Annotated in this window: 54 protein-coding genes, 3 tRNA genes and 1 pseudogene (2 of these 58 cut by a window edge); 17 read left to right on the top strand and 41 right to left on the bottom strand. The window is 72.5% G+C overall.

All coding sequences use genetic code 11. From position 1 onward, the window contains the following. Nucleotides 1–45 carry the beginning of a 3-isopropylmalate dehydratase large subunit gene (gene leuC, locus ACLQ2V_RS09595; RefSeq protein ID WP_425718042.1) on the bottom strand. 1,398 nt of this gene lie to the left of the window's left edge, so the window shows 45 of its 1,443 coding nt (coding positions 1–45); its start codon is at nt 43–45; the stop codon falls past the left edge of the window. A gap of 49 nt (nt 46–94) precedes the next feature. Here leuC and ACLQ2V_RS09590 point away from each other — a divergent pair, with 49 nt between their 5' ends. Then, a complete protein-coding gene (locus tag ACLQ2V_RS09590; RefSeq protein WP_425718324.1) occupies nt 95–781 on the top strand; it encodes an IclR family transcriptional regulator in 687 nt (228 codons plus the stop codon). A gap of 163 nt (nt 782–944) precedes the next feature. Here the strand turns inward: ACLQ2V_RS09590 and ACLQ2V_RS09585 are convergent. From ACLQ2V_RS09585 to ACLQ2V_RS09570, 4 genes are all read right to left on the bottom strand, one after another. Next, nucleotides 945–1,017, bottom strand: a tRNA-Glu gene (locus ACLQ2V_RS09585). 448 nt (nt 1,018–1,465) lie between these two features. Continuing rightward, nucleotides 1,466–1,538 (bottom strand) — tRNA-Glu (locus ACLQ2V_RS09580). A 138-nt stretch (nt 1,539–1,676) separates the two neighbouring features. Beyond that, nucleotides 1,677–1,748 (bottom strand) — tRNA-Gln (locus ACLQ2V_RS09575). A gap of 124 nt (nt 1,749–1,872) precedes the next feature. Further along, complete coding sequence (locus tag ACLQ2V_RS09570; RefSeq protein ID WP_425718041.1) at nt 1,873–2,676, bottom strand: fumarylacetoacetate hydrolase family protein; 804 nt, start codon at nt 2,674–2,676, stop codon at nt 1,873–1,875. A gap of 236 nt (nt 2,677–2,912) precedes the next feature. Here ACLQ2V_RS09570 and ACLQ2V_RS09565 point away from each other — a divergent pair, with 236 nt between their 5' ends. Together ACLQ2V_RS09565 and ACLQ2V_RS09560 are read left to right on the top strand one after the other, a co-directional pair. Then, nucleotides 2,913–4,370, top strand: a complete 1,458-nt coding sequence (locus ACLQ2V_RS09565; RefSeq protein WP_425718040.1) for a hypothetical protein — start codon at nt 2,913–2,915, stop codon at nt 4,368–4,370. Between the two features lie 42 nt (nt 4,371–4,412). Next, a complete protein-coding gene (locus ACLQ2V_RS09560; protein ID WP_425718039.1) occupies nt 4,413–5,306 on the top strand; it encodes a 3-methyladenine DNA glycosylase in 894 nt (297 codons plus the stop codon). Between the two features lie 40 nt (nt 5,307–5,346). On the opposite strand, the gene ACLQ2V_RS09555 is transcribed toward ACLQ2V_RS09560, so the two are convergent. From ACLQ2V_RS09555 to ACLQ2V_RS09515, 9 genes and pseudogenes are all read right to left on the bottom strand, one after another. Beyond that, nucleotides 5,347–5,721 (bottom strand): hypothetical protein, encoded by a 375-nt coding sequence (locus ACLQ2V_RS09555; RefSeq protein WP_425718038.1) that lies wholly within the window; start codon nt 5,719–5,721, stop codon nt 5,347–5,349. Nucleotides 5,722–5,859: 138 nt separating this feature from the next. Next, nucleotides 5,860–6,987, bottom strand: coding sequence for a cellulose binding domain-containing protein (locus ACLQ2V_RS09550; protein WP_425718037.1), 1,128 nt, complete (start codon nt 6,985–6,987; stop codon nt 5,860–5,862). A gap of 459 nt (nt 6,988–7,446) precedes the next feature. Then, a complete protein-coding gene (gene arfB, locus ACLQ2V_RS09545) occupies nt 7,447–7,872 on the bottom strand; it encodes an alternative ribosome rescue aminoacyl-tRNA hydrolase ArfB (protein ID WP_425718036.1) in 426 nt (141 codons plus the stop codon). A gap of 9 nt (nt 7,873–7,881) precedes the next feature. Beyond that, nucleotides 7,882–8,190 (bottom strand): hypothetical protein, encoded by a 309-nt coding sequence (locus ACLQ2V_RS09540; protein WP_425718035.1) that lies wholly within the window; start codon nt 8,188–8,190, stop codon nt 7,882–7,884. A gap of 98 nt (nt 8,191–8,288) precedes the next feature. Beyond that, on the bottom strand, nt 8,289–9,158 hold the full coding sequence (locus ACLQ2V_RS09535; protein WP_425718034.1) for a S1C family serine protease: 870 nt from the start codon (nt 9,156–9,158) through the stop codon (nt 8,289–8,291). A gap of 93 nt (nt 9,159–9,251) precedes the next feature. Then, complete coding sequence (locus ACLQ2V_RS09530; protein WP_425718033.1) at nt 9,252–10,211, bottom strand: VWA domain-containing protein; 960 nt, start codon at nt 10,209–10,211, stop codon at nt 9,252–9,254. Between the two features lie 71 nt (nt 10,212–10,282). Then, nucleotides 10,283–11,263 (bottom strand): annotated as a pseudogene (locus tag ACLQ2V_RS09525) (DUF58 domain-containing protein); the annotation flags it as partial. A 53-nt stretch (nt 11,264–11,316) separates the two neighbouring features. Further along, entirely contained in the window at nt 11,317–12,366 is a 1,050-nt protein-coding gene (locus ACLQ2V_RS09520; protein WP_425718032.1) for an AAA family ATPase, read from the bottom strand. Nucleotides 12,367–12,527: 161 nt separating this feature from the next. Next, nucleotides 12,528–13,058 carry a hypothetical protein gene (locus tag ACLQ2V_RS09515; protein WP_425718031.1) on the bottom strand — a complete coding sequence of 177 codons (531 nt, stop codon included), beginning with the start codon at nt 13,056–13,058 and terminating at the stop codon, nt 12,528–12,530. 353 nt (nt 13,059–13,411) lie between these two features. Between ACLQ2V_RS09515 and ACLQ2V_RS09510 the strand changes: the two genes are divergently transcribed. Continuing rightward, complete coding sequence (locus tag ACLQ2V_RS09510; RefSeq protein ID WP_425718030.1) at nt 13,412–14,410, top strand: endonuclease/exonuclease/phosphatase family protein; 999 nt, start codon at nt 13,412–13,414, stop codon at nt 14,408–14,410. 41 nt (nt 14,411–14,451) lie between these two features. Here the strand turns inward: ACLQ2V_RS09510 and cimA are convergent, their stop codons facing one another. Next, on the bottom strand, nt 14,452–16,035 hold the full coding sequence (cimA, locus tag ACLQ2V_RS09505; RefSeq protein WP_425718029.1) for a citramalate synthase: 1,584 nt from the start codon (nt 16,033–16,035) through the stop codon (nt 14,452–14,454). Between the two features lie 310 nt (nt 16,036–16,345). Between cimA and ACLQ2V_RS09500 the strand changes: the two genes are divergently transcribed. Continuing rightward, nucleotides 16,346–16,804, top strand: coding sequence for a PRC-barrel domain-containing protein (locus tag ACLQ2V_RS09500; RefSeq protein ID WP_425718028.1), 459 nt, complete (start codon nt 16,346–16,348; stop codon nt 16,802–16,804). Between the two features lie 27 nt (nt 16,805–16,831). Further along, a complete protein-coding gene (locus ACLQ2V_RS09495) occupies nt 16,832–17,602 on the top strand; it encodes a tyrosine-protein phosphatase (RefSeq protein WP_425718323.1) in 771 nt (256 codons plus the stop codon). Between the two features lie 48 nt (nt 17,603–17,650). On the opposite strand, the gene ACLQ2V_RS09490 is transcribed toward ACLQ2V_RS09495, so the two are convergent. Beyond that, complete coding sequence (locus tag ACLQ2V_RS09490) at nt 17,651–18,748, bottom strand: branched-chain amino acid aminotransferase (protein ID WP_425718027.1); 1,098 nt, start codon at nt 18,746–18,748, stop codon at nt 17,651–17,653. A 148-nt stretch (nt 18,749–18,896) separates the two neighbouring features. Then, nucleotides 18,897–19,928, bottom strand: coding sequence for a 3-isopropylmalate dehydrogenase (locus ACLQ2V_RS09485; RefSeq protein WP_425718322.1), 1,032 nt, complete (start codon nt 19,926–19,928; stop codon nt 18,897–18,899). 221 nt (nt 19,929–20,149) lie between these two features. Here ACLQ2V_RS09485 and ACLQ2V_RS09480 point away from each other — a divergent pair, with 221 nt between their 5' ends. Next, nucleotides 20,150–21,022, top strand: coding sequence for an FAD:protein FMN transferase (locus tag ACLQ2V_RS09480; RefSeq protein ID WP_425718026.1), 873 nt, complete (start codon nt 20,150–20,152; stop codon nt 21,020–21,022). Nucleotides 21,023–21,368: 346 nt separating this feature from the next. Next, the gene (locus ACLQ2V_RS09475) at nt 21,369–21,725 is read left to right on the top strand and encodes a hypothetical protein (protein ID WP_425718025.1); all 357 of its coding nucleotides are present in this window, start codon (nt 21,369–21,371) and stop codon (nt 21,723–21,725) included. A gap of 75 nt (nt 21,726–21,800) precedes the next feature. Here the strand turns inward: ACLQ2V_RS09475 and serA are convergent, their stop codons facing one another. From serA to ACLQ2V_RS09450, 5 genes are all read right to left on the bottom strand, one after another. Beyond that, entirely contained in the window at nt 21,801–23,399 is a 1,599-nt protein-coding gene (serA, locus tag ACLQ2V_RS09470) for a phosphoglycerate dehydrogenase (protein WP_425718024.1), read from the bottom strand. A gap of 255 nt (nt 23,400–23,654) precedes the next feature. Then, nucleotides 23,655–24,668 carry a ketol-acid reductoisomerase gene (gene ilvC, locus ACLQ2V_RS09465; RefSeq protein ID WP_425718023.1) on the bottom strand — a complete coding sequence of 338 codons (1,014 nt, stop codon included), beginning with the start codon at nt 24,666–24,668 and terminating at the stop codon, nt 23,655–23,657. A 68-nt stretch (nt 24,669–24,736) separates the two neighbouring features. Continuing rightward, a complete protein-coding gene (gene ilvN, locus ACLQ2V_RS09460) occupies nt 24,737–25,252 on the bottom strand; it encodes an acetolactate synthase small subunit (RefSeq protein ID WP_425718022.1) in 516 nt (171 codons plus the stop codon). 61 nt (nt 25,253–25,313) lie between these two features. Continuing rightward, entirely contained in the window at nt 25,314–27,197 is a 1,884-nt protein-coding gene (locus ACLQ2V_RS09455) for an acetolactate synthase large subunit (protein ID WP_425718021.1), read from the bottom strand. A 189-nt stretch (nt 27,198–27,386) separates the two neighbouring features. After that, nucleotides 27,387–29,753 carry a putative bifunctional diguanylate cyclase/phosphodiesterase gene (locus ACLQ2V_RS09450; protein ID WP_425718020.1) on the bottom strand — a complete coding sequence of 789 codons (2,367 nt, stop codon included), beginning with the start codon at nt 29,751–29,753 and terminating at the stop codon, nt 27,387–27,389. Between the two features lie 110 nt (nt 29,754–29,863). Between ACLQ2V_RS09450 and ilvD the strand changes: the two genes are divergently transcribed. Beyond that, a complete protein-coding gene (ilvD, locus tag ACLQ2V_RS09445; RefSeq protein ID WP_425718019.1) occupies nt 29,864–31,711 on the top strand; it encodes a dihydroxy-acid dehydratase in 1,848 nt (615 codons plus the stop codon). A gap of 115 nt (nt 31,712–31,826) precedes the next feature. Here ilvD and ACLQ2V_RS09440 read toward each other — a convergent pair whose 3' ends face one another. The 4 genes from ACLQ2V_RS09440 to ACLQ2V_RS09425 form a co-directional block, all read right to left on the bottom strand. Then, entirely contained in the window at nt 31,827–32,387 is a 561-nt protein-coding gene (locus ACLQ2V_RS09440) for a hypothetical protein (RefSeq protein ID WP_425718018.1), read from the bottom strand. Between the two features lie 172 nt (nt 32,388–32,559). Further along, nucleotides 32,560–33,474 (bottom strand): DNA-processing protein DprA, encoded by a 915-nt coding sequence (locus tag ACLQ2V_RS09435; RefSeq protein ID WP_425718017.1) that lies wholly within the window; start codon nt 33,472–33,474, stop codon nt 32,560–32,562. Between the two features lie 125 nt (nt 33,475–33,599). Further along, complete coding sequence (locus ACLQ2V_RS09430) at nt 33,600–35,579, bottom strand: hypothetical protein (RefSeq protein WP_425718016.1); 1,980 nt, start codon at nt 35,577–35,579, stop codon at nt 33,600–33,602. Next, nucleotides 35,576–35,827, bottom strand: a complete 252-nt coding sequence (locus ACLQ2V_RS09425; RefSeq protein WP_425718015.1) for a hypothetical protein — start codon at nt 35,825–35,827, stop codon at nt 35,576–35,578. The genes ACLQ2V_RS09430 and ACLQ2V_RS09425 overlap by 4 nt, the downstream gene beginning before the upstream one ends. Nucleotides 35,828–36,102: 275 nt before the next feature. Between ACLQ2V_RS09425 and ACLQ2V_RS09420 the strand changes: the two genes are divergently transcribed. The 3 genes from ACLQ2V_RS09420 to ACLQ2V_RS09410 are packed head-to-tail and all read left to right on the top strand — an operon-like array spanning nt 36,103 to nt 37,369. Next, nucleotides 36,103–36,987, top strand: a complete 885-nt coding sequence (locus ACLQ2V_RS09420; protein WP_425718014.1) for a helix-turn-helix domain-containing protein — start codon at nt 36,103–36,105, stop codon at nt 36,985–36,987. After that, complete coding sequence (locus ACLQ2V_RS09415) at nt 36,980–37,168, top strand: DUF397 domain-containing protein (RefSeq protein WP_425718013.1); 189 nt, start codon at nt 36,980–36,982, stop codon at nt 37,166–37,168. Before ACLQ2V_RS09420 ends, ACLQ2V_RS09415 begins: the two co-directional genes overlap by 8 nt. Nucleotides 37,169–37,180: 12 nt before the next feature. Beyond that, complete coding sequence (locus ACLQ2V_RS09410; protein WP_425718012.1) at nt 37,181–37,369, top strand: DUF397 domain-containing protein; 189 nt, start codon at nt 37,181–37,183, stop codon at nt 37,367–37,369. A 110-nt stretch (nt 37,370–37,479) separates the two neighbouring features. Here the strand turns inward: ACLQ2V_RS09410 and ACLQ2V_RS09405 are convergent, their stop codons facing one another. Continuing rightward, nucleotides 37,480–38,274 (bottom strand): DUF4352 domain-containing protein, encoded by a 795-nt coding sequence (locus ACLQ2V_RS09405; RefSeq protein ID WP_425718011.1) that lies wholly within the window; start codon nt 38,272–38,274, stop codon nt 37,480–37,482. 389 nt (nt 38,275–38,663) lie between these two features. Between ACLQ2V_RS09405 and ACLQ2V_RS09400 the strand changes: the two genes are divergently transcribed. Continuing rightward, a complete protein-coding gene (locus ACLQ2V_RS09400; RefSeq protein WP_425718010.1) occupies nt 38,664–38,888 on the top strand; it encodes a hypothetical protein in 225 nt (74 codons plus the stop codon). 118 nt (nt 38,889–39,006) lie between these two features. Further along, a complete protein-coding gene (locus tag ACLQ2V_RS09395; protein ID WP_425718009.1) occupies nt 39,007–39,942 on the top strand; it encodes an HNH endonuclease in 936 nt (311 codons plus the stop codon). A 176-nt stretch (nt 39,943–40,118) separates the two neighbouring features. On the opposite strand, the gene ACLQ2V_RS09390 is transcribed toward ACLQ2V_RS09395, so the two are convergent. After that, complete coding sequence (locus ACLQ2V_RS09390; RefSeq protein WP_425718008.1) at nt 40,119–41,294, bottom strand: MalY/PatB family protein; 1,176 nt, start codon at nt 41,292–41,294, stop codon at nt 40,119–40,121. 104 nt (nt 41,295–41,398) lie between these two features. Between ACLQ2V_RS09390 and ACLQ2V_RS09385 the strand changes: the two genes are divergently transcribed. After that, nucleotides 41,399–42,286, top strand: coding sequence for a hypothetical protein (locus ACLQ2V_RS09385; protein ID WP_425718007.1), 888 nt, complete (start codon nt 41,399–41,401; stop codon nt 42,284–42,286). Between the two features lie 211 nt (nt 42,287–42,497). Here the strand turns inward: ACLQ2V_RS09385 and ACLQ2V_RS09380 are convergent, their stop codons facing one another. The 7 genes from ACLQ2V_RS09380 to ACLQ2V_RS09350 form a co-directional block, all read right to left on the bottom strand. Further along, nucleotides 42,498–42,866, bottom strand: a complete 369-nt coding sequence (locus ACLQ2V_RS09380) for a hypothetical protein (protein ID WP_425718006.1) — start codon at nt 42,864–42,866, stop codon at nt 42,498–42,500. Then, nucleotides 42,863–43,351: a hypothetical protein gene (locus tag ACLQ2V_RS09375; RefSeq protein ID WP_425718005.1), complete on the bottom strand. Its 489-nt coding sequence runs from the start codon at nt 43,349–43,351 to the stop codon at nt 42,863–42,865. The genes ACLQ2V_RS09380 and ACLQ2V_RS09375 overlap by 4 nt, the downstream gene beginning before the upstream one ends. Next, nucleotides 43,344–43,838 (bottom strand): hypothetical protein, encoded by a 495-nt coding sequence (locus ACLQ2V_RS09370; RefSeq protein ID WP_425718004.1) that lies wholly within the window; start codon nt 43,836–43,838, stop codon nt 43,344–43,346. The genes ACLQ2V_RS09375 and ACLQ2V_RS09370 overlap by 8 nt, the downstream gene beginning before the upstream one ends. A 3-nt stretch (nt 43,839–43,841) precedes the next feature. After that, nucleotides 43,842–44,162, bottom strand: a complete 321-nt coding sequence (locus ACLQ2V_RS09365) for a hypothetical protein (RefSeq protein ID WP_425718003.1) — start codon at nt 44,160–44,162, stop codon at nt 43,842–43,844. Between the two features lie 2 nt (nt 44,163–44,164). Further along, nucleotides 44,165–44,581, bottom strand: a complete 417-nt coding sequence (locus tag ACLQ2V_RS09360; protein WP_425718002.1) for a YbaB/EbfC family nucleoid-associated protein — start codon at nt 44,579–44,581, stop codon at nt 44,165–44,167. A 467-nt stretch (nt 44,582–45,048) separates the two neighbouring features. Next, the gene (locus tag ACLQ2V_RS09355) at nt 45,049–45,855 is read right to left on the bottom strand and encodes a hypothetical protein (RefSeq protein WP_425718001.1); all 807 of its coding nucleotides are present in this window, start codon (nt 45,853–45,855) and stop codon (nt 45,049–45,051) included. Between the two features lie 62 nt (nt 45,856–45,917). Then, entirely contained in the window at nt 45,918–46,184 is a 267-nt protein-coding gene (locus ACLQ2V_RS09350; RefSeq protein WP_425718000.1) for a hypothetical protein, read from the bottom strand. 225 nt (nt 46,185–46,409) lie between these two features. Between ACLQ2V_RS09350 and ACLQ2V_RS09345 the strand changes: the two genes are divergently transcribed. Continuing rightward, complete coding sequence (locus ACLQ2V_RS09345) at nt 46,410–47,132, top strand: VOC family protein (RefSeq protein WP_425717999.1); 723 nt, start codon at nt 46,410–46,412, stop codon at nt 47,130–47,132. A 34-nt stretch (nt 47,133–47,166) separates the two neighbouring features. Here the strand turns inward: ACLQ2V_RS09345 and ACLQ2V_RS09340 are convergent, their stop codons facing one another. From ACLQ2V_RS09340 to ACLQ2V_RS09320, 5 genes are all read right to left on the bottom strand, one after another. Then, nucleotides 47,167–47,424 (bottom strand): hypothetical protein, encoded by a 258-nt coding sequence (locus ACLQ2V_RS09340; protein WP_425717998.1) that lies wholly within the window; start codon nt 47,422–47,424, stop codon nt 47,167–47,169. A gap of 43 nt (nt 47,425–47,467) precedes the next feature. Continuing rightward, nucleotides 47,468–49,918, bottom strand: a complete 2,451-nt coding sequence (locus tag ACLQ2V_RS09335) for a glycoside hydrolase family 2 protein (protein WP_425717997.1) — start codon at nt 49,916–49,918, stop codon at nt 47,468–47,470. Then, nucleotides 49,915–50,712 carry a carbohydrate ABC transporter permease gene (locus tag ACLQ2V_RS09330; RefSeq protein WP_425718321.1) on the bottom strand — a complete coding sequence of 266 codons (798 nt, stop codon included), beginning with the start codon at nt 50,710–50,712 and terminating at the stop codon, nt 49,915–49,917. Before ACLQ2V_RS09330 ends, ACLQ2V_RS09335 begins: the two co-directional genes overlap by 4 nt. Before the next feature lie 68 nt (nt 50,713–50,780). After that, nucleotides 50,781–51,773 (bottom strand): carbohydrate ABC transporter permease, encoded by a 993-nt coding sequence (locus tag ACLQ2V_RS09325; RefSeq protein ID WP_425717996.1) that lies wholly within the window; start codon nt 51,771–51,773, stop codon nt 50,781–50,783. Between the two features lies 1 nt (nt 51,774). Next, a complete protein-coding gene (locus ACLQ2V_RS09320; protein ID WP_425717995.1) occupies nt 51,775–53,055 on the bottom strand; it encodes an ABC transporter substrate-binding protein in 1,281 nt (426 codons plus the stop codon). A gap of 278 nt (nt 53,056–53,333) precedes the next feature. Between ACLQ2V_RS09320 and ACLQ2V_RS09315 the strand changes: the two genes are divergently transcribed. Further along, a complete protein-coding gene (locus ACLQ2V_RS09315) occupies nt 53,334–54,383 on the top strand; it encodes a LacI family DNA-binding transcriptional regulator (protein ID WP_425717994.1) in 1,050 nt (349 codons plus the stop codon). Between the two features lie 27 nt (nt 54,384–54,410). On the opposite strand, the gene ACLQ2V_RS09310 is transcribed toward ACLQ2V_RS09315, so the two are convergent. Then, nucleotides 54,411–55,204: the 3' portion of a putative bifunctional diguanylate cyclase/phosphodiesterase gene (locus tag ACLQ2V_RS09310; RefSeq protein WP_425717993.1), read on the bottom strand. Its footprint extends 1,873 nt past the window's final position; 794 of the gene's 2,667 nt are visible here — the last part of the coding sequence; the start codon falls outside the window, past its right edge — the gene reads right to left on this strand; the stop codon is at nt 54,411–54,413.

The following is a 55,204-nucleotide window of genomic DNA, read 5'->3' as shown; positions in this document are numbered from 1 at the left end:
CCAGACCTTCTCGGCCAGGGTCCTCGGGCGAGTGACTCCCACCATCTGGACATCCTAAATTCTGGGAGGTATGTTTCGGGTTGTGGGACACAGTATGAGCGGTGTCGGCGTTCTCGACAAGGCGGTGGTCATCCTGGCCGCCTGCGTCGACGGCGCCAGCCTGGCCGAACTCGTTGAACGCACCAAGCTGCCCCGGGCCACCGCGCACCGGCTGGCGCAGGCGCTGGAGATCCACCGGATGCTGGTCCGGGACACCCAGGGCCGGTGGCGTCCGGGCCCCCGCCTCGGTGAGCTCGCCAACGCCGCCCCCGACGTGCTGCTGACCGCCGCCGAGCCGCTGCTGGCCGCGCTGCGCGACGCCACCGGGGAGAGCGCCCAGCTCTACCTGCGCCGCGCCGACGAGCGGATCTGCGTGGCCGCCACCGAGCGGGCCAGCGGCCTGCGCGACACCGTGCCCGTCGGCTCCGTGCTGCCGATGACCGCCGGCTCGGCGGCGCAGATCCTGCTGGCCTGGGAGCCGCCCGAGGCGGTGATGCCGCTGCTGCCCCGCTCGAAGTTCACCGGCCGCACCCTCGCGGAGGTCCGCCGGCGCGGCTGGGCGCAGAGCGTCGCCGAACGGGAGGCGGGAGTGGCGAGCGTCTCCGCCCCGATCCGCGACCGCACCGGCCGGGTGATCGCCGCCATCAGCATCTCCGGCCCGATCGAGCGCCTGGGCCGCCGCCCCGGCGAACGCCACGCCATGGCCGTCGTCCGCGCCGGCCAACGCCTCTCCGGCCTCTAACCCCCCCCCCCGCCCACCCCCACCTCATCCCGGTGATCAAGAGGTTTGCGTCAACATTGATCTCCCAGGTGACGCAAACCTCTTGATCACCGGGATGAGAGACCTCGGGCGGACATGCAGCAGCCCGTCTCGCGGCTGGGCGAGACGGGCTGGTGGGAAGATGTAGCCCCGACCGGATTCGAACCGGCGCTACCGCCTTGAGAGGGCGGCGTCCTGGGCCACTAGACGACGGGGCCAGAACTTTGCTGCTTCGCCAGCCTTGCGGATGACGACGGCTGTAGTCTAGCGGCGTACCCCGGGCGGGCGCGCGGGGGGTGGTTGGCCCGATCGCCAGCAACGGCCCGGCCAGCCAGCACAGGCCCGACCAGCCAGCACGGGCCCGACCAGCCAGCACAGGCGACCGCCAGCACAGGCCCGACCAGCCAGCACAGGCGACCGCCAGCACGGGCCTGGTCGCCGGCAACGGGCCGATCGGGCACGATCGGCTCCGCGACGGTCGCAGCCGGGCCCGGGATGGTCCGGCTGCCTCCGGCGACAGTGGGCTGCCGGGTGCGAGGGAGACGCCAGGCTGCCGGGCGCGAAACAGCCGGCGTACGCAAGAAACAGGCCGCCGTACGCGAGACGGCCCGCTGACGGACGCGAAACAGCCCGCCTCACCGGGGTGAGACGGGCTGGACGGAACTGTAGCCCCGACCGGATTCGAACCGGCGCTACCGCCTTGAGAGGGCGGCGTCCTGGGCCACTAGACGACGGGGCCAGAACTTTTTCCTTCTCCACACCGCCCTCGCGGGCGGTGCCGCCGAACTCTACCAGAGATCATTTCGGCCCCCTCGCGGGTGACCGGAGCGCTCTCCGGCGGGATCCAGCTACCGTCGCTCTCGCGAACGACCGGTTGCTGGGGTACCAGGACTCGAACCTAGACTAACTGAACCAGAATCAGTTGGGCTGCCAATTACCCCATACCCCATTGGCACCTCGCGGTGCCGTTCAGCGCCTTGCGGCACCGGAGAGAAACTTTACCCTCCCGATCCGGAGAGGCCAAATCGGGGGCCGGAGAACCGCCTTGGGCTGCGGCTGCGGCCCCCGGCGGCTCAACCGACCGGGACGACCGGGTTGGTCAGCTCCCCGATCCCCTCGATGCTCACCGTGACGGTATCCCCCGCCACGATCGGGCTAACCCCCGCCGGGGTGCCGGTGAGCAGCACGTCGCCGGGGAGCAGCGTCATCACGTGCGAGACGTACGACACCAGGGCCGGGACGTCGAAGACCATGTCCCGGGTCCGGCCGAGCTGCCGCACCTCCATCTCCGCCGAGTCGCGGCCCACCTCGCAGCGGACCTCCAGGTCGGTGACGTCCAGGCCGGTGGTGATCCACGGGCCGATGGGGCAGAACGAGTCGAAGCCCTTCGCTCGGGTCCACTGCCCGTCGGAGCGTTGCAGGTCCCGAGCGGTGACGTCGTTGGCGCAGGTGTAGCCGAAGATGGCCTTCTCGGCGGCGGCCCGGTCGGCCCGGCGGGCCCCCGTCGCCCCGATCACCACCGCCAGCTCGGCCTCGTGCTCGACCTGCTTGCTGAAGATCGGCAACCGGATGGCGTCCCTGGGCCCGATCACCGAGGTGGACGGCTTGAGGAAGAGCAGCGGCTCCTTGGGCACCTCGCTGCCGTGCTCGGCGGCGTGCTCGGCGTAGTTGCGCCCGACACAGATCACCTTGCTGGGCAGGATCGGCGAGAGCAGCCGGACGTCGGAGAGCGCCCACCGGGCGCCGCTGAACTGGAGCTGACCGAACGGGTGGCCCTCGATCTCGGCGATGGTGAGGGCCTGTGGGCCCGCCTCCGACTCGCCCTCGACGACCCCGAACGACATTCCCTTGGCATGAGCGAAACGAGCGATACGCACCAGGCCAATCTAGCCCGCTCCCGGCGGGGCGGCCGCGCGGCGGCGCGTGGGACCAGCCCGAAGGGCCCCGGCGGGGCGGTCGCCGGCTCGGCGGCGGGCCAGCGTACGCCGCAGGTCGGCGACGCGGGCGGACTTCGCCGCTTCGTACCCGCCCGGACCGCCACCGCCCCTAGCGTCGGTTGACGGGGAGGTTCGTTCGTATGCCTGCATCGACACGACACCACAGGGCCCTCGCAGTGTTCGTACACTGCCTCGGCATTCTCGCCGCCGTCCCGGCGCTGCCGTCGGCGGCCCCGAAGACGCCGCCACCCGCGGCGGTCCGCCCGGCACCGGCCGCGGCGGTCCACCCGGTGGCGGCCACGGCCCCGACGCCCACGGACGGCGCGTCGGCCTCGGCGCCCGCGCCGCCGCCGCTGGTCTCGCCGTCGGTGGTGGTGCCGACCCAGGGCGCGCCGTCGCCGGTGGAGGTGGCGGTCACCCCGGCCGGCACCCCCGCGCCGGGCTACCAGGTCCGGGTCCGCAACACCGGGAACCGGCCGGTGTCCACCACCGTGCGCCAGGAACTGCCCGCCGGGACCTCCGCGACCTGGATCACCCCCGGCGGGCGGGCCAGCCGCTCGGCGAACAGCACGGAGGTGAGCTGGCGGCTCAGCCTGCCCGCCCGGAGCACCACCACCCTGCACACCGCGCTCAGCGCCGCCGCGCCGGGCCGCGCGCTGACCGCGCCGGCCTGCGCGTTCACCAGCAACGGCGACCGGCCCTACGACTGCGCCACCGCGACCTGGCACGCCGCCGCGCCGGGGACCGAGGTCACCGCCGCGCCGGCCTGGCGGCGCCCCCCGGTGCTGCTCGGCGCGCTGGCGGTGGTCCTGCTGCTCACCCTCGGCGGGCTCTGGTGGTGGCGACGGCAGCAGCGTCGTCGGGCCGGCGGGCGACCGCCGACGGGCCCCACCGGGCGGACAAGCGGCCCCACGGGACCGCCGACGGGCACCACCGGCCCCACGGGACCGCCGACGGGTACCACCGGGCGGACTGGCCCGGCCGGGGCCGCCGGATCATCGGGCAGCGCCGCCGCGTCGCCGGCCGGGGTCGACGGGGCGACGGCGGGCCGGCGGGGCACCGTCTACCCCCGCTCGGCCGCCCCGGGGGACGCGACCGCGCCCCGCCGTCGCCGGCCGCCGGTGTGGCTGGTGGTGGGTGGGGCGGCCACGGTCCTGGTCGGGGTGGTGCTCGCGGCGGCGCTGACGGCCACCCAGCGGGTCGCCGCGGTCGACACGGCCAAGCAGCCCACCAGCGGCGCCTGGGTGGGGCACGGCACCACGGGCGCGGTCGGCGTGCCGCTGCGCGAGCAGGCGATGGAGTTCACCGTCTACCGGATCGCCTGCCCGCAGCCGCCGAGCGCCGGGGACCGGCAGTGCCAGGCCACCGTCGGCGTACGCAACGTCAGCGCCGAAGAGCAGACCTGGCACGGCCAGCTCCAGCGGGCGTACCTGCCGGGCGGCACCTGGGTCAGCACCGACGAGGCCGCCACCCGGCGGGCCAACCAGGGGCGCGACGTCTTCGCCCAGCCGCTCGCCGCAGGCACCCGACTGGTGCTGCCGCTGGTCTTCACGGTCGACGGCCCGAACCGGCCGCAGCAGCTGGAACTACGCAGCGGGGTGTTCTCCGCCGGGGTCCGGGTCGACGTGCCCTGACGCCGGGACCGGCGCGGGCGGCGGCGGTCGTACGCTGGTGCGGTGACCGCCGCCCTCGCTCCCGCCGCGCCGCTCGACGCGGCCGACTGGCAGGCCCGGCTGCGGGCCCACGAGGAGCGCGCGGACGCCCTCACCGCAGGCCACCGCGCCCGCAAGGCCACCGGGGAACGGCACGCCATCGACGACTTCCTGTACGACTACTACGGCACCCGGCCCTCCGTGCTGCGCCGGTGGCACCCCGGCCCGGCTCTCTCCCTGGCGCCCGGACCGGACGGTCCGGCCCCGCACCGGCAGTGGCGTTGGTACGACACGGACGCGGCCGGGGTGGTGCGCCTCGACGTCGCCGCGTTCCTCGCCGACCGGGCCGAGTCGGTGCGCTTCGTCCATCGGCTGCTCTCCGCGATCGCGTCCCGACCGGCCTTCACCGGCTGCTTCGGCCTGCACGAGTGGGCGATGGTGTACCGCCAGCACGAGCATCGGCACCCGCTGCCCCTGCGGCTCGGGCAGGAGGGCACCGACGCGGTGGTCGAGGCCCACCAGATCCGCTGCTCGCACTTCGACGCGTTCCGGTTCTTCACCCCGGCCGCGATCGGCCTCAACCGGCTCCGGCCCACCAGGGCGAGCCAGGTCGAGCTCGACCAGCCGGGCTGCCTGCACGCGTCGATGGACTGCCACAAGTGGGCCACCAAGCTGGGCCCCGCGGTCGCGGGGGACCTGGCGTTGGACTGCTTCGAGTTGGCCCGGGACATCCGGCTGCTCGACATGCAGGCGTCCCCGTACGACTTCTCCTCGTACGGGCACCCGCCGGTGGCCATCGAGACCCCCGAGGGCAAGGTCGAGTACGTCGCGCGGCAACGCGAGTTCGCGCAGCGCGCCGGCCGGCTGCGGGCCCGACTGATCGACGTCTGCGCGGCCCTGCTCGACGCGGCGGCCTGACCCCCCGGGGCTTCCCCGGCACCGCCGTGGCCGCAGCCGTTCATCCGGTGGAGAGCTGGGCGACCACCCGGTCCAGCACGGCGCGGAACTGCTCAACGTCGTCCAACTCGACACGTTCGCTCAGCACCGTGTCCGAGCCCGCCGCGACGTGGTCGACGTCGACCCAGCCACCGGCGTAGAGCACGAACACCGCCTCGGCGTACGGGTTCTCGCGGCCGACCCGCACCCCCACGGACATCGGCCTACGTGCCCGACCTCGGTCGGTCAGCAGCCGGGGCGGCCAGCCGGCGTCGTTGTCGACCCAGGTCGGGGCACCCACGTCGAGCCCCCGCTGCGCCCATTGACGGTGCCGTTCGGCGATGATGCCGGCGGCCTGATCCAGGTCGAGGTTGCTCAGGTCGACACGACGCTCCACCGCGCGACCCTACGCCAGCACCAGCCCACCCGGGGTGTACGCCTTCGCCGAGCGGACGCCGGCCGGTCCGCCCGCCGCCCCCCTTGGGCTGAGCGCGGGGCCCTTCGGTGTGCGGGGCCCCGCGCCGTCGCCCCTGCCTCAGCTCGCCGCGCAGCTCAGCGCGGGGACGGTGGGGGTGCCGGTGGCGCTGCCGAGGAAGCCGAAGGTGGCCTCCGCCCCCGGGGCGAGCGCCCCGTTCCAGCCCACGTTGCGGGCGGTCACCGCGCCGCCGGCCTGGGTCAGCTCGGCGTTCCACGCCTGGTTGATCCGCTGGCCGCCGCCGAGGGTGAAGCCGACGGTCCAGCCGGCGGTGCGGGTGGTCCCGCTGTTGGTCACGGTCACCTCGCCCTGGAAGCCGCCCTGCCACTGCCCGGTGATCCGGTAGCGGGCCGTGCAGCCGGCCTGCGGGGTGGGGGTGGCGGTCGGTGACGCCGTCGGGGTCGGGGGCGGGGTCGGGGTGCCGGCGGCGAGGGCGGCGACCAGCGCCGGGTACCAGCGGTCGGACATCTTCTGATCACCGGCCGCGTTGGGGTGCACCCCGTCGTACGTGTCGGTGGCGGTGTCGAAGCCCGTCCACTGGTCGACGACCGTGATCGGCGACGCGGCCGTGGTCTTCCCCGCCGCCCAGCCGTCGAGCGCGCCGTTGAAGGCGACCACCCGCTGCCCGCACTCGCCGCAGGTGGCCGGCGCCATCGGGATGATCTTCGCGACGATCACCCGCATCGCCGGGTTGCTGGCCCGCATCTGGTCCACCAGCTTCGAGTACGCCGCGAGGATCGTCGCCGGGGCGACGTTGCTCCACACGTCGTTGGTGGCGAAGTGCATGAGCACGATGTCGGGCCGGGTGGCGGCGAGCCAGCCGGGCAGCAGGTTCTGGTTGGCGACGTTCGTCACCAGGTACCCGCCGTGGCCCTCGTTGTCGCCGTCGTACGGCTGCCCGCAGCCCTGCGGGCCGAGCGTGCCGACGAAGTCGATGTCGGTGTGACCGGTGGACTGGAGGCGGTTCCAGAGCATGGCCCGCCAGCAGCCGGGCGAGCCGGTGATCGAGTCGCCGAGCGGCATGATCCGCACCGGGGCGGCGACGGGCGCGGCGGGGGCGGCGAGGGCGGGGCGGTTGGGCGCGGCGGTCGCGGGGCGGCCGGGCGCGGCGGCCAGCCCGATCAGCAGGACGAGGGAGACGGCCGAGAGGGTGGCCAGCAGGGCCGGAACGATTGGCCTTCGGAGCATGGTGAGGGGACTCCTGTCACGTGACGGCGTGCGGTCGGTGACGGCCCGGTTGCTCCCGTGGCCATTGGACCAGATCGTCATCCATCGATCAATGCCGTCCCGGGTGACATCCCCGACTCCGAGGGGCCGACCTCTGCCTCACCCGGGACCCGCGGGCGGCACCCGCCTCCCCTCGATCGACTTCGGATGCGGCATGTCGCGGTCTCCGCCGGAAAGGAAGGCGCGATGTGCGGCACATTGAGTTGATCAAGGCCGGTGGCCCGGGCGTCATGGCCCGGGGCCCGACGACAACCCCCTCAGCGAGCCCAAATACCGGGAACTGTGTTCCACCTGACGGGAAATGTGAAGATCTTGGTAGAAAGCGGCCCCTATGGGGGCCATTTGGCTCCAAGATCTCCCGGCGCCGTGGCCCGGAGGCGGTGGGGGCCCGGGGCGCTTGCCCGAGAGCCGTCGACGCCGTCAGTCGTCGTCGGCGCGGCGGTCGCGTTTGCGCTGGGAGCGGCGCTTCTTGTCGGCCAGCCGGCGCTCCTTGGCCCCCCGCGACGGGCGGGTCGGGCGGCGCGGCGGGGGCGGCGGGGCGACCGCCTCGCGCAGCAGCGCCGCCAACCGCTGGCGGGCCGCCTCCCGGTTGGCGAGCTGGGCCCGGTGTTCGCTGGCGGCGATGGTGAGCACCCCGTCGACCAGCCGGCCGGCCAGGCGTTGCAGGGCGCGGGCGCGCAGCGGCTCCGGCAGGCTCGGCGAGCCGGCCACGTCGAAGCTCAACTCCACCCGCGAGTCGGTGGTGTTGACGCCCTGCCCACCGGGGCCCGAGGAGCGGGAGAACCGTTCGCGCAGCTCGGCTGCCGGCAGCACCAGCCGGTCGGTCACCCGCAGTCCGTCGTCCACGGCACGAGGCTAGCGCCCCGCCCCGACGCCTCGGGTGGCCGTCGGCGTCACCGAGGAGTCGGGGGCCGGTTCGGCCCGGTCGTCGTTCGGGCCGGCCGCCGCGTAGGCGACCGCGCCGACCAGCAGCAGCGCGATCACACCGATCTTCGTGGTGGCCGCCCCGATCAGCCCGATGGCCGCGCGCCGCGCACCGCCGACGGTGCTGCGCGCCGTGAGGTAGTCCCGCCACCCGCGCCGGGCCCGCGTGTACGCCGACCCGACCGCCCACCCGACGATCAGGCCCACCACCAGCAGCGCCGCGATGAGAGCTTGCTCCATCCTCGGCAGTATCCACACCTACGGTGACATTCGCGGCGGGCGACGCTCCCCCGTCCGGGATTCGCCAATTCTCCCCTCCCAGGGCCCGTTTGCGCAGCTCAGCCACCCTTTCCGATGATCGTGTCGGCGGTCTGCTGCACCTGGTCGATCGGGATGGCGAAGCCGATGCCGATGGAGCCGTTGCCGTCGATGGTGGCGATGGCGGTGTTCACCCCGACCACCTCGCCCCGGGCGTTGACCAGCGGCCCACCGGAGTTGCCCGGGTTGATCGACGCGTCGGTCTGCACGGCCCGGTGCCGGATGGTGCCCAGCCGTACCGGCCGGTCGAGCGCGCTGACGATGCCGGCGGTGACGGTGCCGGCGAGCCCGAGCGGCGAGCCGACCGCCAGCACCGGCTCACCGACCCGGGTCGCACCGGCCTTGGCCAACGGCAGCGGGGTCAGGGCGGCGTCCGGGGGCACCCGCAGCACCGCCAGGTCGCTGCCCGGCTCCCGGCCGACCACCTCGGCCGGGTAGCGCCGGCCGTCCGGCAGCTCCACCGTCACCCCGCGCCCGCCGCCCTTGGCCAGGATGTGGTCGTTGGTGATCAGGTGCTGCTGGTCGTCGATGGCGAACCCGGAGCCCGACGCCGATGCGCCGGAGCCGCTGCCCACCAGCACCGACACCACCCCGGGCACGCTGCGCTCGGCGGCGGTCACCAGCTCGGCCGGCACCGCCGCCGCGGACGCCGCCGACCCCGGCGAGCCCGTCTCGTCGGCGACCCAGGCGCCGGCCGCCGCCCCGGAGAGGGTGGAGACCGCGACCACCGCGGCGGCGGCCAGCAGCCGACCGCGCCAACCGCGCCGCCCACCGGTATCCCCCTGACCGGGTACGGCCCACCGCTGCCACCCGTCCCGCCCGTGCGGGTCGAGCTCGGGTGAGACGAACCACGGTCCTCGTGGCTCGCCCAGTCCGGTCTGCACTGCCATCCGTGCGCTCCTCACGTCCTCGTCACCGTGGCTGTCCGGTTGGTCGGTCAGGGGCTCGTCGAACCCGGTGACCCGGGCGTCCGGCGGGCGATTTCAGGGCAGCCGGGAGAACCACCGCAGCGAGCCCGCGGCGGCCCCCATGGCCAGGATCAGCCCGAGCCCGATGAACCGGGCGGAGACGTCCTGCAGCTGGGTCCGGTAGCCGACCGAGGTGCCGATGTCGTCGTAGACGGCCCGCAGCTCCTCACTGCTGGTCGCCTCGTGGAAGCGACCCCCGGTGGTGTCGGCGACCGCCTTGAGGGTCTGCCCGTCCACCGGCACCTGGATCGGCCGGCCGCCCCGGTCGACGGAGCCGGACGGGGTGCCGAAGGAGATCGTGTGCACCGGGACCTTCGTGGCGACCGCCTCGGCGGCGGCCTCCATCGGGTCCAGGCCGGAGGTGTTCGCCCCGTCGGAGAGCAGGATGATCCGGGCCGGTGGCGGCTCCGTGGCCGCCTGGTCGTCCAGCCCCTTCACCGCGCCGAGCGAGGTGCCGATCGCCTCCCCGATGGCGGTGCCCTGCACGCCGGTGATGCCCTCGGCGAGGCGGTCGATCCCCTCGTGCAGGGCCTCCCGGTCGGTGCCGGGCGGGACCAGCACCGCCGCGCTGCCGGCGAACGCGACCAGCCCCACGTTGAACTCGTCGGGCAGGCCGTCGACGAACCGCCGGGCGGCCTTCTTGGCCGCGCTGAGCCGGTCCGGTGCGACGTCGGAGGCGAGCATCGAGGTGGAGACGTCCACGGCCACCATGACGGTGGCCCGTTCCCGGGGCACCCGCACCTCGTCGTGCGGGCGGGCGAAGCCCACCACCAGCAGCGCGAGCATGGCCAGGAAGAGCCCGGCCGGCACGTGCCGCCGCCACGCGGGGCGGTGCGGGGCGACCCGGTCGAGCAGGCGCAGGTTGGTGAAGCGGACGGCGTAGCGGCTGTGGCGGCGCTGGGCCAGCAGGTAGCCCACGGCCAGCGCGAGCACCCCGAGCAGCAGCCAGAGCCGGGCGGGCGACTGCCAGTTCACGCGCCACCTCCCCGCACCGCGCCGGGCCGCGGGGCCGCACCGAAGGACCCGGCCGCCGCCGAACCGCGGGCCGCCGCCGAGCCGCGGGCCGCCGCCGGGGTCCGGGCGAGCCGCCGCTGGGCGTGCACGTGCCGGACGATGTCGGCGCACCAGTCCCGGTCGGTGCGCAGCGACAGGTGGCTGGCCCCGCACCGGCGCAGCACCGAGCGGACGAGGTCCCGTTCGGCGGCGGCGGCCGTGGCGTACCGCTCCCGCAGGCCGGGGTCGCCGGTCCACACCTGGCGTCGCCGGCCGGTCTCCGGGTCGGCCAGGGTGATCAGGCCGACGTCCGGCAGCTCCAGCTCGCGCGGGTCGGTCACCTCCACGGCGAGCACCTGGTGCCGGGCGGCGAGCCGGCGCAGCGGGGCCTCCCAGGGTGGGGCGGCGGCCGGGTCGGCGGGGAGCGCGTCGAGGAAGTCGGAGACCACCACGAGAAGGCCCCGTCGGCTGGCGACCCGCCCCACCTCGGCCAGCCCGTCGGCCAGTTGCGGGGGCGCCAGCGGCGCGGTGTCCGGGTCGTACCCGCCGACGCGCGGCGCGGTCAGCAGCGCCCGGAGCAGGCCGAGCAGGTGGGTCCGGCCGCTGCGGGCGGGAAACCGGCGCAAGCCGGTCGGGGCGAGCAGGTGCGCGCCGAGCCGGTTGCCGGTGCCGGCGGTGAGGAAGCCGACCGCCGCCACGGCGGCCACCGCCAGCTCGCGCTTGTCCAGCGCGGCGGTGCCGTACTCCATGCTGGGGCTGGCGTCGACCAGCAGCCAGGTGGTCAGCTCCCGGTCGGCGTCGACCTCGCGGACGTGCGGCACGGCGGTCCGGGCGGTGACGGCCCAGTCCATCCGGCGCACCTCGTCCTCGCCCGGCCGGTACTCCCGGCTGCCGGCGGCCTCGCTGCCCGGGCCGGGCAGCAGTCCCCGGTGCTGGCCGTGCAGCAGCCCGTCCAGGCGACGGGTGACGGTCAGTTCCAGCCGGCGCAGCCGCCCGTCGGGCGCGAGGTCGGCCAGGGTCGGCTCGGCGGGCACGGGCACGGGCCCGTGCCGAGGCCGGGTGGTCCCCTCCGGCGCGGCGCGGCCCCTCACGCCGCCGCCAGGTCGGTGTGGTGTTCGGCGTGCCGGGCGGCGACCCGGGGCGGGGGCACGGCGGCGACCAGCCGGCGCACCACCTCCTCGGCGCTGACCCCGTCGGCGACCGCGTCGAAGGAGAGCACCAGCCGGTGGGCGAGGACGTCGACGGCCAGTTCCCGCACGTCGGAGGGGAGCACGTGGTCCCGGCCGCGCAGCAGCGCCTGGGCGCGGGCGGCGGCGACCAGGCCGAGGGTGGCCCGGGGGCTCGCCCCGTACGCCAGCAGCGGCGCGACCTCGGGCAGCCCGAAGCGGTCCGGGTCGCGGGTGGCCAGGATCAGCCGGACCACGTACTCGGCGACGGCGTGGTGGACGAAGACGTCGGCGGCGCGGCGTTGCAGCGCGAGCAGCCGGGCGGGGTCGAGGACCCGGCGCGGGACCGGCCGGTCGCTGCTCATCCGGTAGAGGATGGCCAGTTCGTCGGCGTCGCCCGGGTAGTCCACCACGATCTTGAGCAGGAAGCGGTCGCGTTGGGCCTCGGGGAGCTGGTACACCCCCTCGGACTCGATCGGGTTCTGGGTGGCCAGCACCAGGAAGGGTGCGGGCACCGGCCAGCTCCGCCCGCCGATGGAGACCTGCCGTTCGGCCATCGCCTCCAGCAGCGCGGACTGCACCTTGGCCGGGGCCCGGTTGATCTCGTCGGCGAGCACCAGGTTGGCCATGATCGGGCCGAGTTCGACGTCGAAGCTCTCGCTGGAGGCCCGGTAGATGCGGGTGCCGACGATGTCGGAGGGGACCAGGTCCGGGGTGAACTGGATCCGGGAGAAGGTCCCGCCGACCACGGTGGCGAGGGTGTGCGCGGCGAGGGTCTTGGCCACGCCGGGCACCCCCTCCAGCAGGCAGTGGCCGCCGGCGATGAGTGCGATGAGCAGGCGCTCGACGAGTCGATCCTGCCCGACGATCACGCGTTTGACCTCGAAGAGGGTCTGTTCCAGCTCGCCGCCGGTCGGGTCGGGATCGACCGGGCCGGGCAGGCTGGCCAGGGTGTCCGAGATGTCCGTCACGGTGCTTGCTTCCCGGGGCGGGGTCCCGACAAACGTCGGAATTTACGCCACTGGGGGTGCCTCCGGGACCCGAACGGGACGATCCGCGCACCGGCGCGGGCCCGGTGCGGGCCCGGCGACGCCGGCCCCGGTGCGGGGGCCGGCGATGCCGCCTCGGGCGGTCAGCGGGTGAACACCGCGAGGTGGAACGGGCGGTCGGCCGGGGCACCGTTCGAGCCGTACGTCTGCACGAAGACGGCGTTCGGCGTGATCAGCCGCGGCGCAACCGTGATCTCGCCGGCCGGCGGGATGCAGCAGTCGGTCGCGCCGCCGATGGTGGCCACGTACGCGCCGCGCGCCAGGCTGCGGTGGAAGACGACCTGGTACTCGCCGGGGCCGTACCGGGTCGCCGAGGCCACGTCATGGCCCCGGGCCAGGGTGCCGTCGCTGTTCACGACCGCGAAGGACGTGGAGCCGGCCACGTACGACGGGCCGACCTTCTTCTTCAGCGCCGCCCTGGCCTGGGCCACCTCGGCCGCCGTCGGCACCGGCTGCTGCGACGACGCCGCCGCGCGGGCGTCCGGCTGACCGGTCTGGGCGACGGGCTGGGCCGCCGTCGTGGTCTGGGCGACGGCGATGCCGCCACCGGCCAGCGTCAGCGCCAGCACGCCGAGCGTGACCGCTACCGCCCTACGGGAAATCATTTTGGCCATGACGGGTCTCCCTTTAGTGGACCTTGGTGACACGACCGGCGCGTCAGGCGACGAGCCGGATTGCTGCCGAGCCTGACCGACGCCGCAAACAATGGTCGGCGCAGCCATCACCGACACATTCACGACATCGATTGGCCAGGTGAAACACCGCCTCTGAGCAGGGATTACTACCGAGAGCGGCAGGTCTGGAACGAGTGGAAAGTAGCACCGCCAAAAGCGCCCGGTCAATAGCCGTCGGCGCGGTTTCGATTGATTCAGGCGGCCGGCGGAATTGCGAAAGATGAACGCTGGGCAATTCACGCAATGGCGCGGCGGGCACCTCGGCGGGCACCGGACGCGCTACCGTGGCGCCCATGATCACTTCGCCGCAGGCCGGGCCCTCGACGGGCCGCCGTCGGGCCGGGGCGCGCACGCTGCTCTGCTGGGTCACCGTGGCACCGGGGCTGGCCTGGGCGGCGCTGCGGCTGGCCGGGCTGGAACGGGGGCCGCTGGTCCAGGCGATCGCGTTCACCCCGTACGTCGCGGCGTGGACGCTCGGGCCGCTGCTGCTCGCGCTCGCGCTGCGGCGCTGGGCGGCGGCGGTGGTCGCGGCCGTGGTCGCGGCGGCCCTGGTGGGCGTGGTCGCGCCCCGGGCGCTGCCCGGCGGGCAGCCCGCCGCGCACGGGCCCCGACTGCGGGTGGCGAGCGCCAACCTGCTGGCCGGCGCGGCCGACGCCCGCACCCTGGTCGACCTGGTCCGGGGCAGGCGGGTCGACGTGCTGGCCGTGCAGGAGTTCACCCCCGAGGCGGCGGCCGAGCTGGACCGGCTGGGCCTGGCCGCCCTGCTGCCCCACCGGCAGCTCAACCCGCAGGTGGGCACCGTCGGCTCGGGGCTGTACGCCCGCTTCCCGATCGCCGGGGGCGGCATCCGGCAGAACCGGGGCGGCTGGGGATTCACCCAGGCGTACGGCACGGTGACGCCGCCGGGCGCGCCGCCGGTGCGGATCGAGTCGGTCCACCCGGCGGCCCCGTACGCGCTCGACCAGATCGGGCCCTGGCGCACCGACCTGGCCGCGCAGCCGCCGGCCACCCCGCAGGCCGGGCTGTCGATCCTGGCCGGCGACTTCAACGCCACCCTCGACCACGCGCCGCTGCGCGCCCTGCTGGCCACCGGGTACGTCGACGCGGCCGACGCCGTCGGCGCCGGGCTCACCGGCACCTGGGGCCCCTACGACGGCGACCCGATCCCCCCGGTGGCGATCGACCACGTGCTGGCCGACCGGCGCATCGCCGTCGAGTCGGTGGCGGTGCGGCCGGTGCCGGGCAGCGACCACCGGGCGCTGCTGGCCGAGCTGCGCCTGCCCGCCGCCTGAGCCCCCGCCCCGCCCCGTGGGCCCGGCACCCGCCCCCGTTACTACACGCGGGCGCGGTCCAGGCCGTAGGTGAGGGCGTCGACGAGGGCGTGCCAGGAAGCCTCGACCACGTTGGGGTGCACGCCGACGGTGGTCCAGTCCCGGCCGGTGGTGTCGGTGGTCTCCAGCAGCACCCGGGTGATCGCGCCGGTGCCGTGGCTGCCCTCCAGGATGCGCACCTTGTAGTCGGCCAGCTCGAAGTCGCGCAGCTGCGGGTAGTGCCGCGCCAGGCCGACCCGCAGCGCCTCGTCGAGGGCGTTGACCGGGCCGTTGCCCTCGGCGGTGGCGATCACCCGCTCGCCGCGTACCCGGATCTTCACGGTCGCCTCGGAGACGACCGCGCCGTCCTCGCGGTGCTCGACCAGCACCCGGTACGACTCGAGGGCGAACGGCCGCACCGGCGCGGCGCCGGGCAGCTCGGAGCGGACCAGCAGCTCGAAGGAGGCGTCGGCGGCCTCGAAGGACCAGCCGCCGGCCTCCAGCTCCTTGACCCGGTTGGTCACCGCCGAGACGGTCTCCGGATGGCCGGCCAGGTCGAGCCCCAGCTCGCGGCTCTTCAGCTCGACGCTGGCCCGGCCGGCCATCTCGGTGACCAGGATCCGCATGTCGTTGCCCACCACGGTCGGGTCGACGTGGTTGTAGAGCAGCGGATCCACCTTGATCGCGCTCGCGTGCAGCCCGGCCTTGTGGGCGAAGGCGGCGGCCCCGGCGTACGCCTGGTGGGTGTCGGGGGCGATGTTGGCGATCTCGGCGATGGCGTGGGAGACCCGCACCATCTGCTCCAGGCAGCCCTCCGGCAGGACGGGCAGCCCGAGCTTGAGCTGGAGGTTGGCGGCGACGGCGAAGATGTCGGCGTTGCCGGGGCGCTCGCCGTAGCCGTTGGCGGTGCCCTGCACGTGCCGGACCCCGGCCTCGACGGCGGCGACGGTGTTGGCCACCGCGCAGGCGGTGTCGTTCTGGGCGTGCATGCCGAGCCGCTCGGGGGCGATCCCGGTCCGGGCGACCAGGTCGGCGATGACGGCGCTGACCTGGGAGGGGAGCATCCCGCCGTTGGTGTCGCAGAGCACCATCACCTCGGCGCCGGCGGCGAGCGCGGTCTGCGCCACCTCCGCGCCGTACGCCGGGTCGTGCCGGTAGCCGTCGAAGAAGTGCTCGCCGTCGACGAAGACCCGCCGGCCCTGGGCGACCAGGTGCGCCACGGTGTCCCGGATCATCGCCAGGTTCTCGGCGGCGGTGGTGCGCAGCGCGCGCTCGACGTGCCGCAGGTCGGCCTTGGCGACCAGGGCGACGGCCGGGGTCTCGGCGTCGAGCAGCGCCCGGACCTGCGGGTCGTCGGCGACGGCGACGCCGGCCCGGCGGGTCGCGCCGAACGCGACCAGCACGGCGTTTTTCAGGTCCAGCTCGGTGCGGGCCCGGTGGAAGAACTCGGTGTCCTTGGGCACCGCGCCCGGCCAGCCGCCCTCGATGAAGCCGACGCCGAACTCGTCGAGCAGCCGGGCCACGGCCAGCTTGTCCACCACCGAGTAGGTGAGGCCCTCTCGCTGGGCGCCGTCGCGCAGCGTGGTGTCGTAGAGCTGGAACGTCATGGGGGATTCCTTTCGAGCAGTGGCGGGGCGGCGGCCGGGGGACCAACAAAAAGACCCCCCGCGATGCGGGAGGTCTGCGCGCTCGGCGGAGGGGGCCGGGCGCGCTAGGTGCCGATAATGAGCAGGCTGCTGGTCATGCCGCCACTCTGCCACCCGTCCCCGCTTTTGGGAGGCGGAATCCACATTCCGGGACGGTTCCCGCAGGTCGCCGGCCCGGGTGTACGGGTCGGCGGGCGCGGGTAGGGGTCTGCTCGGACACGACAGGCGTCGGTCCTCCGAGACGACTACCGCAGTCGGGGCAGGAGCAACCATGGAGAGGCTCGATCCGCACGCCACGCACGCCACCGGGGAACCGATCGTCGACGGCGGTCAGGGCGCGGTCGCCGGCGGTGCGCCGGCCGGCGCGTTCGACCCGTGGAGCTACCGGGACCGCTCGGCGGTCGCCGACGTCGACCTGGTCGGCTACCGCGTCGAGGCCGGCGACGGCGGCATCGGCAAGATCGACAGCGCGAGCCACGAGGTCGGCGGCAGCTACCTGGTGGTCGACACCGGCCCGTGGATCTTCGGCAAGAAGGTCATGCTGCCCGCCGGCACGGTCAACCACGTCGACCACGACGAGCGCAAGGTCTACATCGACCGCGACAAGGACCAGATCAAGGCCGCCCCCGAGTACGACGAGACGAGCCACAGCGACCCGGCCTACCGGGACCGGCTCGGCGGCTACTACGACGAGACCTACGGCAACCTGCCCCCGGGCACCGCACGCTGAGCAGCCACGTCGTAACGGCCGGTGGGAATACGCCCCGCCGGCCGTTACGGTGTCAGCGTGGACGCGACCGAGACCAACCGCAGGATCCCCTTCTCCGCCCTGTTCAACTTCCGCGACGTCGGCGGCTACCCGACCGGCGACGGCGCCACCGTGGCCCGGGGCCGGCTCTACCGCTCGGACTCACCGCACCGCATCGACGGCGCGGACCGGGACGCCTTCGTCGCCCTCGGCATCCGCACCGTGATCGACCTGCGCCGCCCGGCGGAGGTGGCCCGCGACGGCCGGGTGCCGGAGCTGGCCGGGCTGACCTACCGGCACATCCACCCCGAGCACCGGGACTGGTCGGGCGCGCAGTACGAGCCGGGCGACGACCTGGCCCGCTTCCTCGCCGACCGGTACGCCGAACTCGTCGGCACCGGCGCCGCCGGGCTGGCCGAGGCGGTCGGGCTGATCGCCGACAGCGCCGCCGCGCCGGTCGTCGTGCACTGCGTCGCCGGCAAGGACCGCACCGGCGTGGTCTGCGCGCTGACCCTGTCGGCGCTCGGCGTGGACGACGCCGACATCGCCGCGGACTACGCGCTGAGCACCGAGGCGTCGGCGCGGTTCAGCGCCTGGGTGGCCGAGACCTACGCCGACGCCGGGCAGGTGCCCTACCCGTTCCTGGCGTCCCCGGCGGAGGCGATGACGCTCTTCCTGACCGAGTTGCGCGAAGGCTACGGCTCGGTGGAGGGCTACCTGCGCCACGCGGGCGTCACCGACGCCCAGCTCGCCGCGCTGCGCGAGCACCTGCTCGCCTGAGGGCGCGCGCCGCCGTGCCGCCTCCGAGGAGGGCTGCCGCGCCCGGCTTCAGAGGACGGGGGCGACCCAGCCGTGCGGGTCGGCGGCCCGGCCGCGCTGGATGTCCACCAGGCGCTGGCGCAGCGCGGTGGTGACCGGGCCCGACCCGCCGTCGTCGACGAGGAACGCGCCGTCGGGGTAGCGAACCTCGCCGATCGGCGTGATCACGGCCGCGGTGCCGCAGGCGAAGACCTCGCGCAGCCGCCCGCTCGCCGCGTCGGCCTGCCAGTCGGCGAAGCTGACCGGCCGCTCCTGCACCCGGTGGCCGGCCTCGGCGGCCAGGGTGAGGATCGCGTCGCGGGTGATGCCGGGCAGGATCGTGCCGCTCAGCGGCGGGGTGACCAGCGTGTCGTCGTCGTAGACGAAGAAGATGTTCATGCCGCCCAGCTCGTCGACGTACGTCCGCTCCACCGCGTCGAGGAAGACCACCTGGTCGCAGCCGGCCTCGATCGCCTCGGCCTGGGCCACCAGCGAGGCGGCGTAGTTGCCGCCGCACTTCGCCGCGCCGGTGCCGCCCGGGGCGGCACGGGTGTAGTCCGGGGAGACCCAGACGGTCACCGGCCGGACCCCGCCGGAGAAGTACGACCCCGCCGGGGAGGCGATGACCGCGTAGAGGTATTCCTTGGCCGGGCGGACGCCGAGGAACGCCTCGCTGGCGATCATGAAGGGGCGCAGGTAGAGGCTGCCCCCGTCGCCCTCGGGGATCCACTCCCGGTCGATCTCGACGAGCCGGCGCAGGGAGTCGACGAAGAGCTCCGGCGGCAGCTCCGGCATCGCCATCCGGCGGGCCGAGGCGGCGAAGCGCTCGGCGTTGGCCTGCGGCCGGAACATGGTCACCCCGCCGTCGCCGACCCGGTACGCCTTCAGCCCCTCGAAGATCTCCTGGGCGTAGTGCAGCACGGCGCTGGCCGGGTCCATCGGGATCGGCCCGCGCGCGGTGATCCTCGCGTCGTACCAGCCCTTGCCCTCGGCGTAGCGGATGGTCACCATGTGGTCGGTGAAGACCCGCCCGAAGCCCGGGTCGACGAGCAGGGCGGCCCGCTCGACGGCGGACACCGGCGCGGAATTCGGAACGATCTCGAAGTCGAGCATGTCACCACCGCTCATCACGGGGACCTCCTTGCCGGGCGGACCTGGGGCGCGGGCGCGCGCCGGATGACGTGGCGCGCGGGGACGCGCGCCGGATCCTGCTTCGCCTGAAAACCTACCCCGGCCGCTCGCCGGGCCGGTAGCGCGGTGCCGGCGGGGCTCCGCCTCAGGCCACCGCGTACCCGGCGAGCCGGTCGCCCACCTCGGCGGTGCGCAGCGGCGTGCCCGGGGTGCGGCCGGCCAGCTCGACGCCCACTGCGGCGGTCACCCGGGCGGCGGCCTCGGCGTGCCCGAGCTGGTCGAGCAGCAGGGCGGCGGAGAGCACGGCGGCCACCGGGTCGGCGACGCCCTGGCCGGCGATGTCCGGCGCGGAGCCGTGCACCGGCTCGAACATCGACGGGTACGCCCCGGTGGGGTTGATGCAGCCGCTGGCGGCCAGCCCGATGCCACCGGTGACGGCGGCGGCGATGTCGGTGAGGATGTCGCCGAAGAGGTTGTCGGTGACCACCACGTCGTAGCGCTGGGGCTGGGTGACCAGGAACATCGCGGCGGCGTCGACGTGCTGGTACTCCGTGGCGACGTCCGGGTGCTCGGCGGCCACGGCGGCGAAGGCGCGGGCCCAGAGCGACCCGGCGTGGGTCAGCACGTTGGTCTTGTGCACCAGGGTGACCTTGCGCCGTTCCCGGCGGGCCGCGCGGGCGAACGCGTCGCGCACCACCCGCTCCACCCCGTGCCGGGTGTTCAGGCTCTCCTCGGTGGCCACCTCGGCCGGGGTGTCCCGGTGCAGGCAGCCGCCGGCCCCGGCGTAGAGCCCCTCGGTGCCCTCCCGGACCACCACCAGGTCGACCTCGCCGGGCTTGACGCTGGCCAGCGGGCCGGCCACGCCGGGCCAGAGCCGCGAGGGGCGCAGGTTGACGTACTGGTCGAAGGCGAAGCGGAGCTTGAGCAGCAGGCCCCGCTCCAGCACGCCCGGCGGGACGCTCGGGTCGCCGACCGCGCCGAGCAGGATCGCGTCGTGCCCGGCCAGCTCGGTCAGGACGGAGTCGGGGAGCACCTCGCCGGTGCGGTGGTAGCGCGCCGCACCGAGGTCGTAGGAGGTGGTCGCCACGCCGGGGAGCACGGCGTCGACGACCTTGAGGGCCTGCTCGACCACCTCGGGTCCGATTCCGTCCCCGGCCACCACCGCGATCCGCGTCACGTCCGCCAGCTCCCTCGCCTCGTCGACTTTCCGCAACCGTACGACCCTGTCCCGCCTCCCGGTACGCATGTTCCACGATCCGGGAAATGCAACACACAGCAGGCTCCCAGGCCGGTCTCATGGTGTGGTCAACTTCGCTGCCTAGGGTGGGTGGTCGACGGGCCACGGAGCCCGGACGGATCCGCCGCCGTGTCGCGGCGCCGTCAGCGAAGGAGCAGCGTATGCGGATCGACGAGCATCCCCGGCACCGCTGGGCCGACGAACAGCCCCGCACCCGGTGGGTGGACCCGTCCTCCTTCTCCGCCCGCCGCCCCGACCTGCGCCTGGGTGGCCGCCGCCACCGCCTCGACCGGGCCGGCGGCAGCGCCGTCGACCGGATCGCCGTGCGGCACAGCGTCCGCACCAGCAGCGCCGAGTACTCGCTGCTGCTCAACGCCCCCGAGCGGCTGGGCCGAGCCCGGGTCGGTGCCGCCCTGGCCGACGCCGTCGCCGAGCTGCGCGCCATCGACCTCACCTACGGCCCGGCCCGCCCGGAGAGCCTGGTCTCCCGGCTGCGCCGGGGGGAGATCAGCCCCGAGTCGTACCCGCCGCTGGCCGACCTCGTGGACCGCTGCGCCGCGATGCGGGCCGCCACCGACGGCTGGTTCGACGCCTGGGCGGTGCCCGGCGGCTTCGACCCGGGCGGCCTGCTCGGCGGCTGGGCGGTGGAACGCGCCGCGGCCCGGCTGCGCGCCGCCGGCATCGACGACTACGCCCTGATCTCCGGCGCCGACCTGGTGGTACGCGGCCACGCCGCGCACGGCGGCCCGTGGCGGGTGGCCGTGCACCACCCGACCGACGCCCGCCGGGCCCCGCTCCTGCTGGAGATGACGGCCGGCGCGGTGGGCACCTCCGGGGTGAGCGGGCGGCAGGGGCACGTCGTCGACCCGCACACCGGCGCACCCGCCGAGCACCTCGCCGCCGCCACCGTGATCGGGCCCGACCTGGCGGTGGCCGACGCGTACGCCACGGCGCTCTACGCCGCCGGGCCGGCCGGGCTGGCCTGGTTCCGCAACGGGTCGGACTACCGGGCGCTCTTCGCCCACCGCCGCTGAAGCCGGCCGGCGTGCCGGGGCGGGGCGGTTTTGGTTCGCGATCGGCCCCCACGGTCTCGGCAACGACCGTGGGGGCCGGTCAGCGACGAATGCGCGTGGCTCGCGCAATCGAGGGGTGCGCACCGGCCGGGGCCACGCGTCGGCCGCGCCACCCGAAGGCGGGCCGACGCCGACCTCAGCCAGTGACCGCACGAGTACGCTAGCGAATCGACGCAACTCACCGCAAGGGTCTCCACAGCAGACCGTCGCCGCACGACAGTGCGCGACGCGACAGTGCACAAGGCCCCGGGCCGCCCCGGCCGGGGTCGCGGTGACTTCCCGGGCGCGGGATGGCACGCTGTCCGCCGTGAGTTTCGATCTGAGCGTGTGGGCCCTCCCGGACGGGGCGACCCCTGCGGACGTACGGGCAGCGGTGCAACGGTGCCGACAGGGGCAGCACAGCGAACGCTATCCGGACCGGCGGGTCGTCGGCTTCTACCGGGCGATCACGGCCAGCTATCCGGACCGGCCGGCCGGCCCGGGAACCCCGTGGGAGGTAGCGCCCCTGCACGCGACCGCCGACCACATCGAGATGAACCTCAACCCGGCCTGCGAGGACCAGGTGCTGCTCGACATCGAGCGGCTGGCCGGGGAGTACGACCTGATGCTCTTCGACTACCAGGACGGCTCGGTCTACCCGCCGCCCACCCGCGTCCGGCGCTGACCCGACGCCCGGGTACGACGAGGGGCCCGACCGATCCGGCCGGGCCCCCCTTCGTCGTGCGTGGACCTGCGGTGGCTACTCGTCGCGCAGGTCGGCGGCGCTGGCCGAGACCGCGCCGATCGACTCGGCCGCCGAGGTGAGCAGGTCGGCGCCGAGCGCCTGGTCGACGGTGAGGGTCATCAGGGTCTCGCCACCGGCCTCCCGGCGGGCCACCTGCATCGCCGCGATGTTGACGCCGGCCTCGCCGAGCAGGGTGCCGACGGTGCCGACCACGCCCGGCCGGTCGACGTAGCGCAGGAACAGCAGGATGCCCTCCGCGGTGATCTCCACGTCGAAGCCGTCCACCTCGGTCAGCTTGATGATGTCCCGGGCCCCGGTGTGCACCACCGTGCCGGAGACGCTGACCGTGCTGCCGTCGGGCAGCGCCCCGCGCACGGTCACCAGGTTCGACTGGTCGATCGTGTCGGCCGAGCTGGACAGGGTGACCTCGACGCCCCGCTCGGCGGCCAGGTTCGGCGCGTTGACGTAGGTCACCTGCTCCTCGACCACCGAGCTGAACAGCCCCTTGGTGGCGGCGAGCTTGAGCACCGACACGTCATGGTCGACGATCCCGCCGCGCACCTCGACGGTGACACTGGCGGCCACCCCGCCGGCCACGGCGGTGAACGCCCGACCGAGCTTCTCGGCCAGCGGCAGCAGCGGGCGGACCTCCTCGGCGACCACGCCGCCGACCTGCACGTTGACCGCGTCCGGCACGAACTCGCCCTGCAACGCCAGCTTCACGCTCTTGGCCACGGCCAGGCCCGCCTTGTCCTGCGCCTCGGCCGTGGAGGCGCCCAGGTGCGGGGTCGCCACCACGTTGTCGAAGGCGAACAGCGGCGAGGAGGTGCAGGGCTCCTTGCCGTAGACGTCGATGCCGGCGCCGCCGACCCGACCCTCGGCGATGGCGTCGGCCAGGGCCTGCTCGTCGACCAGCCCGCCCCGGGCGGCGTTGACGATCCGCACGCCCGGCTTGACGATCGCCAGCTCCTTCTCGCCGATCAGGCCCACGGTCTCCGGGGTCTTCGGCAGGTGGATCGAGATGAAGTCGCTCTCCCGCAGCAGCTCCTCCAGCCCGACCAGGCGCACCCCGAGCTGCGCGGCGCGGGCCGGCTGGATGTACGGGTCGTACGCGATCAGCCGGGTGCCGAAGGCGGCCATCCGGGAGGCGAAGAGCACCCCGATGCGGCCGAGGCCGACCACGCCGACGGTCTTGCCCTGCACCTCGACGCCGGTGTACTTCGACCGCTTCCACTCGCCGGCCTTGAGCGCGGCGCTGGCGCTGGCGGTGTTGCGGGCCACGGCCAGCAGCAGCGCGACGGCCTGCTCGGCGGCGGAGACGATGTTGGAGGTGGGGGCGTTGACCACCATCACGCCCCGCGCGGTGGCGGCCGGCACCTCGACGTTGTCCAGACCGACGCCGGCCCGGGCGACCACCTTCAGCTTCGGCGCGGCGGCGATCGCCTCGGCGTCGATCTGCGTGGCGCTGCGCACGATCACCGCGTTCGCCTCGGAGAGCGCGGCGAGCAGGGCCGGACGGTCGGTGCCGTCGACGTGGCGGACGTCGAAGTCGTGGGCGAGCACCTCGATGGCGGCGGGGGCGAGTTCTTCGGCGATCAGTACGACAGGAGTCATCGGTCCTCGTAGGTCGTGTGGTGGTCGGCCCGGGGCGTCGCGACGCCGCGCTGCGCCCTGCGCTGATTCGTGCCATGTCAGGTGCCGGCTGCACACCTAACGCGATCGTAGGTGCCGGGCCGGTCGGGATGTCCCGCCCTGCGGGGTGAGTGCCCTCACAGGCCCGGTGGCGTCGGAATACCGAAGAAACAACACGACGGCGGCCCGCCCGACGCCGGGTGTGGGCGTCGGGCGGGCCGCCGTGCGGCGTACGACTCAGGCGGTCTCGGTGATCGGCCGGTCCACCCAGCTCATCATCGAGCGCAGCTTCTGGCCGGTCTCCTCGATCGGGTGCGCCGCCCCCTCGTTGCGCCACTTGGTGTAGTTGGGGCGGCCCGCCTCGTCCTCGGCCACCCACTCGCGGGCGAACTCGCCGGACTGGATCTCGGAGAGGATCTTGCGCATCTCCTCCTTGACCCGGGCGTCGACGACGCGCGGGCCCCGGGAGAGGTCGCCGTACTCGGCGGTGTCGGAGATGCTGTAGCGCATCTTGGCGATGCCGCCCTCGTACATCAGGTCGACGATCAGCTTCAGCTCGTGCAGGCACTCGAAGTAGGCGACCTCCGGGGCGTAGCCGGCCTCGGTGAGCACCTCGAAGCCGGTCTGCACCAGGGCCGCCGCGCCGCCGCAGAGCACCGCCTGCTCGCCGAAGAGGTCGGTCTCCGTCTCCTCCTTGAAGGTGGTGCGGATCGCGCCGGCGCGGGTGCCGCCGATGCCCTTGGCGTACGCCAGGGCCAGGGCGAAGGCGCTGCCGCTGGCGTCCTGCTCGACGGCGACCAGGCAGGGCACGCCCTTGCCGTCGACGTACTGGCGGCGGACCAGGTGACCCGGGCCCTTCGGGGCGACCATCGCCACGTCCACGTCGGCCGGCGGCTTGATCAGGTCGTACCGGATGTTGAAGCCGTGGCCGAAGAGGAGCGCCTTGCCCGGCGCCAGGTTGGGCGCGATCGCCTCCGTGTAGAGGGTGCGCTGCGCGGTGTCCGGGGCCAGAATCATGATCACGTCGGCCTCGGCCGCGGCCTCGGCGGGGGTGAGCACCCGCAGGCCCTGCTCCTCGGCCTTCGGCCGGCTCTTCGAGCCCGCCGGCAGCCCGATCACCACGTCGACGCCGGAGTCGCGCAGCGACAGCGCGTGGGCGTGGCCCTGGCTGCCGTACCCGATCACCGCCACCTTCTTGGCCTGGATCAGGCCCAGGTCGGCATCGTCGTCGTAGAACACCTCAACGCTCATGGACTTCCCTTTCGTACGGCGGCCCGGGGGGCCCGTCGTGGTTTGTGCGGTCGGTGGCGGTGGTCGGGTCAGGCGGCCCGCAGCGCCGGCCCGGCGGTGATGGAACGCGAACCGCGCCCGATCGCCACCGTGCCGGACTGGACCATCTCCTTGATCCCGTACGGTTCGAGGTCGCGCAGCAGCGCGTCCAGCTTGTCGGGGGTGCCGGTGGCCTCGATCGTCAGCGTGTCCGGCGCGACGTCGACCACCCGGGCGCGGAACAGGTTGACCGTCTCCAGCACCTGCCCCCGCCCGGCGCGATCGGCGCGGACCTTGACCAGCAGCAGCTCCCGGGCGACCGAGACCTGCGCGTCCAGCTCGACGATCTTGAGCACGTTGACCAGCTTGTTGAGCTGCTTGGTGACCTGCTCCAGCGGGGACGAGTCGGCGTTGACCACGATGGTGATGCGGGAGACGTCGGGGTTCTCCGTCTCGCCGACGGCGAGGCTGTCGATGTTGAACCCGCGCCGGGAGAAGAGCCCGGAGACCCGGGCCAGCACCCCCGGCTTGTTCTCCACCAGAACCGAAAGCGTATGCATCGTCATGGCTGTGCCTTCCTTGTCATGCCCTCATGGCCCTCGCTGCGCTCGGTGCATTCGGTCATGACTAAATGTCATCCTCGTCGAAAGCCGGGCGGACGCCGCGGGCGAACATGATCTCGTCGTTGCTGGTGCCGGCGGCCACCATCGGCCAGACCATCGCGTCCTTGCCGACCACGAAGTCGACCACGACGGGGGCGTCGTTGATCGCCATGGCCGCGGCGATGGTGGCGTCCACGTCCGCCGCGTTCTCGCAGCGCAGGCCGACGCAGCCGAGCGCCTCGGCGAGCTTGACGAAGTCGGGGATGCGGTGCTTGTGGGTGCCCAGCTCGGTGTTGGAGTACCGCTCGTTGTAGAAGAGGGTCTGCCACTGCCGGACCATGCCCAGGTTGCCGTTGTTGATCACGGCGATCTTGACCGGGATGCCCTCCAGCGCGCAGGTGGCCAACTCCTGGTTGGTCATCTGGAAGCAGCCGTCGCCGTCCACCGCCCAGACCACCGCGTCCGGCCGCCCGACCTTGGCGCCCATCGCGGCCGGGACCGCGTACCCCATGGTGCCGGCGCCGCCGGAGTTCAGCCAGGTGCGCGGCTTCTCGTACGAGATGAACTGCGACGCCCACATCTGGTGCTGGCCGACCCCGGCGACGTAGACGGCGTCCGGCCCGACGATCTTGCCCAGCCGCTCGATCACGTACTGCGGGGAGAGGGTGCCGTCGGCCGGCTCGTCGTAGCCCAGCGGGTAGCGGTTGCGCAGGTCGTCGAGCTGCGCCCACCAGTCGGTGAGGTCGGCGGCGCGGCCGGCGGCCCGCTCGGCGGTGACGGCCCCGATCAGCTCGTCGATCACGTGCCGGGCGTCGCCGACGATCGGCACGTGCGCGTGCCGGTTCTTGCCGATCTCGGCCGGGTCGATGTCGGCGTGCACCACCATCGCGTCCGGGGCGAAGGAGTCCAGCTTGCCGGTGACCCGGTCGTCGAAGCGCGCGCCGAGCGCCACGATCAGGTCGGCCTTCTGCAGGCCGTAGACCGCCGTGACCGTGCCGTGCATGCCGGGCATGCCCAGGTGCTGCCGGTCGGAGTCGGGGAACGCGCCGAGCGCCATCAGGGTGGTGACCACCGGGATGCCGGTCAGCTCGGCCAGCCGGCGCAGCCCCTCGGTGGCCTCGGCCTTGAGCACGCCCCCGCCGACGTAGAGCACCGGGCGGCGGGCCGTGGTCATCAGCCGGGCGGCCTCGCGGATCTGCTTGCCGTGCGGGTGCAGGGTCGGCCGGTAGCCGGGCAGGTCCAGCGTGGGCGGCCAGGAGAAGGTGGTCTGCGCCTGCAGGACGTCCTTGGGGATGTCCACCAGCACCGGGCCGGGGCGGCCGGTGGCGGCCAGGTGGAACGCCTCGGCGAGCACCTGCGGGATCTCCTCGGGCGTCTGCACCAGGAAGTTGTGCTTGGTGATCGGCAGGGTGATGCCCTGGATGTCGGCCTCCTGGAAGGCGTCCGTGCCGATCGCCGGGCGGGCGACCTGGCCGGTGATCGCCACGATCGGCACCGAGTCCATGTACGCGTCGGCGATCGGGGTCACCAGGTTCGTCGCGCCCGGCCCGGAGGTGGCCATGCAGACGCCGACCTTGCCGGTGGCCTGGGCGTACCCGGTGGCCGCGTGGCCGGCGCCCTGCTCGTGGCGGACCAGGATGTGCCGCACGGCGGAGTCGTAGAGCGGGTCGTAGGCCGGCAGGATCGCCCCGCCCGGGATGCCGAAGACCACGTCGACGCCGAGCGCCTCGAGCGACCGCACGAGCGAACCGGCCCCGGAGAGCTGCGCGGGCCCGGCCTGCTCCGCCCCGGCCGGTACGGCGGCGGCGCGGCCGGCCGGCGCGACCTGGTCGGCGGGGGTCGGCTCGGTGCCGGTGGCACGGGAGCGGCGGGCGGAGTGGGCGAGAGTCTCTGGCGTGGGTCTGGTCATGGCGGTTGCGGCCTTCGGCTGGAGTGGCTGGTGCTCTTCAGGCGGTGCGACGCGGGCGGAGCCCGCCCCGAGATGGGATCCGACGGCAATAAAAACGGCCCTCGTGCAGATGCACGGGGCCAGCGCACTCTCGACGACGGAGAGTGCGCTCAGGTAAGTACTCGCGGAGACTGGTTCGACGGCATGGGGTCAAGCCTGACGCATCTCACGCCCTGAGTCAACTGCTCCCACATTCTGGTCAACGGACTTCACCGCGACGCCCTCCGAAACGCCACCCGCACCGGCCCCTACCTGCGCGGATGCCCCCGTTTCGGGGTGCTGGGCGGGCACCGGCGGCGACCGCCGTGGCCGCCCCGACGTGGCGGCCTTCAGCATCGCCTCCAGGTGCTCGGCCGGCACCCCCCAGCCGAAGAGCGCGCCCTGCCCGAAGCGGCAGCCGGCGGCGACCACCGCGGCCAGTTCGGTCTGGTTGGTCACCCCCTCGGCGATCACCTCCAGGCCGAGCTGGTGGCCCAGTCGCATCACGATGTCGACCATCGGGGCGAACGCCGGGCCGTCGGTGCCCACGGGGCGCACCGGCTCGTGCTCGGCCACCAGGCTGTGATCGATCTTCAGAATGTCGATCGGCAGCCGACGGAGCTGACCCAGCGACGAGTACCCGGCGCCGAAGTCGTCCAGGGCGATCCGCACCCCCGTGCGCCGCAGCGCGGTCAGCCGCCGGACCAGCTCGTCGAGGTCGGTGGCGACGGCGTGCTCGGTGACCTCCAGCACCAACCGCTGCGGCGGCACCCGGTGGGCGCGCAGCGCCTCGGCGACCTGGACCACGTACTCCGGGGCGTGCAGCTCCCGGGGCGAGACGTTCACCGACACCCAGACGTCGTACCCGTCGGCCAGCCAGCGGGAGAGCTGGCGACACGCCTGGTGCAGCACCCACGCCCCGAGCTTGGCGATCATCCCGCACTCCTCGGCCAGCGGGATGAACTCGTCCGGGCCGACCCGGCCCAGCTCCGGGTGGCTCCACCGCAGCAGCGCCTCCGCGCCCACCGGGCGCACCGAGGGCAGCGACGCCACCGGCTGGAACACCAGCCGCAGCTCGTCGCGCTCGATCGCCCCGCGCAGCTCGTGCTCCAGCGTGGTGCGGCGGCGCAGCAGCCCGTCGTACTCGGCGTCGTAGTGCTCGATGCGGTTCTTGCCGCGCTGCTTGGCGTAGCGCAGGGCCAGGTCGGCGTGGCGCAGCAGCAGCTCGACGTCCGGCTCGGCGGGCTGCCCGGCCACGCCGATGCTCACCGAGAGGAAGACCGGCCCGCCCGGCTGCTCGTACGGCTGACCGAGCACCCCGAGCAGCCGCTCGGCGACCCGCCCCGCCTCGGCCGGGTGACCGGCCACGAGCACCGCGAACTCGTCCCCGCCGAGCCGGGCGGCCAGGTCGCCGGGGCGCAGGTTGGCCCGCAGCCGCCGGCCCACCTCGGCCAGCACCTCGTCGCCCACGTCGTGCCCGCGCATGTCGTTGACGTTCTTGAAGCCGTCCATGTCCAGCCCGAGCAGCACGCACGGGTCGCCGCCGCCGGTGCGCTGGTGCAGGGCGCGCAGCAGGCCGCGCCGGTTCGCCAGGCCGGTCAGCGGGTCGGTGTGCGCCAACTCCCGGAAGTGCGCCTCCCCCTCGGCCAGCCGCACCGCGTACCGGCGCACGTCGTGCAGGGCGAGGTACTGCCGGGTCACCAGCGCGAAGCCCTCGACGCTGCCGGCGACGATGCCCAACGCGTCGAACCGGCCGCCCTGGATGAGGTGGTACATGGCGGAGACGGCCATCGCCAGCATCGGCACGAAGGCGTACGCGCCGTCGCGGCGGATCAGGTCGACGTCGAGCTGACCGGGCGAGGCGGCCCCGCGCAGGGCCAACGCGGCGGTCGCCAGCCCGGCGGCGGCCAGCCCGGTGCCGGCCAGCACCAGCCCCGGCACCGCCTGACAGAGCCCGCTGGCGATGCCGAGGCCCCCGCAGGTCACCGCCGTGGTCCCGACGCCGAGCCAGGCCAGCCGGCGGCGGGGCGCGACGGCCCGCACCAGCACGATCAGGGTGAGCCCGGTGGTCAGGGTGACGCCCACGGTAGCCAGCAGGATCTGCGGGCAGGCCACCGGGGTGGTGTTGGCCAGCAGCCGGGTCGGCTCGGAGAAGAGCACCCAGGCGACGAACCAGAGCGCGGACGCCATGATCAGACCGTCGAGCGCCAGCCGGGCCGTCGCCGCCCGGGTCAACACCGCGCCGGGCAGCCGCAGCAGGGCCGCGCCGAAGGCCAGCGCGCTGGCCGCGACGGCGACGGCGACCGGGGTGGCCCACCCGGTCAACTCCCCCCGCCGCAGCCCCTCGCCGCCCAACGCCACGGTCACCCCGAGCAGCACGGCGAAGAGCGCGCAGAGCGCGGCGACGGCGACCAGCGCGGCGGACTGCCCGCACCGGCGTCCCGCCCGACGGGCGAGATCGATCAGCAGCACGGTGGCGGCGACGGCGACGATGCAGCTCAGCACCGCGATGGCGGTCATGCCCGGGGGGAAGTGCACACCCCCAACTCTGCCGGATGCCCGCCCGGCACGGGAGCCGGGTGTGCAACTGTTGGGACTCGGTGTGCGTCTTTCCGACTCCCCGGGCCGACGGTGTAACACTGGTACCCATGCCTGAGCTGCGGTCGAAGACCTCCACCCACGGCCGGACGATGGCCGGTGCCCGCGCCCTGTGGCGGGCCACCGGCATGACCGACGACGACTTCGGCAAGCCGATCGTGGCGATCGCCAACAGCTTCACGCAGTTCGTCCCCGGTCACGTGCACCTCAAGGACATGGGCGGTCTCGTCGCCGACGCGGTGGCGCAGGCCGGCGGGGTCGGCCGGGAGTTCAACACCATCGCGGTGGACGACGGCATCGCGATGGGCCACGGCGGGATGCTCTACTCGCTGCCCAGCCGGGAGCTGATCGCCGACGCGGTGGAATACATGGTCAACGCGCACTGCGCGGACGCCCTGGTCTGCATCTCCAACTGCGACAAGATCACCCCGGGGATGCTGCTGGCGGCGCTGCGGCTGAACATCCCCACCGTCTTCGTCTCCGGCGGCCCGATGGAGGCCGGCAAGACGGTCGCGATCGAGGGGGTCGTGCACTCCAAGATCGACCTGATCGACGCGATGGTCGCCTCCTCCAACGACGCGGTCACCGACGAGCAGCTCGGCGAGATCGAGCGCTCCGCCTGCCCGACCTGCGGCTCCTGCTCCGGCATGTTCACCGCGAACTCGATGAACTGCCTCACCGAGGCCGTCGGCCTGGCGCTGCCCGGCAACGGCTCGACGCTGGCCACCCACGCCGCGCGCCGGTCGCTCTTCGTCGAGGCGGGCCGCACCGTCGTGGAGATCGCCAAGCGCTGGTACGACGGCGACGACGCCTCGGTGCTGCCCCGCGAGATCGCCGGCCGGGCCGCGTTCGAGAACGCGATCGCCCTGGACGTGGCCATGGGCGGCTCGACCAACACGATCCTGCACCTGCTCGCCGCCGCCCGGGAGGCCGAGCTGGACTTCTCGGTCGCCGACATCGACGAGATCTCCCGCCGGGTGCCCTGCCTGGCCAAGGTCGCGCCGAACTCCCCGAACTACCACATGGAGGACGTGCACCGCGCCGGCGGCATCCCGGCGATCCTCGGCGAGCTGGACCGCGCCGGCCTGCTGCGCCGCGACGTGCACGCCGTGCACTCCCCCAGCCTCGCGCAGTGGCTGACCGACTGGGACGTCCGGGGCGGCTCGCCCACCGCCGAGGCGGTCGAGCTGTTCCACGCCGCCCCCGGCGGGGTGCGTACCACCGAGCCGTTCTCCACCACCAACCGCTGGTCCACGCTGGACACCGACGCGGCGGGCGGCTGCGTGCGCGACCTCGCCCACGCCTACAGCGCCGACGGCGGCCTGGCCATCCTGCACGGCAACCTCGCCCCCGACGGCGCCGTGGTGAAGACCGCCGGGGTGCCCGAGGAGTGCCTGACCTTCCGCGGCCCCGCGAAGGTCTACGAGTCGCAGGACGACGCGGTCACCGCGATCCTGGCCAAGGAGATCGTGGCCGGCGACGTCGTGGTGATCCGGTACGAGGGTCCGCGCGGCGGCCCCGGCATGCAGGAGATGCTCTACCCCACCTCGTTCCTCAAGGGGCGCGGGCTGGGCCGGTCCTGCGCGCTGCTCACCGACGGCCGGTTCTCCGGCGGCACCTCCGGGCTCTCCATCGGCCACGTCTCCCCCGAGGCGGCCTCCGGCGGCCTGATCGCCCTGGTCGAGACCGGCGACGAGGTCGTCATCGACATCCCGGCCCGGTCGATCGCGCTGAACGTCCCCGACGACGTGCTGACGGCCCGGCGCATCGCCCAGGAGAAGCGCGACAAGCCGTACACCCCGCTGGACCGGCAGCGCCCGGTGTCGGCGGCGCTGCGCGCGTACGCCTCGATGGCCACCTCGGCCAGCGACGGCGCGTACCGCCGGGTCCCGGAATAGGACCTCCACGAACCAATCTTGGACGCCTACTGCGTAAGGCGAACGCCAAGCGTCCAAGATTGGTTCGGCGGGTTAGCGGTCGGGGGCACGGCGGTGACGCGTGGTACGACGGGTGTCAGTGCTCGGCCGCGCACACCGACAGGTCGAACATCGGCTCCTCGATCGCCTTCAGCAGCGGCCGGGAAGCCGCATGTTCCGGCCTGACGTGGCGGCCGAGCACCACGACCGCCACCGACGAAGCGCCAGCCGTCTTCAGCGCATGGGCGAGCGACTGGGCCCGAGACCCGGTCGTCCAGGTGTCGTCGATGATCAGTGGTCGGACGAGACCACCTTGCTCGGGCAGTCGGACGCCGAACCAGTCCGCCTGGAAGCTCCGGACGTCAGGCCCGTGGCGGGGGTTCGGCACGGCAGCGAGCCAGGGCAGCCGCAGCCGATTCCCGATCAGCTCCTGGAGTGCGTGCGGGCCGGGCTTGCCCCGGGTGCTGGGGACCGCGACAGCATGGGTCGGGGGACCGCCGATCCGTCGGGACACGCAATCGAGATGCTCCCGCAGGAACAGCAGCAACAGCGCCAGCAGGTTCCACCTCGCCTGCGTCGATGCCGGGGTGGACTTGTACGAACGCAGGTGGTGATGATGCTGGCCGGTACGTGGCGAATATGGGATCGGCACCACCACGTCGGCAAGCAGACCCCCTGATTCGGCCAACTGCTCCTGGCACGGGTAGCACTGGGCAAATCCCGGCGTACGCACGCCTCGACAGGTCGGGCAGATCCACTCGGCTGCGGGCAAGGGATTACGCAGGAAGTTCCGCTGGGTCTCGACGTGCTGCCGGATGCGGCCCCAGGGGTCAGAGACTGGCGAGCTCAGGGAAGCCCTCCAGCTCGATCGCGGCCGGCATCCTGGCGAGGATGGCGTCGACGGCCTCCACCAGCTCCGCCGTGCCGTGTGCCACGTGCACCCCGGGACGGTCGGCGAACGCACGCGCCCAGTCGTGCCGCATCACCTGACTCGTGAGCACCACCGGCCGACCATGCTGGAGAGCGAGCCGCGCCTGGATCCGGGCACCGCTGCGCTCGCCGGCCTCGACGACGACGGTGGCAGCGGCGTAACCGCTCATCACCGCGTTGCGCATCGGGAAGCTCTGTTTCGTCGGGGCGGCGTCCGGCCAGAACTGGCTGATCACCAGGCCCACGTCGGCGATGTGTTCCTGAAGTCCTCGGTTGACGGCCGGATAGTGCCGATGGATGCCGGTGCCGATGACGGCGACGGTGCGGCCACCGGCGGCGAGCGCCGCCTGGTGGGCGGCGGTGTCGACGCCCTTCGCCAGGCCGCTGACCACCGTCACGTCCCGAGCGGCCAGCGAGGTCGCCACCGACCGGGCGATTTCGATCCCCCGATCGCTCGCCTCACGGCTGCCGACGACCGCGATGGCTCGGGGGTCGGGCCGGAGATCTCCCCGCGCGAAGAGCAGCGGCGGCATCTCCCGGATGTCGCGGAGCTGGGCGGGATAGTCGTCGTCGAAGAAGGCCCGCACCGTGATGCCCTCGGCCTGCCAGCCGGCCAGCTCACCGGCGGCGGCGTCGACGAGCGAGTCGACGGAGCGTTCGTCGGGGAAGAGGGTGTCCGCCCGCCCGACGACCCGCCGGAGCACGTCGAGCGCGCTGCCGGCCTCCTGGACCTCGTGGGCGGCGTCGGACCAGCCCAGGTCGGGTTGGCGCAGCAGCGCCACCAGCGCCGCCCGCTCCCCCGTTCCTCGGTCCATGGCCCCGATCGTAGAGGCCCCGGAGGGCTCACCGGCCCGCTGGCCACGCGCTGATGGCGAACCAGCCTGACCTGCCCCGAGATTCCCCCGCACGCGCTCGAACATATGTTCCCCGCAGTGGCCCGTCAACCGCAGATCCCCAGTTCGGAGCCTTCGACGAGCAGGCGCGGCCCCTCGTCGCCGTGACGGTGGACGGTGCTGCCCGACCGGGTGAAGCGCGCGGTCAGCGCCCGGCCGGCGTGCCGGGCGGCCAACCGCAGCAGCTCCGGCACCGGGTCGCCGGGGAGTTCGCGCCGCGCCGACGACGGCACCGGGATCGGCGCGGCCGGGTCGGCCGGCACGGTCTCGGGGAGGACGGCGTCGAGGCCTTCCAGGCAGTGCGCCACGGCCGCCGCCAGGCTGGGCCGGTCCGGCAGGTCGTCCGGGCGCACCGGGGCGGCCGGCGCGCGCAGGTCGACCGCCCAGAGCAGCCCGGGTGCCCGCAGCGGCCCGGCCGGGTGCGCCCGCAGGTCTAGCACGCTGACCACCAACGCCAGGTCGAGGCCGTGGGCGAGCCGGAGCAGCTCGGCCAGCGACGGCGCGGCGGGGCGTACGGCGGTGACGAGCAGGCGCCCGGCGGGCAGTGCGGGGCCGACGGCGGCCACCAGTTCCCCCACCGGGTCGGCTCCCGCCCACGGCAGCGTGACGTAGCCGTCGCGCGCGTCGGGCGGCAGGTCGTGGCCGCCGTCGGCCTCGGCGAGGTCCTCCGGGCGTACGCCGAAGACGGTCGCCCAGGCAGCCAGCCGGTAGCGGTCGGGCAGCCGCACCACCGCCCGGCCGCCGGGGGCGTTGCCGGCCGGCGCGGCGGCCTCCGGGGCACCGGCCGGCCAGGTCAGGTGCACCACCCGGTGCCGCAGGTCGGTCAGGGTGACCAGCGCCGTGCGGTGCCGCCGCCCGGTGCCGCCGCAGCTGCCGCAGGCCAGCACGGAGGGGCGCAGCCGGTCGTCGGGGCGGCAGTCCGGGCAGGCGCGCGACGGCACCGGCTCGCCGAGCCACGGCGGGTCGACCGGCTCGGCGAGGCGGCGCAGCGGCACCCGGACCCGGCGGAGCACCTGGCCGGTGGGCTGCCCGACCAGGGTCACCACCGGCTCGCCGGGGCCCAGGCCGGTGTGCCACCAGCGCCCGTCCCGCCAGACGGCCTGCGCGCCGGGCAGCTCGGCCCCGGCCGGCCCGGCGCAGTCGGCGCGTACCCGCCGCTCGATCTCCTCGACGTCGACGGCCGGCGGGGCGGACGGGCCGGGCGGGGTGGGGCGCAGCAGCCGCGCGGGGGCGTCCCGGCCGCGGTCGCCGAGCCCGGCCAGCGCCTCGGCCACCCTGGTCCGGGCCAGGGCCGCCGACAGGTCCGCGCGGGGCTCCGGCGGCCCGGCGGGCACGGGCGAGCCGGGCACCTCGTACCGGACGTCCCAGCAGAGGATGCCGCCGTGCCGGCGGGCCTCCACGACCAGGTCGAGCAGGAGCAGGTCGGCCAGCCCGCAGAGCCGGGCCAGCCGGGCAGCCGGGTCGACCGGGGGCGGCGCGCTCGACCGCCCCACCAGCACCCGCCACGCCGGCCGGGCCGCCTCCGCGAGGGCGCGGGCGGCCAGCTCGTACCGCTCGCCGGCCGGCAGGTCGGGCCGCCAGGCCGGCGGCAGCCGTACGCTCAGCGGCTCGACGGGGGCGGCGACGCCGGTCGCGGCGGCCAGCTCGCGTACCCGGTCGGTCAGGTCGGCCACCCAGCCGCCCGCCGGGTCCGGGCGGGGGTCGAGGGTGTCGGGGGTGACCCGGTGCGACGCGACCGCGCCGGTGTCCAGGTTGGCCACGGTCAGCACGAGCTGCGCGCGGCGGCGACCGCGCCGGCCGCAGCGCAGGCAGGCCACGGCGACGCTGCCGACGCCCCGACACAGCTGACACTTGCGGTACGGCTGCCGGCGCGCGCCCGCGCCGTCCTCCGCTGTGCCTGCTACGTCTTCGGCGTCTTCGGCGTCTTCGGCCAGGAAGCGGTTGCCGTAGCGGGTGCAGCGGCAGGGGTCAAGGCGGAACGTGGTGCCGTCGCAGTCCGGGCAGGCGACGGTGGGCGCGCCCGTCATCGGGGCGGCCGGGCCGTGCAGGCCCCGTCGTGGTCGGCGCGGCGTGCGCAGCGCCGGTGGTCCGGCAGCGGCAGGTCACAGAAGACCCGATGGCGTACGCCCTGGGCGTCCTCGGCCGAGACGGTGGTCTCGCCGGCATCGATCTCGGGCAGGAAGGTCACCGACCGGGCCAGCGCCCCGGCGAACCGGCGGGCGGCGCCGAGGTCGGCGGCGGTGAACGCCAGGTGCGCCACGAATCGTTCGCTCATCGGCGCACCGCCGGACTCATCGACTCGACCGAGCTCGGTCGACGGAAAAACGCGCCCACGACAGACTCACTTCCTCTCGGATGGCTGACCGGATTCGCAATTTTTATGAACGGTGGAAATTCCACGGTCATCGCCTTTGTCGGAGCCATCTTGTAAGGTCGGAGACGCTATGGCAACGAATGTCCACCCACACTGTTCAGCCAATCTTCTGCAACATTCCATGTTCCAGAGTGGCGCGTCGAGATGTTGCAGCACGCTATCGGGAAGGAGGCCGGATGGCCGAGGACATGGGATCGACGGTGCCCCGACGCCGGCTCGGCAGGGCGCTACGTGACCTGCGCAACGAGGCCGGGATAACCCTCGATGCCGCCGCCGAGGCGCTGGAGTGCAGCCGACAGAAGGTGTGGCGCATCGAGAGCGGGCTCGGCTCCGCGCGCAGCGTGGACGTCCGGGCCATGTGCGAGCTGTACCGGGCGAAGGGCGAGTTGACCCGCGCGCTTCTCGCCCTGGCCGCCGAGACGCGGGCGAAGGGCTGGTGGCATGCGTACGGCGACGCGATCCCCGAGTGGTTCGAGCTGTACGTCGGCCTCGAATCCGCCGCGTCCCAGTTGCGGTTCTTCAAGAACAGTCTCGTGCCGGGCATTCTCCAGACCCGGGAGTATGCGTTGGGCATCTACCGGGTCGATCAGCCGGACATGAGCGAGGAGGATCGGGAGCGAGCCGTCGAGCTTCGCCTGCAACGACAGTCGCTGCTCACCCGCCGCCTGCCACGGGCACCGCAGGTCCAGGTGGTGCTCTGCGAGTCGGTGCTGCTCCGGCTTGTCGGGGACTCGGTCACGATGACCGCGCAACTCCGGCACCTGCTGGAGGTAAGCAACCTGCCGAACGTGTCGGTTCGGGTTCTGCCGCTCGCCTCTGGCCCACACCACGGGGCAGTGGGTGGCGAGTTCGTCCTTCTCGACTTCCCGTTGGGGAACCGGAGCACACCCGACCCCTCGGTGGTCTACAGCGAGTCCTGGACCGGGTCGCTCTACCTGGACCGCCCGAGTGAGTTCGCGGCCTACGAAAAGGTCTGGTCGAGCCTGCTCAGGCTCGCTCTCGATGAGGAACAATCAAGGCAACTGTTCGAGAAGACGATTGGGGAGGTCCACCATGGTTGATCTGACCGACGCCCGCTGGCGCAAGAGCACGCGCAGCGGTGGCAATGGCGGCGAGTGCGTCGAGGTTGCCGACAACCTGCCCAACATCATCGCTGTCCGCGACAGCAAGGACCCGAACGGCCCGGCCCTCACCTTCTCCCCCGCAGCATGGACGGCCTTCACCCGCGCAATGAACGCCTGACGGAAACCCGCCATGGTTGATCTGAGCGAAGCCCACTGGCGCAAGAGCACCCGCAGCGGCAGCAACGGCGGCGAGTGCGTCGAGGTCGCCGACAACCTGCCCAACATCATCGCCATACGCGACAGCAAGGACCCGGACGGCCCGGCGCTCACCTTCGGTCCCGCTGCTTGGAGCGCGTTCGTTGGCGCGATCCTCCGCTGACGGCGTACCAGGTCTGGCGGCTGGCGTGACGCGGCCCCCGGTTTGCGCCGGGGGCCGCGTTCCTCGCCGTGCTCCGTGACGGCTCAGCGGGATGCCCTACCCGTGGCCGGTCACAGCGTGACGACGGCGTCCTCAGCGAGAGTGAAGAGGCCCGCGTCGAACGTGATCGTCTTGAGCTTGGTGCCCTTCGGCACGTCGAAGTAGACGTTCGCAGTCACCGTATTGCCCGGGTTGATTTCGTCGAGGAAACCCTGACCGTCGCTGTTTCCGTAGATCGCGGCTGCCCCGTCGACATCGTACTTCCGGCCGCTGGCGTCCTGGGCGGTGAGAGTGCCGTCGGCGTGGAAAGTATGGGCGCTCTTGGTGACGTTCTTGACGGTCACACCGACCCTGCAGAAGGCGCCCTGCGCCTTCTTGTTCAGGAATTCGCTGCCGACCCGGGAGATTCCGCACTTCACGCCCTTGACGGTGAACACGAAGTCACCGCCGCGCACCTTGTCGCCGATGCGCGGGGTCTTCGACTTCGTCGGCGTCGGCGCCGCGGTCTTCTTCGCCGGCTCGGGTGCCGCCGTGCTCGCCGCCGGAGCCGCTGCCTTGCGAGCGGGCTCACCGGTCTTGGCAGCGGGCGCGTCGCCGCTGTCGGCGACGACCTCGGTCTTCGTGTCGTCGCTGGTCAGGCTGATGATCATCGAACCACCACAGCACAGCACCACGAACGCGGCGGCCCCGATGAGGGTGGGCATCAGCCAGGGAGTGCGCTTCTTCGAAGGCGGCGGCACGGAGAACTGGCCGGGCACCGGCGGCGGGTAGTGGCCTGCGGGCGGCGGCGGAAACTGAGCGGTCGGCGGCATCGACTGCTCGCCTGCGGACGGCTGGTGCTGGGCAGGCTCGTAGGGCGTGGTCATTGGATCCTGGTCTCCCGAGTCTTGATTCGCGCTGCCGCGTAATGCGCACGACGCCTGCCACAGTGCCATGGTTCGCCAGGGAAACAGTCCGCCAGCCGGGCTGATCCGCACGCCCGGTCAGCTCACAAGGCCCACATTCCGACGACCCGGAAGTAGCCATTGAGCCAGCCACTTCACCAGATAATCAGAGCACCACCGCCAATCGAGAGCCTGCCCCGATAGTCCGCCATCCGGATTCTCCTTGTTGCCGCATGAGCGCCGCTTTTTCGCCGAACGGCTCACCATATGCTCAACAATTCGCGAATGCCTCTGCGTCACCCAGTCGCCTACGCCGCCACGGCCTTGGGCCGCCCCGTACCGCAGCAAGCGCTGCCGATCCTCGTCGAGGCGTGCCAGCTCGGCCCGTCGACCGGGACCCGCCGGGAGCGCTGCTGCCTACAGAGGGCTGCGACCTGCTACGGGAGCAGGACCCCGCCTGGGACAAGACCGCACTCGACTTCGACCGGTTCCGCAACCGGATCGACGATGCCCTCCGCCGGGCAGAGCAGCTCGACGCGCCGCCAGAAGGCAATCCGTCCACCGGCGTCGGCGAGATCATCGCCGCGCTTCGCTGAACGCTGTTCGGCCCAGGTCTCGTACCGAAGAAGGTTGACCCGTCCGCCGTTTTCACCCCCGCCTCGCCGGCCTTTCGGGGATTGCCGACCCCGCCCGTACCCGTGCAGGATGACTGTCGTGAAGGCCTATGTCGGGGTGACCGACGGAGACTGGTACCGCTTTCTCGCCGCCCGCCCCGGCCTGACCGAAGTGAACTTCTGGCGTCCCGCCGGGTCTCGGGGCTTCCGGGCGCTTTCCCCCGGCGAGCCCTTCTTCTTCAAGACGCACCACCCGCACAACCGGGTGGTCGGCGGCGGATTCTTCAGCGGCTTCGCCCAACTCCGCATCTCCGAGGCCTGGACTCTCTTCGGCGACGGCAACGGGGTGCCGAGCCTGACGGAGATGCGACGCATCGTCGGGCGGTACCGGCGGGAACCCATCGCCGCCGGCGACGATCCCCTGATCGGCTGCGTCCTCATCCGGGACACCGTCTTCTTCCCCGCCGATCAGCCGTCCGAGCCGCCACCGGAGTTCGCCTCGAACATCGTTCAGGGCAAGGGGTACGACGTCGCCGCCCGCAACACGGCCGGTTACTTCGAGGTGCTGGTCGGTCGCCTGCTCGGCGCCTCGGTCGACGTCGACTTCAGTCAGCCGTGGCACCGGCCCGGCCCGACGTACGGCGATCCGCGGCTCGCCCCGTACCGGCTGGGGCAGCAGGCCTTCAAGGCCGTCGTGCTCAACGCGTACGGGCGGCGGTGCGCGATCACCGGCGACCGCATCCAGCCGGTGCTTCAGGCCGCGCACGTCAAGCCGCTGCCAGCGGGCGGTGAACATCGCATCGACAACGGCATCCTCCTCCGCTCGGACGTCCACACGCTCTACGACCAGGGCTATCTGGCGGTCGACCCGAAACACCGACTGCTGGTCAGTCCACGACTCAGGACGGAGTTCGGCAACGGGGAGCAGTTCTACTCCCGGGCGGGCAGCGAGATCGCCGTTCCACCGGCGGTTCGGGACCGGCCGCACCGGGAGTTCCTGCAATGGCACCTCGACGAGGTCTTCAAGGCCGCATAGCCACACCGCCGCCGAAATTGCCTAACGCGGCCCCGCCCGCGAGGTCAAGATCCGCGCATCTTCGGGGAAAATGCTGTCTGAACGCCGATCGAGGCAGCATCTTCGGGGAAGATGCTCGGATCTTGCCTGCGGCGGGGGGCTGCCTACGGCGAGAGGGCTGCCTACGGCGACGGCGGTCAGGCGACGGTGACGGCTGCGGCCATTCGGCGTACCGCCTCGGTCAGCAGCTCGGGGGCGGTGGCCAGGTTCAGGCGGGCGTGGCCGGCGCCGCCGGTGCCGAAGGCCACGCCGGACGTGAGCGCCACCCGGCCGCGGTCCAGGAACACGGCGGCCGGGTCGTCGCCGAGGCCCAGGGCCCGGCAGTCCAGCCAGGCCAGGTACGTGGCCTGACCGGGGCGGTGGCGAATCGCCGGCAGGTGCTCGGCCAGCAGCGCGGCGAGGAGTCGGCGGTTGTCGTCCAGGCCGGTCAGCAGGGCGTCGAGCCACTCGCCGCCGTCGCGGAACGCGGCGGTGTGGGCGATCACGCCGAGGTGGCTGGTGCTCTCACTGACCTCGAACGGCACGCGGGCCAGCTCCCCGGCCGCAGCGGGGCCGGCGACCAGGAGCGCGCCGCGCAGCCCGGCGAGGTTCCACCCCTTGGAGGCCGACATCAGCGACAGGCCGTTCTCCGCGCCGGGCACCGAGAGGTACGGCACGAAGCGCGCTCCCCCGGCGACCACCGGGGCGTGGATCTCGTCGGCGATCACCCGCACCCCGTGCCGCTCGGCCAGCTCGGCAACGGCGGCCAACTCGTCGGCGGTGTGCACGACGCCCGTCGGGTTGTGCGGGTTGCAGAGCAGGTACGCCGCCGGCCGGCCATCGGCCCGCGCCCGCCGGAAGGCGTCCTCCAGCGTGCCGAAGTCGATGCGCAGCTCCGCCCCGAGCGGGGCCTCCACGATCCGCCGGTCGGCGTGCGCCACGAAGGCGTAGAACGGCGGGTAGACCGGGCAGTTGACGACCACCGCGCACCCCGGCTCGGTGACCAGGCGCAGGGCCTCCATGACGCCGTGCATCACGTCGGGCACCAGCGCGGTGCGCTCCAAGGCCAGCCCGTCCCAACCCCACCGCCGCCGGGCGAACTCCGCCAGCGCCTGCGGGTACGCCGTACCGGCGGCATAGCCGGTGTCGCCGCGCGCGACGGCGTCGGTGATCGCCCGCGCGACGGGCTCGGCCAGCGGCACGTCCATCTCCGCCACCCAGAGCGGCAGCACGTCGTCCGGGTACTCCCGCCACTTGGCGCTCGTCCGCTGCCGGAGCTGGTCCAGCGAGAGCTGACGCAGGGGGTTCATTCCGTCTCGGCCACCACCACTCATGATCGAAGCCTATTCCGCCCCCCGCGCCTGCTCTACCTTGGACGGTGCCACCGGGCCCGCACGGTGCTGGTCGTGACAGCACCACCGACTCCCGACGAGGAGAGATGGAAGATCCAGCGAGCAGCGACTCCGGGCGGGAACTCCCGCTTTCCTGGCTTGCCGATGCCCCGCTGTTCATCGACGGCGAGCAGGTGACGGCCTTCTACGACGCGGTGGTCATGCCGGAGCACAAGGACGGCAAGATATCGATTTCCACGAAAGACATCCGACTTTCGAAGACCAGCACCAGCGGGAAGCTGGGCACCCGGGCGCGACTGACGACCATCTTCCCCTTCCTGGACGCCCACATCAGCCTGGAGGGGAGCCTCGGTCGCGAGAAGTCGAAGCAGGCCGAGAAGGGGGGCACGATCGAACTCCATCCCATCGACAATCCGCACCGCCAGCTCGTTCAGCTCGCCCTGCACTACGCGGCGAATCTGCCAAGCAGGGTGAAGTACGCCCGGGACGTCGTATCGCTCGACGACCGGGACGAGGCCTACGTCACCGACAGCCCCCGCGCGCTCGTCTTCCTCGACCTGCCCCCGGGACGGGCGATCATTCCGCTGGCCGCCGAGCTGAGCACCGGGAGGGTGGCAACGGTCTTCGACGACCTGGCGACCGAGGTCGCCAAGACGGTCCGCACGCTGCCGCCGGCCTACGGGCCGGGGACGAAGCGCGAATACTGGCGCTGGTTCTCAGACAACTTCGATGCCATCTCGGCGATGAACGTGCTCGAACGCGGCATAGGTGACGGCGGCCGGGCTCGCTGGGTGGATTACCGGGTGCACGTCGACGACCATGCGCTTCAACTCTCCTTACGGGGGCGGGGCACGTTCGAGACGGGCATCTTCGCGTACTCGATGATCCGCCGCGGCAACAAGCACGGCCTGCGGATCGTCGGCACGCTGAAGTCCGGCCCAGGGCTCAACGTCCTCGCCGTGTTCGAGAAGTAGACCGTCGGCGGTCCTCGGGTCTCGGCTCGGTTCTGGCTGCCGCTGGTGCTGCTGGCGCTCGCCGCGACGGCGCTGGGCCGCCGATGGCAGCGGGTGGCCGCGCCGCGTATGCCGCTGTTCCTACAGGTGGCGTTGCTGCTGACCCTCTCGTCGGCGATGGCCCGCACCCCTGTACCACTCGGCCAGGTCGGCAGAGCCGCAGCACGTCGTCCTATTTCCGGGTTGCGCCGGGCGGAAGAGCGAGGAACTGCTCAATGTCGGCGATGGCATCCTCGACCGTGCCGCCGACCTCCGGGTCGCGCAGCTTGGCGCGCAGGGCGGGCAGGACCCTGTCGGTGTCGAGTTGACGGTGGATGCGAGCAAGGTGGCCGAGGCAGATCGCCGCCGTGGCCCGGACGTCCTCCTCCGGGTGATCCAGCGCGCGTAGGTAGAAGTCCTGGCACCAGCGCCAGTCCGCATCGTGCAAGGCAAGCCCGACCATCGAGTCGGTGAGGGCGTCGATGTCCCCTGCGGCTAGTGCGGCTGTGGCCGCGTCGTGGGTCACCGGAGCTGGTTCGTAGTAGCTGCGCTGTGTGCTCATTCCTCGTCCTTCGGCGGCGCGGTCGGCCTGCCCTTCTTGTCTACCAGTCCACTACGCTTGAGTGCGTTGCGCATGTCGTCGTTCAGGCCGTCTGAGCTGTGGTCCTCCCAGTTGCGGACATGGCCGTGGTAGATCTCGACGACGTCGTCGCCTGGCTTGGCCGGCTCGATGCGCCGGTGCCGGTCGAGAATGACGATCTCGCCCGTCTGGTGATCGACACCGATACGGCGACGCTCGTTGGTCTGCTTGATCTGAACCGAACGATCCAGCGCGGTCTGACCGTTGGCGGGAGCACGGCTCGCGCTGCCCATGGCCAGGTTACGGTCGGTCTCCCGGTGCTTGGGCCGTTGCTCGTCGCCGACGTGGTACTCCCGGCGTACGCGGGGGGTCCTGGCTAGTTGCGCGACCGGTTTGACCAGCGCCGACTCCACCTCGGGCGGCACGGCCGCGTCGCGGAGATGCCGGTTGCGGTTTCGCTTACCCACCCAGAATCGCCCGCATTGCCATATCAATGAGCTGGTCGAGGATCAGGCTGGTGATCATCTTGAAGATCGGGATCTCCAATAGGGATGCGCCGAAGGTGGGCACCGCCGTGGCCACCGCCTGGGCGATCTGAACGGCCAGAATGACCAGTTGGACGATGATCTGCACCTTCAGTGCCAGCACGACCGCGGCGACCACCACATAACCGGCCCCCAGCACGGTAGTGGCGGTCGTGTTCCCGGCCAACACGCCACCCGGCCCATCGGCACCAGACCAATACGCATCGAAGGCGTCAATCACGCCGCCCTGGTTGCCGCCAGTCACTTCCGCCGCCAGCGCGTCAGCTTCCCGGCCCACCTCTTCGACCGTGCTGGCGAAGTCCATCCAGACTTGTCCGAGCTCGAAGAGCTTCTCCTCGTCGCCCTCCGGCCAGTCGTACCCGATCATGGCGAGCACAGAGGCGAGCTCAGCCGGAACAGTCAGGCCCATGGGTCAACCCAACTTCGCGGCCAGTGCGCCGAATCGGCCGGCCAGGTCATCCTCGACGGCCATCATGTCTTCTGCCAGAGCCACCAGGTCCTCGCCGCTGCTCTGATATTCGTCGGCCATCGCGGCATAGCACTGCACCAGGTATCCAGAGACAGCCGGAAACGAGAGGCCGACCAGGGTGCCGAGCATGTCCCCACCCCATGGCTCGCCAAAGCTCTTCAACCGGGTGTCGAACGTCTCGAGTGCGCTCGCCAGCCGGTCACCCAAGTCGACAAGTCGACTGCCTGACGCCCGAATGTGTTCGGGATCGATATCCAACGACATCGTCAACCTGCCGGCCGGGCTGCCCGGGCCTGGGCTGAGGTGAGCGCGCTCAGGAACGATTGCATCTGGTGCACCGTCTGCTGCTGGACGCCTTCGAGCCGTTCGAGCAGCACGGCCGAGTTTGGAGCGTCAGGGGCTTCGGCGACCGTTCGGGCTTGCAGATCGTCGAGGGCCGCGTTGACGGCAATCGTCACCTGGTCGGCAAGGTGGCCGCTGCCCTGCCGCAGCGCCTCAGGTGCCACGGTAATCGACTCGATCCGACCGCCCGCCGAGGCCACCACGGCAATCAGTCCGTCCGCTGCGGTGGCCTCTCCGCGGGTCTCAACGACTTCCGCCGCAGGGCGGGCGGCCCGTAGTTGACGCAGGGCATCCAGGGCGTCATCCATCGACTGGCGAAACTGGGCGGCATCTGCCGTCATGAGGGGCTCCTCCTCAACCGGTCGGCAGTCGTCCGGCGGCCAAGACCTGCACCGCACGAGGGTAGGCCTGCTCCGATCCACAAAGTACACACTCTGGGCGAAGCCTACTTGACCGACTGGAACTGCGGGACCCCCCAGGGTCGGTACCGCTACCTCGGCACGGACTGAGCTTCTCGGTACAGAATCGGCCGAGGATCTTGTCCATGGCCAAGTTGGTCCACCGCCGCAACGACATTTCTGACTGACCCACCCCACGGCCCACGCGCGTCGTCGGCACGCTGAAGTCCGGCCCGGGGCTCAACGTCCTCGCCGTCTCCGAGAAGTAGGCCGGCGGCGACCGTCACGCCAAGAGTCGCTCCCGCCACTGCCGACCATCAGCCCATCACCTGCGGACCAATTAGGCTAGCCGCAGAAGGTGTTCAAGGCCGCATAGCTATACCGGCACGGCGACGACCGATCCGCCATGGTCAAAGATCCGACAGATCTTCGCCGGAAAACTCTTCCATGATCTCAGCCTGAGAGGCAGCCGACACCATGGTGGAGTAAGTGATCTGACCAGGTTCAGGGTTGATACCAAACACGCCCTGCGGCTCGGGAAGCCAATCACTGTGCGCGACGTGCGGAACGGAACCGAGAATCACAGCAATCAGACGAAAATCGATGAAGCCCTCAGCGGTGACCGCGAGATACGCTTCGCCGTCGCGGGCCCTGACCAGGGCGGCAATCCGATGATGGGTAAAGGTCGCTGCGCACGCTCTGCCGGTTTTTATCGAGGCTGCGATGACCTTCCTTACGACCCTCCTGATACTCAGGGTGATCTGGACCGCCAACTCGGCTTCCAGTCGGCGGATATCCACATCGGCCGGAAGAAGATGCTCGGAACTGGTAGAACCCGTACCTCGGCCGGCGCGTGTCACCTCTGCTGTCAGCGAACGGTAGAAGTCGTTGCTGCTGTCCTCTTGACGTTTACCGGCCGCCCCCATCCACCACCACGCACCGGCTTCAGCGACTTCCGGGCCATGGTCGACGGCATGATCAAGCTCGGTGACAGCACCGCGGGCGGAGCTGACTTTTACCTTGAACCAGATCCGGTCCTTGATCGCCCGAATACGCTCGGCACTACCGGCTGCCACCTCTGCCGGAACCTGCTGCGCTTTGGCTACGAGAGCGTCCTCGACTTGATGCAAGGGAAGCTCCAGGGCGGGAAAGCCCATGCCAAGGTCCGATAAGCATCGCTTAGTCGGTCGCACGAAGTATGGGGTGGGCTGGCTCACTCCGAGATACTAGCCGAAATCCTCGCACCAGGACCTGTCGGGCCACTGCAGGAGCGAAAGCATTACTTCGGCTCCGAGAACCCACCGAGGTCGTCGAGTTCGCCACGCGACATCCCTGTCAGAAGAGCGACAGAACTAGCGGTGGAGCCATCAAGCTGACGAAGGGCCTCACCCACTGCCTGCTGGATCTCCGAACGGTGATTCTCGATGAACTCACGCACGGCGACGTCAACTACATCCTTCTTCGAGCGGCCAAGAAAGTGCGCGGCATGAGAAATCAACTGGTCGGTTTGAGCATCTACCTTGATAGGCGTGGCGGCGGCAGCCATTGCTCTCCCTCTGGGGTGGACAGGTCGACCAAGTACCAAAGTACCATTTGCCTCGGACTACGCAAGCGAGACAGCGAACCTCGCTGACCAGCTCAAAAACGGACATTATTCACGAGAGATTGAGCATTCCTCCCCTGACGGATGATCTGGCTAAGAGTCCAATGCGCGCCTTGTGGGCCGGGTAATCACCTTGTCGCCCTGCCGGCCCGTCCCTACCCTGCGGTGATGAGCTCACCACGGCTGACGGTGACCTTCGATGCCCACGACCCCGCCCACCTGGCCCGGTTCTGGGCCGCCCTGCTCGACCGCGAGGTCGTCGAGGACGTCGAGGACGCCGCCGGCGCGCTCCTGCCCGGCGACGACACCCAGCTCAGCCTGCGGTTCGCGCCCGGCCCCGCGCAGCAGGCGGCGGGGCCGATCCGCCGCCTGCACCTGCACCTGACCAGCACCAGCCCCGCCGACCAGCAGCAGACCGTGGCGACGGTGCTGGGGCTCGGCGGCAGCCACCTCGACGTCGGTCAGCTCCCCGAGGAGCCGCACATCGTGCTGGCCGACCCCGAGGGCAACGAGTTCTGCGTGATCGAGGCCAGCAACAACTACCTCGCCGGGTGCGGCCGGCTCGGGGAGATCGCCTGCGACGGCACCCGCGAGGTCGGCCTCTTCTGGAGCGCGGCGATGGGCTGGCCGCTGGTCTGGGAGCAGGACGAGGAGACGGCGATCCAGTCGCCGCTGGGCGGCACGAAGGTCGCCTGGGGCGGCCCGCCCCTGAACCCGAAGGCGGCGCGGAGCCCGCAGCACTTCGACCTCGCCCCGGCCGACGGCGACCACCGGGCGGAGGTCGAGCGGCTGCTCTCCCTCGGGGCCACCCGGCTGGGGACCGACGAGGACGGCGCGACGCTTCTCGCCGACCCCGACGGCAACGAGTTCCGCGTCACCCGCCCCAGCTGAGCCGGCGGCGGGTGCCGGGCAAGGGAAGCCGAGGTCAGCGGGGCTCGCCGTCGCCGGTCGCCGACGGTGCGGGGTCCTCCGACGGTACGGGCTCCTCCGATGGCGCGGGCTCCTCCGACGTCTTGCGGAACCACAGGCTCACCCCCGCCAGCCCGCACGCCACGCCCGCGATGACGACCGCCGACTCCCCGAGCTCGTTGAGGTCGTCCAGGAACGGGAAGGTGTGCGAGAGCACCAGCGACACGAACCCGAGCAGCAGCAGAAGGACGGCAAGAACCCGGTACCGATTCACAGGCCACATTGCACCACACGCCTGCGACGATCCCGAATTCCCTTTAGTTAACCGTGCGCAGCACCGGGCGGGCCGTCAGCGCGGCCGGGTCCAGGAGGCGCGCAGAGCTGACCGTGAACGTCGCCGACTCGCCCGGCAGCAGGGTCAGCAGCGCGTCGTCGGCCTCGGCGGCCGGGTCGAGGCGGTCGGGGAAGAGGGCCAGGTCGCGCAGGACGGTGCGGGCGGTGACGTGCACCCGCACGCCGCCGTCGACCGGCTCCACCGTCGCGTCGTAGGACGCCGTCGGCCAGTCGACGTCCCGGTCCTCGGCGAAGAACCACAGCGCCCGGTCGACGCCCTGCCCCGCCTCGGCGAGCAGCAGCTCCCGCCGGGCGCCCTCCGGCACGGCCAGGTCCGCCGGCAACACCAGCTCCACTTTTCCGTACGCCGGCACGTCGAGGTCGTACGCCGTCTTGGCCCTCGGCTCGCCGCCCAGGGTGAGCCGGGTGACGGTGGCGGGAGCGCGCCACGGCTCGGCGGTCTCGTTGACCGCCACCAGGGTCAGCCCGCCGTCGCGGGGGGCGACGGTGAGCAGCCGGTCGGCGTACGCGCGGCGCAGCGCGTACCAGAGGGGTTTGCGGCGGCCGTCGCCGTCGACGGCCGACCAGGAGGTCACCGGCCAGCAGTCGTTGAGCTGCCAGACGATGGTGCCCATGCAGACGCCCCGGTGCGAGCGGAAGTGCTCGACGCCGAGGGCGATGGCGCGGGCCTGGTTGAGCTGGGTGAAGTAGTGCCACTCGTCGAAGTCTGCGGGCGGCGGCAGGTGGGCATCCAGGCCGCGGCGCAGCTTGGCGTCGCCGTCGGCGGCCTTCTGGTGGTGGGCCATGCCGGGCGAGTCGGGCGCGAGCGGGTCGTCGGAGAGCGCCCGGCGCAGGGTCGCGTACGCCGGGGGCGCCTGGTAACCGAACTCGGCGACGAAGCGGGGGACGTACTCGCGGTACCTGGTGTAGTCGTCGGTGTTCCAGACGTCCCAGATGTGGGTGGTGCCGTGCGCCGGGTCGTTGGGGTGGATCGCCTCGGAGCCCGACCAGGGGCTGCCCGGCCAGTACGGGCGGGTCGGGTCCAGCTCGGCGACGATCCCCGGCAGGAGGTGCAGGTAGTACCCCCGGCCCCAGGTGCGCCCGGCCAGGGGCCGCTGCCAGTCCCAGTCGTGCCAGCCCCAGATGTTCTCGTTGTTGCCGGTCCAGAGCACCAGCGACGGGTGGGCGGCCAGCCGGGTGACCTGCTCGCGCGCCTCGGCCTCCACCTCGGCGCGGAACGGCTCCTCCTCCGGGTACGCGGCGCAGGCGAAGAGGAAGTCCTGCTGGACGAGCAGCCCTGCGGAGTCGGCCAGCTCGTAGAAGTCCTCCGACTCGTACCGGCCGCCGCCCCAGACCCGCAGCAGGTTGACGTTCGCCCCGGCGGCCTGGTCGAAGCGTTCGGCCAGCCGGTCGCGGGTGACCCGGTTGGGAAACGCGTCGTCGGGGATCCAGTTGACCCCGCGCACGAAGATCGGCACGTCGTTGACGTGCAGGGCGAACGCGGAGCCGTGGGCGTCGGGGACGGTGTCCAGGGTGACCGTGCGGAAGCCGATCCGCCGGGACCAGGCGTCCAGCTCCGTGCCGTCGGCGGCGTGCAGGGTCACCGCGAGGGGGTGCAGTGGCTGGTCCCCGTACCCCCGGGGCCACCAGAGGGCGGGGTCGCGGACCTCGACGGTCAGTGCGGCCGTGCGCTCCCCGGCGGCCACCACCGCCTCGGCGACGACGCCCGCCACCCGCGCGCGGACGGTGACCGGGGCATCGTCGGCTGATTCGGCGGCGGCGCGCTCGAGGTCGACGTGCACCGTCACCCGGCCGACGCCGTCGGCGACGGTGACCAGCGGGCGGACGGTGGCGAGCCGGGCGGTGGACCAGGCGTGCAGGGCGATCGGCTGCCAGATGCCGGCGGTGACCAGCGTCGGGCCCCAGTCCCAGCCGAAGTTGCAGGCCGTCTTGCGGATGAACTGGAACGGCTCCGGGTACGCGTTGGGCCGGTCGCCGAGCCGGTCGCGGTGCGCCTCGGCGTAGCGGTACGCGGAGTCGAAGCGGACGGTCAGCGTGTTGGGCCCGGGGCGCAGCACGGGGGTGACGTCGAAGCGGTGGCCGCGGTGCATGTTCTCGGTGCGGCCCAGCTCGGTGCCGTTGAGGGTGAGCGTGGCGACCGTGTCCAGGCCGGCGCAGGCCAGGTCGATGCGGTCGGCGTCGCCGGGCGGGGCGTCGAAGGTGCACTCGTACACCCAGTCGGTGCGCCCGATCCAGGCCAGCGTCGTCTCGGTGTCGTCGACGTACGGGTCGCCGATGAGCCCGGCGGCCAGCAGGTCGGTGTGCACGCAGCCGGGCACGGTCGCCGGGACCGCCCGGTCGACGATCGTCGACGGCACCTGCGGGCCGGGGACGGCCCGCAGCTGCCAACCGTCGTGCAACGGATGCCGGATCACGACTTCACCGCGCCTTCCATGATGCCTCGGACGATCTGTCGGCCACCGAGGAAGAGCATGATCAGCAGGGGGACGGTGGCGACGAACGCCCCCGCCAGCACCCGCCGGTAGATCACGTAGTTTCCGCTGGCCAGGTCGGAGATGGCCACCATCGAGGTGGGGAAGTCGGTGCCGCTGAGGGTGATCAGCGGCCACTGGAAGTCGTTCCAGGTGGCGACGAAGGTGAGCAGGCCGAGCACGGCCAGCGCCGGGCGGATCGCCGGCAGCACGATGCTGCGGTAGATCCGCATGGTGGTGGCGCCGTCCATCCGGGCCGATTCGACCAGCTCGTCGGGGACGGAGTTGACGATGAACTGTCGCATGTAGAAGACCCCGAACGCGGTGACCAGGCCGGGCGCGATGACGGCCAGCAGGGTGCCGTTCCAGCCGAGCTTGCCCATCACGATGTAGAGCGCCACCACGCCGAGCTGGTTGGGCACGGTGAGGGTGAGCACCACGAAGAGCATCAGCCACCGGCTGCCCCTGAAGCGCAGCTTGGCGAAGGCGAACCCGGCCAGCGAGCAGAAGAAGAGCACCGAGGCGGTGACGGTGGCGGAGACGATGGCGCTGTTGATCAGGCCGGCGGCGAAGTAGACGTCCTGGAGGGAGAAGACCTCCTCCAGGTTGACCAGGAACCGGTCGCCGGGCACGACCGTCGGGGGGATCGCCGCCAGCGCCTCGTCGTTGCTGGTGGCGATGACGAACATCCAGTACAGCGGGAAGGCCGAGAGCAGGATCGTCGCCGCCAGCAGCAGGTACGTCCCGAGGCCCGCCGGGCTGTCCTGCGGAGCCCGCCCCGCCGGCTGCCGCCTCCGGTGGCCGCTCACTGGCGGCCCCCCGAGAGGCGGTTCGTCAGCAGGGTGTTGATGCCGGCGACGACCAGGATGATCAGGAAGAGCGCCCAGGACATCGCGGCGGCGTAGCCGAGGTCCAGGTCCTTCCAGCCGACCTTGTAGATGAGCTGGGCGATGGTCTGCCACTCGCCGTTCGGCCCGCCGGTGGCGGCCTGCGCGTTCAGGTCGAAGAGCATCGGCTCGGTGAAGAGTTGCAGGCCGCCGATGGTGGAGAGGACCACGGTGAAGACGACGACCGGCTGGATCATCGGCACGGTGATCCGCCAGAGCTGCCGCCACGGGCCCGCGCCGTCGATGGCCGCCGCCTCGTAGACGTCGCGCGGGATGGACTGCATGGCCGCCAGGTAGAGCAGCGCGTTGTAGCCGATCCACTTCCAGTTGACCATCGTGGCGATGGCGATCCAGGCGTGCGTCTTGTCGGCCCGCCAGTCCACCGGGGCGTCGGTGCCATCGAACGGGTCGAGCAGCCAGTTGGCCATGCCGAAGTCGCGGGAGAAGAAGACGGCGAAGACCATCGTCGAGGCGACGATCGGGGTGACGTACGGCAGCAGGACCCCGACCCGCCACCAGGTCTGCGCCCGCAGCCTGCGGTTGAGCAGCGAGGCGATCACCAGGGCGAGCAGCAGTTGCGGCACCGAGGAGAGCAGGAAGATGCCGAACGTGTTGTAGAGCGCGTTCCAGAAGTCCTCGTCGCCGGCGAGCCGGGCGAAGTTGTCGAAGCCGGCCCAGGGCGGCAGGGTCGGGTCGTCGAGCTGGTAGTTGCGCAGCGACACGACCCCGTTGAAGACCAGCGGGAAGAGGCCGAAGACCGCGAAGAGCCCGAAGAACGGCGCGATCAGCAGGTACGGCACGTACCGCATGTCGAAGCGGTAGAGCCGGTCGCGCCAGGTGAGCCGCCGGGGGTGGGCCGTGGCATCGCGGCGGGGGGTCGACGGGGGTGGTGCGGCACGGGTGGCGGGCATGTCAGGACCGGCTCGCCTTCTCGGCCTCCTTGACCGCTTCCGCCCAGGCGGCCTCCGGCTTCAGCGTCTTGTTCTCCACCCGCCGGATCACGTTCTCCACGGCCACCCGGGTCGGGCCGTTCTTGCGGCCCAGGTACTGCGGGGTGAGGCCCTGCGCCATCTTCGGGAAGATCTGCCCGACGGGCGCGTCGTTGAAGAACGGGTTCTTGAAGTCGGTGATCGCCGGGTCGGCGTAGAGCGCCGGCTGCGACGGCAGGTTGCCGACCTTCTTGAAGACCTCGATCTGCTGTTGCGGCTGCACCAGCCATTCCAGCAGCTTGTACGCCTCGTCGACGTGCTTGCCCTGCTTGGGCACGGTCAGGAACGAGCCGCCCCAGTTGCCGCCGCCGCCGGGCACCGCCGCGATGTCCCACTTGCCGGCGGTGGCGGGGGCGGTGTCCTTGATGTGGCCGAGCATCCACGCCGGGCAGGCGAGGACGGCGAAGGCGTTGCTGGTGAAGCCCTTGTCCCAGTCGGCCTGGAAGCTGACCATGTTGGCCGAGATGTCGGCCTGCAACGCCTTGACGGTGATGTCGAAGGCGGCCTTCGGGCCGCCGTCGAGGCGGAGCTGGTTCTGCTCGTCGTAGAAGCCCACCGGCTGCTGGCCGAGGATCGGGTTGAACAGGTTGGTCCCGGAGTCGACGAACTTCTTCTTCGTCTTGGCGGTGTACTGCTGGCCGACGGTGATGAAGCGGTCCCAGGTGGGCCAGAGGGCGGAGACCTGGTCGCGCTCGGTGGGCAGCCCGGCGGCGGCGAAGAGGTCGCTGCGGTAGCACATGGCCAGGCCGCCGACGTCGGTGCCGAGGCCGATCTGGGTCTTGCCGTCGGCCGAGAGCGACTGCTTCCACTTCCACGGCAGGTACTTGCTCTCGTACTGCCCGGCCCCCTTGTCGATGAGGTTGACGAACTTGTCGGCCTGGCCGCGGAAGCCGACCATGAAGCCCTCGTCGACGGCGGCGATGTCGGCCGCGCCCGAGCCGGCGACCAGCTTCTTCTGCAGGTCCTCGTGCTGGGCGTTGTATTCGCCCGAGTTGAGCTGGATCTTGATGTTCGGGTGCTCGGCCTCGTACCGGGTCTTGAGGTCCTGGAGGCCGAAGTCGCCCCAGAAGTTGATTTTGAGGGTGACCGTGCCGTCGCCGGCGTCGCCGCCGCTGGTGCTCTTGCCGCTGCACGCGGTCAGCACGGCCAGGCCGACCGCGCCGGCTGCCGCCACGCGGGCCCAGTGCTTCCAGGACCGTCTCATGTCATCCTCCAAGAGGGTGGAAACGCTCCCAACATCGAGGAACGTCGACTGAACCGGGTAAGTCCGGCCACCGTACGACTCACCCTTATCGATGTCAATGTCCATGCCGCTCCCCGTTCCCCGTATGCTTAACCGGGCAAGCTGACCCGCCCCGCACCGCCGTCCGGCCGGCGGTGCCGATCAACGGCGCCCCGGGTGCAGTAGCGTGTGGGCGCCGGTCCCCCCGGCGTCGGGAGAGCCCGCCGCGACGGCGGGCCGAGCAAGTGGAGGACACGCCGGTGAAGCGGCCCACCATCGCCGACGTCGCCCGCCGGGCCGGGGTCTCCAAGGGCGCGGTCTCGTACGCGCTCAACGGGCAGCCCGGCGTCTCCGAGGCGACCCGGCAGCGCATCCTGGCCATCGCCGCCGAGATCGGGTTCAGCCCGAGCAGCGCGGCGCGGGCGCTCTCCGGGGCCACCGCCAACGCGATCGGCCTGGCCCTGTCCCGCCCCGCCCGGACCCTCGGCATCGAGCCGTTCTTCATGGAGCTGATCAGCGGCGTCGAGGCCGAACTCTCCGCCCGCTCGTACGCGCTGACCCTCCAGGTGGTCGCCGACCCCGACGCCGAGATCGCCGTCTACCGGCGCTGGTGGGCCGAGCGCCGGGTCGACGGGGTCCTCGTCTGCGACCTGCGCACCGACGACCGGCGGGTGGGCACCCTGGAGGAGCTGCAACTGCCCGCCGTGGTGATCGGCGGCCCCGGCCACACCGGCGCGCTGGCCAGCATCTGGTCCGACGACGCCGCCGCGCTGGCCGAGGCGGTGCAGTACCTGGTCGCCCTCGGGCACCGCCGGATCGCCCGGGTCGGCGGCCTGCCCGCGCTGCTGCACACCCAGATCCGCGACCGGGCCTTCACCGAGCTCTGCGGCGGGCTCGGGCTCGACGACTCGGTCACCGTCTGGTCGGACTACACCGGCGAGGAGGGCGGCCGGGCCACCCGGCGGCTGCTCAGCTCCCCGCACCGGCCCACCGCCGTCATCTACGACAACGACGTGATGGCGATAGCCGGCCTCTCGGTGGCCCAGGAGATGGGCCTGCGGGTCCCCGACGACCTGTCGATCGTCGCCTGGGACGACTCGCCCCTGTGCCGGCTGGTGCACCCGCCGCTGACCGCCCTCGGCCGGGACATCCCCGCCTACGGCGCGCACGCCGCCCGGCAACTGCTCGCCGCGATCGCCGGCGAGCCGAGCGGCGGCGGGCAAGGCGGCAGCGGGCAAGGCGGCAGCGTGCGGGACGAGACCGCCCGCCTGACCCCCCGGGGCAGCACCGCGCCGCCCCGGGCCCACTGACCCCGCGCCACGTCGGCGCGCGAGCGGTCAGCGGGACGCGGAGGGGAACTCCTCCAGGTACGCCTCCACCCGCTCGGCGGTCGCCGGCCGGGCCAGCGCGAAGCCCTGCCCGTACCGGCAGCCGGCCCGGTAGGCCGCCTCCACCTGGGCCGGTGTCTCCAGCTCCGCCGCCACGACCTCCAGGCCCAGCCGGTCGCCCAGGCGCACCACCACCTCGGTCAACGGGTGCTGGGCGTCGGAGGCGTCGACCCGGCGCGGGGCCAGCTTGAGCAGGTCGATCGGCAGCCGCCGCAGCCGGGCCAGCGAGGAGTGGGCGGCCCGGAAGTCGTCCAGCGCGGTACGCACGCCCAGCGAGCGCAGCCCGGCCAGCCGGGCCACCACCGTGTTCAGCTCCGCCCCGATGCTCGGCTCCGCCACCTCGATCACCAGCCGGTCCGGCGACACCCCGTGGGTGGCCAGCACCGCTGCGGTGCGCTGGAGGAAGTCCGGCGCGGTCAGCTCCTGCGGGGTGACGTTGACCGACATCCAGAGCTGCCGGCCGCCGGCCGACCAGTCGGCCAGTTGCCGGCACGCCCGGTCCAGCACCCAGCGGCCCACCTCGCCGAGCAGGTCCAGGTCCCGCGCGACCGGCAGCAGCTCGGCCGGCGCCACGGTGCCCAGCACGGGGCTGCGCCAGCGCAGCAACGCCTCGGCACCGACCGGCAGCCGGTCGGCCAGCCCCAGCACCGGCTGGTAGACCAGGTCGAGCTCGCCCCGGGCCACCGCGCCGGGCAACGCCCGTTCCAGGTCGAGCCGGCGGACGAACTGCTCCTCCAGGTACG

Origin of the sequence: Micromonospora sp. DT233, assembly GCF_049841815.1 — a bacterium.
Taxonomy (GTDB): domain Bacteria; phylum Actinomycetota; class Actinomycetes; order Mycobacteriales; family Micromonosporaceae; genus Micromonospora.
Note: the sequence above shows the minus strand (reverse complement) of the source record. Positions and strands in the feature narration are given on the sequence as shown.

What these genes read in the sequence shown, in the direction of transcription:
- ACLQ2V_RS09430 (WP_425718016.1), bottom strand. Translation starts at nt 35,579, where the DNA reads ATGACGGGCGCGCCCACCGTCGCCTGCCCGGACTGCGACGGCACCACG.
- ilvD (WP_425718019.1), top strand. Translation starts at nt 29,864, where the DNA reads ATGCCTGAGCTGCGGTCGAAGACCTCCACCCACGGCCGGACGATGGCC.
- ACLQ2V_RS09415 (WP_425718013.1), top strand. Translation starts at nt 36,980, where the DNA reads ATGGTTGATCTGACCGACGCCCGCTGGCGCAAGAGCACGCGCAGCGGT.
- ACLQ2V_RS09320 (WP_425717995.1), bottom strand. Translation starts at nt 53,055, where the DNA reads ATGAGACGGTCCTGGAAGCACTGGGCCCGCGTGGCGGCAGCCGGCGCG.
- ACLQ2V_RS09385 (WP_425718007.1), top strand. Translation starts at nt 41,399, where the DNA reads ATGGAAGATCCAGCGAGCAGCGACTCCGGGCGGGAACTCCCGCTTTCC.
- ACLQ2V_RS09535 (WP_425718034.1), bottom strand. Translation starts at nt 9,158, where the DNA reads ATGGCAGTGCAGACCGGACTGGGCGAGCCACGAGGACCGTGGTTCGTC.
- ACLQ2V_RS09345 (WP_425717999.1), top strand. Translation starts at nt 46,410, where the DNA reads ATGAGCTCACCACGGCTGACGGTGACCTTCGATGCCCACGACCCCGCC.
- ACLQ2V_RS09510 (WP_425718030.1), top strand. Translation starts at nt 13,412, where the DNA reads ATGATCACTTCGCCGCAGGCCGGGCCCTCGACGGGCCGCCGTCGGGCC.
- serA (WP_425718024.1), bottom strand. Translation starts at nt 23,399, where the DNA reads ATGACTCCTGTCGTACTGATCGCCGAAGAACTCGCCCCCGCCGCCATC.
- ACLQ2V_RS09360 (WP_425718002.1), bottom strand. Translation starts at nt 44,581, where the DNA reads ATGACGGCAGATGCCGCCCAGTTTCGCCAGTCGATGGATGACGCCCTG.
- ACLQ2V_RS09455 (WP_425718021.1), bottom strand. Translation starts at nt 27,197, where the DNA reads ATGACCAGACCCACGCCAGAGACTCTCGCCCACTCCGCCCGCCGCTCC.
- ACLQ2V_RS09480 (WP_425718026.1), top strand. Translation starts at nt 20,150, where the DNA reads ATGCGGATCGACGAGCATCCCCGGCACCGCTGGGCCGACGAACAGCCC.
- ACLQ2V_RS09590 (WP_425718324.1), top strand. Translation starts at nt 95, where the DNA reads ATGAGCGGTGTCGGCGTTCTCGACAAGGCGGTGGTCATCCTGGCCGCC.
- ACLQ2V_RS09425 (WP_425718015.1), bottom strand. Translation starts at nt 35,827, where the DNA reads ATGAGCGAACGATTCGTGGCGCACCTGGCGTTCACCGCCGCCGACCTC.
- ACLQ2V_RS09390 (WP_425718008.1), bottom strand. Translation starts at nt 41,294, where the DNA reads ATGAGTGGTGGTGGCCGAGACGGAATGAACCCCCTGCGTCAGCTCTCG.
- ACLQ2V_RS09370 (WP_425718004.1), bottom strand. Translation starts at nt 43,838, where the DNA reads ATGGGCCTGACTGTTCCGGCTGAGCTCGCCTCTGTGCTCGCCATGATC.
- ACLQ2V_RS09380 (WP_425718006.1), bottom strand. Translation starts at nt 42,866, where the DNA reads ATGAGCACACAGCGCAGCTACTACGAACCAGCTCCGGTGACCCACGAC.
- cimA (WP_425718029.1), bottom strand. Translation starts at nt 16,035, where the DNA reads ATGACGTTCCAGCTCTACGACACCACGCTGCGCGACGGCGCCCAGCGA.
- ACLQ2V_RS09410 (WP_425718012.1), top strand. Translation starts at nt 37,181, where the DNA reads ATGGTTGATCTGAGCGAAGCCCACTGGCGCAAGAGCACCCGCAGCGGC.
- ilvN (WP_425718022.1), bottom strand. Translation starts at nt 25,252, where the DNA reads ATGACGATGCATACGCTTTCGGTTCTGGTGGAGAACAAGCCGGGGGTG.
- ACLQ2V_RS09540 (WP_425718035.1), bottom strand. Translation starts at nt 8,190, where the DNA reads ATGGAGCAAGCTCTCATCGCGGCGCTGCTGGTGGTGGGCCTGATCGTC.
- ACLQ2V_RS09490 (WP_425718027.1), bottom strand. Translation starts at nt 18,748, where the DNA reads ATGAGCGGTGGTGACATGCTCGACTTCGAGATCGTTCCGAATTCCGCG.
- ACLQ2V_RS09405 (WP_425718011.1), bottom strand. Translation starts at nt 38,274, where the DNA reads ATGACCACGCCCTACGAGCCTGCCCAGCACCAGCCGTCCGCAGGCGAG.
- ilvC (WP_425718023.1), bottom strand. Translation starts at nt 24,668, where the DNA reads ATGAGCGTTGAGGTGTTCTACGACGACGATGCCGACCTGGGCCTGATC.
- ACLQ2V_RS09515 (WP_425718031.1), bottom strand. Translation starts at nt 13,058, where the DNA reads ATGGCCAAAATGATTTCCCGTAGGGCGGTAGCGGTCACGCTCGGCGTG.
- ACLQ2V_RS09435 (WP_425718017.1), bottom strand. Translation starts at nt 33,474, where the DNA reads ATGGACCGAGGAACGGGGGAGCGGGCGGCGCTGGTGGCGCTGCTGCGC.
- ACLQ2V_RS09350 (WP_425718000.1), bottom strand. Translation starts at nt 46,184, where the DNA reads ATGGCTGCCGCCGCCACGCCTATCAAGGTAGATGCTCAAACCGACCAG.
- ACLQ2V_RS09500 (WP_425718028.1), top strand. Translation starts at nt 16,346, where the DNA reads ATGGAGAGGCTCGATCCGCACGCCACGCACGCCACCGGGGAACCGATC.
- ACLQ2V_RS09365 (WP_425718003.1), bottom strand. Translation starts at nt 44,162, where the DNA reads ATGTCGTTGGATATCGATCCCGAACACATTCGGGCGTCAGGCAGTCGA.
- ACLQ2V_RS09420 (WP_425718014.1), top strand. Translation starts at nt 36,103, where the DNA reads ATGGCCGAGGACATGGGATCGACGGTGCCCCGACGCCGGCTCGGCAGG.
- ACLQ2V_RS09550 (WP_425718037.1), bottom strand. Translation starts at nt 6,987, where the DNA reads ATGCTCCGAAGGCCAATCGTTCCGGCCCTGCTGGCCACCCTCTCGGCC.
- ACLQ2V_RS09325 (WP_425717996.1), bottom strand. Translation starts at nt 51,773, where the DNA reads ATGCCCGCCACCCGTGCCGCACCACCCCCGTCGACCCCCCGCCGCGAT.